The 56671-nt window shown below is 49.2% G+C and carries 44 protein-coding genes and 10 pseudogenes; 3 read left to right on the top strand and 51 right to left on the bottom strand.

Annotated features, from left to right (window positions below; all coding sequences use genetic code 11):
• From DW085_RS16835 to DW085_RS16870, 9 genes and pseudogenes are all read right to left on the bottom strand, one after another.
• Positions 1-1180, bottom strand: a 1180-nt coding sequence (locus DW085_RS16835) for a DUF6070 family protein (RefSeq protein ID WP_118493898.1), incomplete at its 3' end; no start/stop codon positions are given.
• Entirely contained in the window at positions 1180-2421 is a 1242-nt protein-coding gene (locus tag DW085_RS16840) for a DUF6070 family protein (protein ID WP_118493901.1), read from the bottom strand. The genes DW085_RS16840 and DW085_RS16835, both read right to left, overlap by 1 nt.
• Complete coding sequence (locus DW085_RS16845; RefSeq protein WP_118493904.1) at positions 2369-4492, bottom strand: penicillin-binding transpeptidase domain-containing protein; 2124 nt, start codon at positions 4490-4492, stop codon at positions 2369-2371. Before DW085_RS16845 ends, DW085_RS16840 begins: the two co-directional genes overlap by 53 nt.
• Before the next feature lie 562 nt (positions 4493-5054).
• Positions 5055-5564: a hypothetical protein gene (locus DW085_RS16850; protein ID WP_049889967.1), complete on the bottom strand. Its 510-nt coding sequence runs from the start codon at positions 5562-5564 to the stop codon at positions 5055-5057.
• A 119-nt stretch (positions 5565-5683) separates the two neighbouring features.
• Positions 5684-7360, bottom strand: a complete 1677-nt coding sequence (locus tag DW085_RS16855; protein ID WP_118493907.1) for a recombinase family protein — start codon at positions 7358-7360, stop codon at positions 5684-5686.
• A gap of 55 nt (positions 7361-7415) precedes the next feature.
• Positions 7416-7577 carry a hypothetical protein gene (locus DW085_RS19275; protein WP_004797315.1) on the bottom strand — a complete coding sequence of 54 codons (162 nt, stop codon included), beginning with the start codon at positions 7575-7577 and terminating at the stop codon, positions 7416-7418.
• Between the two features lie 78 nt (positions 7578-7655).
• Positions 7656-8005 (bottom strand): annotated as a pseudogene (locus DW085_RS16860) (type II toxin-antitoxin system PemK/MazF family toxin).
• Between the two features lie 107 nt (positions 8006-8112).
• The gene (locus tag DW085_RS16865) at positions 8113-8367 is read right to left on the bottom strand and encodes a hypothetical protein (protein WP_093369046.1); all 255 of its coding nucleotides are present in this window, start codon (positions 8365-8367) and stop codon (positions 8113-8115) included.
• Positions 8368-8501: 134 nt separating this feature from the next.
• On the bottom strand, positions 8502-8915 hold the full coding sequence (locus DW085_RS16870; RefSeq protein ID WP_093369044.1) for a sigma-70 family RNA polymerase sigma factor: 414 nt from the start codon (positions 8913-8915) through the stop codon (positions 8502-8504).
• A 404-nt stretch (positions 8916-9319) separates the two neighbouring features.
• On the opposite strand from DW085_RS16870, the gene DW085_RS16875 reads away from it, so the two are divergent.
• Positions 9320-9673, top strand: coding sequence for a helix-turn-helix transcriptional regulator (locus DW085_RS16875; protein ID WP_243034076.1), 354 nt, complete (start codon positions 9320-9322; stop codon positions 9671-9673).
• Between the two features lie 147 nt (positions 9674-9820).
• Here DW085_RS16875 and DW085_RS20030 read toward each other — a convergent pair whose 3' ends face one another.
• The 8 genes and pseudogenes from DW085_RS20030 to DW085_RS16920 form a co-directional block, all read right to left on the bottom strand.
• Positions 9821-14458, bottom strand: a complete 4638-nt coding sequence (locus DW085_RS20030) for an S-layer homology domain-containing protein (RefSeq protein ID WP_118493910.1) — start codon at positions 14456-14458, stop codon at positions 9821-9823.
• Positions 14459-14791 (bottom strand): hypothetical protein, encoded by a 333-nt coding sequence (locus DW085_RS16885; protein ID WP_118493913.1) that lies wholly within the window; start codon positions 14789-14791, stop codon positions 14459-14461.
• A 160-nt stretch (positions 14792-14951) separates the two neighbouring features.
• Positions 14952-15497, bottom strand: coding sequence for a PrsW family glutamic-type intramembrane protease (locus DW085_RS16890; RefSeq protein ID WP_243034077.1), 546 nt, complete (start codon positions 15495-15497; stop codon positions 14952-14954).
• A gap of 91 nt (positions 15498-15588) precedes the next feature.
• Complete coding sequence (locus DW085_RS16895; protein WP_118493919.1) at positions 15589-16206, bottom strand: hypothetical protein; 618 nt, start codon at positions 16204-16206, stop codon at positions 15589-15591.
• Positions 16193-16546 carry a DUF4179 domain-containing protein gene (locus tag DW085_RS16900; protein WP_118480849.1) on the bottom strand — a complete coding sequence of 118 codons (354 nt, stop codon included), beginning with the start codon at positions 16544-16546 and terminating at the stop codon, positions 16193-16195. The genes DW085_RS16895 and DW085_RS16900 overlap by 14 nt, the downstream gene beginning before the upstream one ends.
• A complete protein-coding gene (locus DW085_RS16905; protein WP_243034078.1) occupies positions 16533-16895 on the bottom strand; it encodes an RNA polymerase sigma factor in 363 nt (120 codons plus the stop codon). The genes DW085_RS16900 and DW085_RS16905 overlap by 14 nt, the downstream gene beginning before the upstream one ends.
• 177 nt (positions 16896-17072) lie before the next feature.
• Positions 17073-17282, bottom strand: coding sequence for a helix-turn-helix domain-containing protein (locus DW085_RS16910; protein WP_182430928.1), 210 nt, complete (start codon positions 17280-17282; stop codon positions 17073-17075).
• Positions 17283-17570: 288 nt separating this feature from the next.
• Positions 17571-18981 (bottom strand): annotated as a pseudogene (locus tag DW085_RS16920) (relaxase/mobilization nuclease domain-containing protein).
• 121 nt (positions 18982-19102) lie between these two features.
• Between DW085_RS16920 and DW085_RS16925 the strand changes: the two are divergent.
• Complete coding sequence (locus tag DW085_RS16925) at positions 19103-20515, top strand: ATP-binding protein (RefSeq protein WP_118493925.1); 1413 nt, start codon at positions 19103-19105, stop codon at positions 20513-20515.
• A 74-nt stretch (positions 20516-20589) separates the two neighbouring features.
• Here the strand turns inward: DW085_RS16925 and DW085_RS16930 are convergent, their stop codons facing one another.
• The 20 genes and pseudogenes from DW085_RS16930 to DW085_RS20045 form a co-directional block, all read right to left on the bottom strand.
• The gene (locus DW085_RS16930) at positions 20590-20889 is read right to left on the bottom strand and encodes a CD1845 family protein (RefSeq protein WP_015529856.1); all 300 of its coding nucleotides are present in this window, start codon (positions 20887-20889) and stop codon (positions 20590-20592) included.
• Positions 20886-21188 (bottom strand): hypothetical protein, encoded by a 303-nt coding sequence (locus DW085_RS16935; protein ID WP_015529855.1) that lies wholly within the window; start codon positions 21186-21188, stop codon positions 20886-20888. Before DW085_RS16935 ends, DW085_RS16930 begins: the two co-directional genes overlap by 4 nt.
• Positions 21189-21339: 151 nt before the next feature.
• Positions 21340-21678 (bottom strand): plasmid mobilization relaxosome protein MobC, encoded by a 339-nt coding sequence (gene mobC, locus DW085_RS16945; RefSeq protein ID WP_003526263.1) that lies wholly within the window; start codon positions 21676-21678, stop codon positions 21340-21342.
• Positions 21679-21680: 2 nt separating this feature from the next.
• Positions 21681-22499, bottom strand: a complete 819-nt coding sequence (locus tag DW085_RS16950) for a DUF3849 domain-containing protein (RefSeq protein WP_118493927.1) — start codon at positions 22497-22499, stop codon at positions 21681-21683.
• A 1-nt stretch (position 22500) separates the two neighbouring features.
• Positions 22501-23512 (bottom strand): annotated as a pseudogene (locus tag DW085_RS20725) (hypothetical protein); the annotation flags it as partial.
• A gap of 250 nt (positions 23513-23762) precedes the next feature.
• Positions 23763-25340: pseudogene (locus tag DW085_RS16960) on the bottom strand (recombinase family protein); the annotation flags it as partial.
• A 54-nt stretch (positions 25341-25394) separates the two neighbouring features.
• The gene (locus DW085_RS16965) at positions 25395-25586 is read right to left on the bottom strand and encodes a hypothetical protein (RefSeq protein ID WP_002596259.1); all 192 of its coding nucleotides are present in this window, start codon (positions 25584-25586) and stop codon (positions 25395-25397) included.
• Between the two features lie 70 nt (positions 25587-25656).
• Entirely contained in the window at positions 25657-25887 is a 231-nt protein-coding gene (locus tag DW085_RS16970; protein ID WP_002596258.1) for a PC4/YdbC family ssDNA-binding protein, read from the bottom strand.
• Between the two features lie 45 nt (positions 25888-25932).
• Positions 25933-26787 carry a ParB/RepB/Spo0J family partition protein gene (locus DW085_RS16975; RefSeq protein ID WP_002596257.1) on the bottom strand — a complete coding sequence of 285 codons (855 nt, stop codon included), beginning with the start codon at positions 26785-26787 and terminating at the stop codon, positions 25933-25935.
• An 8-nt stretch (positions 26788-26795) separates the two neighbouring features.
• The gene (gene mobV / locus DW085_RS16980; RefSeq protein ID WP_002596256.1) at positions 26796-27761 is read right to left on the bottom strand and encodes a MobV family relaxase; all 966 of its coding nucleotides are present in this window, start codon (positions 27759-27761) and stop codon (positions 26796-26798) included.
• A 6-nt stretch (positions 27762-27767) separates the two neighbouring features.
• Positions 27768-27947 (bottom strand): hypothetical protein, encoded by a 180-nt coding sequence (locus DW085_RS16985; RefSeq protein WP_004613323.1) that lies wholly within the window; start codon positions 27945-27947, stop codon positions 27768-27770.
• Between the two features lie 328 nt (positions 27948-28275).
• Positions 28276-29306: pseudogene (locus DW085_RS16995) on the bottom strand (AAA family ATPase).
• A gap of 155 nt (positions 29307-29461) precedes the next feature.
• Entirely contained in the window at positions 29462-29935 is a 474-nt protein-coding gene (locus DW085_RS17000) for a sigma-70 family RNA polymerase sigma factor (protein WP_002596254.1), read from the bottom strand.
• Between the two features lie 76 nt (positions 29936-30011).
• A complete protein-coding gene (locus DW085_RS17005; RefSeq protein ID WP_002596253.1) occupies positions 30012-30443 on the bottom strand; it encodes a sigma-70 family RNA polymerase sigma factor in 432 nt (143 codons plus the stop codon).
• 95 nt (positions 30444-30538) lie between these two features.
• The gene (locus tag DW085_RS17010) at positions 30539-31048 is read right to left on the bottom strand and encodes a sigma-70 family RNA polymerase sigma factor (RefSeq protein WP_002596252.1); all 510 of its coding nucleotides are present in this window, start codon (positions 31046-31048) and stop codon (positions 30539-30541) included.
• Between the two features lie 490 nt (positions 31049-31538).
• Positions 31539-31712, bottom strand: coding sequence for a cysteine-rich KTR domain-containing protein (locus DW085_RS17025; protein WP_008724758.1), 174 nt, complete (start codon positions 31710-31712; stop codon positions 31539-31541).
• Positions 31713-31763: 51 nt separating this feature from the next.
• Entirely contained in the window at positions 31764-33683 is a 1920-nt protein-coding gene (gene tet(O) / locus DW085_RS17030) for a tetracycline resistance ribosomal protection protein Tet(O) (RefSeq protein ID WP_002596250.1), read from the bottom strand.
• A 366-nt stretch (positions 33684-34049) separates the two neighbouring features.
• On the bottom strand, positions 34050-34424 hold the full coding sequence (locus DW085_RS17035; RefSeq protein ID WP_001129922.1) for a TnpV protein: 375 nt from the start codon (positions 34422-34424) through the stop codon (positions 34050-34052).
• Positions 34405-41222, bottom strand: a pseudogene (locus tag DW085_RS17040) (SNF2-related protein). Before DW085_RS17040 ends, DW085_RS17035 begins: the two are co-directional and overlap by 20 nt.
• Entirely contained in the window at positions 41150-41506 is a 357-nt protein-coding gene (locus DW085_RS20045) for a TnpV protein (protein ID WP_117472346.1), read from the bottom strand. Before DW085_RS20045 ends, DW085_RS17040 begins: the two are co-directional and overlap by 73 nt.
• On the opposite strand from DW085_RS20045, the gene DW085_RS20050 reads away from it, so the two are divergent.
• Positions 41493-42260 (top strand): hypothetical protein, encoded by a 768-nt coding sequence (locus DW085_RS20050; RefSeq protein WP_243034081.1) that lies wholly within the window; start codon positions 41493-41495, stop codon positions 42258-42260. The genes DW085_RS20045 and DW085_RS20050 overlap by 14 nt on opposite strands.
• Positions 42261-42357: 97 nt before the next feature.
• Here DW085_RS20050 and DW085_RS17045 read toward each other — a convergent pair whose 3' ends face one another.
• The 14 genes and pseudogenes from DW085_RS17045 to DW085_RS17110 form a co-directional block, all read right to left on the bottom strand.
• Positions 42358-42573 (bottom strand): transposon-transfer assisting family protein, encoded by a 216-nt coding sequence (locus tag DW085_RS17045; protein ID WP_003526257.1) that lies wholly within the window; start codon positions 42571-42573, stop codon positions 42358-42360.
• 1 nt (position 42574) lies between these two features.
• Positions 42575-45942 (bottom strand): annotated as a pseudogene (locus tag DW085_RS17050) (LPD28 domain-containing protein).
• A 6-nt stretch (positions 45943-45948) separates the two neighbouring features.
• Positions 45949-46227 (bottom strand): immunoglobulin, encoded by a 279-nt coding sequence (locus tag DW085_RS17055; protein ID WP_117822124.1) that lies wholly within the window; start codon positions 46225-46227, stop codon positions 45949-45951.
• Complete coding sequence (locus DW085_RS17060; RefSeq protein WP_118493933.1) at positions 46224-48332, bottom strand: type IA DNA topoisomerase; 2109 nt, start codon at positions 48330-48332, stop codon at positions 46224-46226. Before DW085_RS17060 ends, DW085_RS17055 begins: the two co-directional genes overlap by 4 nt.
• Positions 48319-48522 (bottom strand): hypothetical protein, encoded by a 204-nt coding sequence (locus DW085_RS17065; protein WP_118493936.1) that lies wholly within the window; start codon positions 48520-48522, stop codon positions 48319-48321. Before DW085_RS17065 ends, DW085_RS17060 begins: the two co-directional genes overlap by 14 nt.
• A complete protein-coding gene (locus DW085_RS17070; RefSeq protein ID WP_118493939.1) occupies positions 48519-49283 on the bottom strand; it encodes a DUF4366 domain-containing protein in 765 nt (254 codons plus the stop codon). The genes DW085_RS17065 and DW085_RS17070 overlap by 4 nt, the downstream gene beginning before the upstream one ends.
• Entirely contained in the window at positions 49273-49530 is a 258-nt protein-coding gene (locus tag DW085_RS17075) for a DUF4315 family protein (protein WP_118493942.1), read from the bottom strand. Before DW085_RS17075 ends, DW085_RS17070 begins: the two co-directional genes overlap by 11 nt.
• Before the next feature lie 28 nt (positions 49531-49558).
• Positions 49559-51294, bottom strand: a pseudogene (locus DW085_RS17080) (CHAP domain-containing protein).
• The gene (locus DW085_RS17085; protein ID WP_005335863.1) at positions 51287-51670 is read right to left on the bottom strand and encodes a DUF3851 domain-containing protein; all 384 of its coding nucleotides are present in this window, start codon (positions 51668-51670) and stop codon (positions 51287-51289) included. The pseudogene DW085_RS17080 and the gene DW085_RS17085 overlap by 8 nt, the downstream one beginning before the upstream one ends.
• The gene (locus DW085_RS17090; RefSeq protein ID WP_118493945.1) at positions 51667-54066 is read right to left on the bottom strand and encodes a VirB4-like conjugal transfer ATPase, CD1110 family; all 2400 of its coding nucleotides are present in this window, start codon (positions 54064-54066) and stop codon (positions 51667-51669) included. Before DW085_RS17090 ends, DW085_RS17085 begins: the two co-directional genes overlap by 4 nt.
• A complete protein-coding gene (locus DW085_RS17095) occupies positions 54023-54478 on the bottom strand; it encodes a PrgI family protein (protein ID WP_002576235.1) in 456 nt (151 codons plus the stop codon). Before DW085_RS17095 ends, DW085_RS17090 begins: the two co-directional genes overlap by 44 nt.
• A 20-nt stretch (positions 54479-54498) precedes the next feature.
• A complete protein-coding gene (locus DW085_RS17100) occupies positions 54499-55368 on the bottom strand; it encodes a VirB6/TrbL-like conjugal transfer protein, CD1112 family (protein ID WP_118493948.1) in 870 nt (289 codons plus the stop codon).
• A 69-nt stretch (positions 55369-55437) separates the two neighbouring features.
• Positions 55438-55524: pseudogene (locus DW085_RS17105) on the bottom strand (Maff2 family protein); the annotation flags it as partial.
• A gap of 90 nt (positions 55525-55614) precedes the next feature.
• Positions 55615-56671: pseudogene (locus tag DW085_RS17110) on the bottom strand (recombinase zinc beta ribbon domain-containing protein); the annotation flags it as partial.

Raw genomic sequence — 56671 nt, forward strand, 5'->3', positions numbered from 1 at the left:
CCACAACCGTATTCCGAAAAGCGAGATCAGAATTATAATCCGGCCATACTCCATCCACGATAAGTGTAATCGTTCCATCCGCATTTTTTGTATAGTCAACTACTTCTCCAAAAGGTGGGTATGGGCTGGCATAAATCATCTCATATTCATAGCTGTTACTCCCTTCATCATACCCACAATACTCTCTTAACTGTTCTATCGATACTGGAAAATAGGTGGTCATTATCCTTTCATATTCCTCTGCCGGAATCTTCCAATCCTCAGTTTTCAGATTTTCACCCGTGGAAATTCGGTAAATATCTTCATACATGCAAGGCATCAAAATATCCTTTACATTGCTACTGTTCCAGTTTGTGACAAGCACATTGTAATTCACATAACTTAGTCCTGATATGTATTTCTCCGTCAGTTCCTGGCAGTCTTCCGGAAGCGGTTCTATTCTCCAATACTGTCTCAAACTTGCATGTGCAATCACATATTCATATGCGTAGATAAAATACCCTTTTTCCGTAAGTTTGATTTCAGCCACATTACTTACCGAAGTTCCCTGTATTTCAGGCACTCCACCTTCCTTCCAACGAACACCTATATAATAAGTCTGCAACTCACCTTTCCGGTAAATAAAAGTAACTGCTCCAATCAGTCCATCTCTATGTACTTCGAATACCGTAACCATTGAGTCCCGTCCATCCAAGTAATCTGCATAAAATGTTTCGACTGCTTCATGGTTTTGCATGGCAGTATCTTCTTCAACACTTACCAGACCGCTTCTGCCCAATTGCTCCACCACAGTTTTCCTCTGCTCGTTGGTAAATTCGCTAATGCCGGAAGAATAACTTGGTGCATCTGCAATTACAATATCCTTATAGATTTCTGCTACCGAATCTGCCGCTGACAAAACCATACTCTGCAATTGTTCCTTTTCCTCATCTGAGATAAGACAATCACTGGCTTGCGGAATAAACCAATATGCTGACTCTGTGGAAGTTTCCGCATTCTCGGCTTCTTCTGTTTCTGCTTCGCTATTTTCGATTTCTACAGGTGGCTCCCATACTTCTTCTGCCACCTTTTGTTCTTCTTCATGCATTTTCCCCCAACAGATTACCCCAACTATCACGAAAATCAACAGCAGTAAAATTAGAAGTCCACATTTTCTAAGCAGCCATTTCACATCCTCCATTATTCTCCTCCGTACAATTCTTCCCATTCTTCTAACGTCAACCGTGGCGTATGCCAAGTTTCTCTGTAGTTGTCTTCGGATGGTATAATTCGATTAGATACATATTGTACCCGTCCATTCTCTAAAGGGCGAACCACAACCTCGTGAGCATATACCTTGGAATCACCCGCATAAGGGAATACTACATTGGCTGTAAGTGTAATTGTCCCATCATTGTTTTCTGTAAAACCTACTACCTCTGAATATGGATATTCGGGGTACTCTACTTCTTCAAAGCCTCTCGGCTTATATTCATAAGTCAAATTCTCCGAATCATAGATGGTTTTTGATTGTAGCGTTTCACTATCAATGTTGAAATATTTCATAATAACACTTTCAAATTCTTCTTTTGGAATCTGATAAACTGCACTGACTGATAAGTTGTCATCAGCAACATAGGGAGCATATTGACCATTCACTTTTGGATAAAGAATGTCATACATATCATAGAAATTCAAATCCCCGAAATCCTCCTCACTCCAATCCACAATGAACATATTATTCCGTTCAAAGCTGATTGGGTTGAGATATTTCCGACTCAACTCCCTATATGTTTCATCCAATGGCTGTACCCGTAATGCGGTATGTTCCTCTGCTCCACTCAATGTAAGAACATATAATTCTTCTGAAAACCAAACACCGGAAAACATCAGGTAACCTTCTTCTGTATAATTCCAATACTCCGCTTGATAGTTTCCTATAACCTCTCTTTTCATATTTCCATTTTCATACTTGTAATAGCTTCTGACCACATCCACATTTCCGCCTTTTGTGTGCAAATCGTATTTTACAAATCCGCCCAAATAACTGATTTCAAGAATCGTTATTTCTGCTTCCTCCTGTGCATCCACCTTTTCGCAGAATTCCACTACCTTCTCTGGTTCCGTCATGTTAATTTGATTTCTGCTGTCAACTGCCGAATAACCATTTTCTCCAAGACGATTTACAATACTACGGATTGTTTCCAAATCCGCTAATTTATTTTCTTCTTCTGCTTTCTCATAAAGATCAATGCAGACGCTTATAATTTCATCTGCATCCTCCTCTGATTCTTCCTGAATAGCCTGAACATCTATTACCGTTTCCGAAACTGTATTTTCTTCCGGGGGTGCATCACTGCACCCCGAAACACTAAGCATCAGTACAAAACTAATTACTGCTAAACCACTCTTCCAGGACCAGGCCGTCTTTCTTAACAACATATCCACTTCCTCCTCTACCTTTCACATCTTCTACCATGCTAATAATCAATATAGGATGTTCTACCGTATCTTCTGCTGTAAAAATTGCAAACCATCCTAATTCCGTACCCGAAGTATCATCCTTCGATGCCTTGATTTCTGCCGTACCTGTTTTTCCTGCTAAAAGAATGTCATCCCGATGGGCTGCATATCCAGTTCCATTAGAATCATTCACAACCTTTTTTGTTCCTTCCAATACACGGCTTGCTGTCTCATTAGAAAAGGCTCCCGGAATCCAATACTCAGCTACTGCGTCTTTCTGATATACTAAATACGGCTTTATAACATTTCCCTCGTTACAGAAAGCAGAATAGATACATGCCATATGTAATGGATTCACCAAAACCTGCCCTTGACCGTAACCGCTGTCTGCTAACTGTGTTTCTGTTTCAATTCCCTCTGAATTAGAATACTGCGACTCTGCCATCTTAATCTCAAATGGCAGTTCCTCATTAAAACCAAGTCCAGTCAAAGAACTCTCCATCTCTTCTGAGCCAATCTTTAATGCTGCCTTTGCGAAATAAATATTGTCGGAATATATTAGGGCATTCTCTAAAATGACTGGTTCATATGCATGGAGTGTTGTTACATGATAGGAACCCCACGATGCATCCTTTTGCCAACTTAAGCCTACGTTGCCGTAATCTTCCATTGGATCGATTGCTCCTGATTCCAAGCCGACCGCTGCGGTAATTGGCTTGAATGTAGACCCCGGACACCACACTTGCCGGAAGCGATTATACATTGGCTTATTCTCATCCTCGTTAAGTACAGTCCACTGCTCACTCGACAATCCCATAATAAAATCGTTATTGTCATAGGCCGGTGTGCTGACCAAAGCCAATACTTCTCCGGTATAAGGATTCATGGCTACCGAGCAGCTTTTATCTTCCTTAAACTGCTCATGCAAGGAAACCTGTAAATCAGTATCTATCGTAAGCTGGATGTCCTGCCCATGCTGTACCAGGATACAAGCAAGTTCCTCCTTCTCTTTGCCTTCCGAGTTTACAATGTAAATCCTGCAACCGTTCTGGCCTTTCAGTTCACTCTCGAACAAGCTCTCCATTCCGCTTCTGCCGATTACACTATTGGCTGTATAGCCTTCTCCTGCATGCTCCTCTAAATCTTCCGCAGTAACACTTTGAACATATCCGACCAAATGTGCCGCTGCTTCTCCTAATGGGTATTCACGCACTTCAACATCAGATATCATCACTCCGGGAATCTCCAGCAACTTTTCATGCCTTTCTTTCTCCTTTAGGACTTCTTCATCTGGACTGATAGACATTAACTCAATTTCTTCCACTCTTGGAATTGTTTTAATGGGAACAAAAGAATCATCCTTTACCCACTTTGCAGACAGTTTCTTTTCTATCGCTTCCGGTGTGATTTCCACTAGTTCTGCAATCTGTGCGATTGCTTCCTCTCTGTTTTCCAACTTGCCCGGAACGATTCCAACCGAAGATGCTGTACCTTTTCCTGCAAGGACACGTCCGTTCCTATCCAGAATTTCTCCTCGTTCTGCCTGTGTAGTGGAAACTCTTACTTTATCTGTAGATGCCAGATTCGGAAAAATCAGGGAATCATCCCAAACTAACTGATATCCTTCTTCGTCCTTTAGGAAAAGTGCTTTATTCTCAAAGCTGATAGTTCCTGCAACTGTATCGAAAGAAGTCTGGTAGGTTACCGTCATTTGCTCCTCGTCATATGCAATAATCTGGACAGCTATATTCTGGACTTCTATACCTTCATAAATAGCTGAATTTCGAGTTACAAAATCCTCCTGACTGACATTTCCCGATGCCTCAATATGTAGCATTGCATACATTTCTTCATACTCCTGTTTTGGAATATGATCCATGTACTCCACCAGAAGTTCTTCCGGTGTCTTCCAGGCATTTTCCTTTGTTGCCAACATTCCTGCCACACATACTGCAGAAATTACCGCAGCTATTCCTATAACAGCAATCGCAATCCATAGGAGCCTGCTTCTTGTTTTCTTTCGCTTGTTTCTGCTTTTTCCTTTCTTCATATTGACCTCCATTCATTTTGCTTTGCTGATATGGTCATATTCTATTTTCAATGTACGCTATATCTTCAAAATATTACACTCGTAAGATTTTGAAGTAAAAAAATTTCTCTTTGCTGGGTATATCGTACTATGCATTCCTCCTTCCTTTTATTACATGCGTAAGATTTCGCAACAAAAAAATTTCGTCCGCAATCCTACTGCACTTGTGTAAATATTACATCAGTAAGATTTAGAAGTCAAGTTATCTTTATATAAAAAGGCTTCTGCCAGGAAGTATCATACATTTTCACAAAAGTGATACCTTTTAGCAAAAGCCTATTATTCAGCAGAGTTTCAAAACACCCCACTGCTGCGATATTCAAATGGTTCATTCATAAGGCTACAAAACACATATCCATTTTCGTTCCTTAATATCCCACAAACCGCAGAAAATCAAGGTTTCTTTGAAAGCAGACATACGGTTTCAATATTCCCCTGAACATTTATTTTATACTGCATAGCGAAAGTATGCAATAGGTTTTCAAAGTGGGGTAATGGTTTTATCCCCATAAAAAGTGGTTGACTAAATGTATTTTAGAATTTTTCTATATAAATCCCACAGCCTCGGTCCACAAAAACCACCCAAAGCACTCAATCCACGATGCTCATGAACATCTCTATCTTCAACCTCAAAGAGCCTATGGAAATCATCTCCCTCACCTACATAAACTGATTTGTCATAATTAAGAAAAGTAGACTTGCCACTAAATTGGTCACCTGTGATATCTATAATAATATATTTGTCTACCATCAGCCATGCATGAGATTGTCCGTTTCCATCCGGTTTACCCCAATATGTTCCACAGACATAATCTGTTTTGATACCTTTATCCAATAAATACTGAGCTAACAAATCACTCGTATCTCCGCAGCAAGCACGTGGAAATCTGCGATATATGCTGTCGTTATCAAACTCCCCTGCTTCCAAAGCCAAGTCAATCGCTCTTCGAAATTGGGTTGCGAACTGTTCAATTTCCTTCATCATACGCTCCTTTAACAAAACCGCTTTTGCGAAAAAGTATTCTTTCGCCAAAATGTATATCTCCCGTTCTCCAAAGCCTATCCCCTGGGGTAAACCTCCTGATATATCATCACTCTGCGGAAACAGAAACACACATCTATTTTATTCCCAAAATGGCGAAATCCTTTGATTTATTGGGCTTTTCTTGACAGAAGGCAGACTGTCTCAACGGTATTCCCTTTGTCCCACAAAAGCTCCGTAACTTCCCCGCCATCCTTGAACACCGGAAAATTCAGACCAATCCGCTTTAGCGGATATTCAGACTCGTCATTCCTGTAAATTTCAATTTCCTTAATCAAGGCTGTGACCACATTTCTCTTTTCTTCGTCATTTATTATATTATAAACGCAGTCGAAATTCACCATGATTTTGTAAATATTCTCAAGAGTAATTGCCTGCTGCTTAATTGCATCTCGCCGAAGTCTGGCATCTTCGATTTTTTCCTCCAGCTCAACAATGACATCATATAGGGAATCTAACCGCAAGGTCATATCATGGAGCTTTCGTTCCCGGTATTTTGCATCAGCAGGGAGACTGTCAATTTCCCGTTCCAATCTTGTTTTATTCAGATCAACTTCCTTCAGCTTTGCCTGATAGCCCTCCAGTTCTTTATCCACTGCTTTCGTGTCAATCTGAACGCCAATCCGTTTTTTAATGGCTTGGGCATATTCCTCATTCCTTACGATCTCACGAATTGCCTCAATGACCATCGGTTCAATATCAGTCTTTTTCAGCATTGCCTTATATTCACAATGCTTACCCCTGACCATCCTATTCCGACTACATACATAATAGTAAATTTCTTTGTAAGTGCCATCTTTATTTGTCCATGCGTGTTTATTCGTATACATGGGACTTCCACAAACCGGGCATTTCAGCAGACCGGATAACAAATGAACTCGATCCCGTCCAATTTTTGACGGTTGCTTTACTCCGGTTCTAAGACGCTTGGCATGAGCCTTTTCCCATACCTCCTCACTAACGATTCCTTTATGCTGTCCCTCTGTCAGAATGTAATCGTCATTTCTTTTCATCTGGTAATCGTTTTTTGTGCCTTTGACTTTTTCCTTCGTTCTCCGTCCATAGGCAATTTTACCGCAATAAACCGGGTTATCCAGTATCAGTTTAATAAAATGTCCTGTCCAATCCTCTAATGTGCCATTCTGCCTCGGAATTTTCCGTATACCTTGTAAGTTCAACTGATTCGCAATACCACCCAAACCGATTTCCGATGAAGTATATAATTCAAAAATCTTCCGTATTGCCACAGCCTCTGTTTCTTCAATCATCAGCTTGTTATCTTCCAGTGTATATCCGTAGGGAGCAAAGCCACCATTCCATCCACCTTGCCGTGCCTTTTCGCGCCGTCCGTTCATCGTCTGCTCGATAATATTCTCACGCTCAATCTCAGCCACAGCAGATAGTACAGAAATCAAAAGTTTTCCGCTTGTCTGAGAGGAATCAATCCCTTCTTCTATGCAAATCAGATTTACACCATAAGATTGAACCAACTCCAAAGAGTTAAGTATATCTGCTGCATTACGGCCAAACCGTGACAGCTTATACACTAAAATATAGTCAATGTCCAAGCCATCCTCAATATCTCTGAGCATTTTTTGAAAGGCAGGCCGTCCCTCAATGGATTTACCGGATTTACCGGCATCTTCATAAATATCAACAATGATCATTTCCTCACGATCCGCAAATCGTGTCAGCATATTTTTTTGACCTTCCAGGCTGTATCCGTCCACTTGCATCTCTGTGCTGACCCTCGGATACAAAACACAGCGTTTTCCATATCGGTTCATAATTCATACCTCCAAAATTTACTTTTGGAAAATATCCTATGTAAAGCTGCGATTCTCACGCAGCTCCGTCAACCTCGCCCAGCACTCTCATACCATATTTCTCGATGATATGTGCCAGCGAAGTGATAAACGCTTCAAATTTTTGTTCCGCCAGAAGTTCTTCTGACCGGATTTCATCTGAAGGAATCAATGCGCTTTTATTCTGGATATTCTCCATTCAGAATCACCTCCGCAATTCCTAATGAAATTATAACTCTACTTGCACAGCCTGAAAATGATACGCCTTTCGGCACTTTTATGTAATCCCTAGACTGCACAAGAGCGTCTTGTTTATATTTTCCATGTCATCCTTGTTTAGATGACCAATATAGTTTTTTAACCTCGACTTGTCGATTGTTCTGATCTGTTCCAGCATAACAACAGATGGTTTCACCAAACCGCATCTGTCATTTAAGTGGTAATGCGTGGGGAACTTTCTGCTTTTTTTGCTTACACTGGTAATTGCTGCAATAATAATCGTAGGACTGAAACAATTTCCCACATTGTTTTGAAGAATGAGTACAGGACGAGAGCCACTTTGTTCAGAGCCGATACCAGGCTTAAATCAGCCGAATATATGTCACCTCGATGGAATTTTTCAAACATCACTCTCGCCTCCTTAATATCTTAATACTTAAATAGCCGCACCAGTCTGAAAGAAATCTTCGGATAAAAACCTGGTGCGGCTACTGTTATTCTGTTCGGATTACTCGTCATATTTGCCACGCCCCCTGACGATGGGAACACAACAGGTCTCCGCTGGCGCGGCTGTCATAACTCCGCAGCATCGTTCGTATCGTGTGCCGCAGGGTTCCCCCCAAGTCTTTGGCGGGCCGTGAGGAAGTATCTTTAAGCCCCCATGCAGTCATCGCGCCGGATCTGCCACAATCCGTTTTATGAAATCGTAGATCGCTCCGAAGCAGTTCTCTCATCACCTCCCTGACTGCTCCATCTTCGCGGCGTTTCATATTCGCTCATACATGGGTTATGTACCTGTTGTGCTGTCTATTCGATTGTCAATGTACTGATGAAGGAGGAAAACTTGTCCTTCTTATTAACACTGACAAAAAAGCAAAAAACAGGCGCATCAAATGAAACTTTATCAAAAATATTTTCCGAGCTGCTTTAAGCCACGTCGGATACTGTCACGGACGCGGCTTGGGTCTACACCTTCTACTTCGGCAATTTCATTTACCGTCATTCCCAGATAGTATCGGGCATAAATTCGCTTTGCCTGTTTCTCCGGCAGCTTCATCACAGCGGCATAGACCTGCTCCTGAAACTGTTTCTCCTCCAGCGCCATCTCCGGTGTTTGCGGCTTCAACAGCACCGCATTTTCAATGCCATTCTCGCAATCCAGAGAATACTGTGCTTTATAACGATACATCTTTCGCTCATACGCAGCCTCCGCACGTTCAGCTGCCCGAATAGTCTCCATTACTTCCTCTGTCACATCTACAAAAAAGTCTGTTGTATAAACATCAGGATAAAGCTCCCGAAGGTTAATTTTCTTCATTATGTACCTCCATTTCGATTCACAGGTGATTGACGAGTGAATCGAATGGAGGTGGAGATCGGCTTCTTGGAAAAATGAATAAAACAAAACGGACAGGAACACGGGAATATTCCATGTTCTTGTCCGTTCTGTTTTGTGGAAATTTATAGACTACTAATAGTTCCGTATCGTTCCGCAAAAATGGTATGAATGGAAAGTTGATTTTTTGATTGCTAGCGAGATTTTGCAGCCAGATTTTTTCGTTAAGAACGCCCGCTGATAACAGACAGGCTATTTTCTTTGTATATCATCAACTCCCCCCTTAAGCCAGAACGGAACGGATAGTGGTTATGAAAAAGCTACTCTGCAATCATTTCGCATAGCATTGGTAAATCGTAGAATATTGTTATGTGAGGTGACGGAGAGTGTCTAAAAAAAAGCAACAAATTATGTTCTCATTTGGTTGTTCCCTTCGCTGCGCTAGAGAAAAACGGGATTATACCCGTGAGCAAATTGCGGATCGTGCCGAAATCAGTTCTTGTTTTCTAGCAGCTATCGAGAATGACAAACGAAAGCCGAGCTTGGACGTCCTGATCCGTCTCGTTAATGCTATTGGTGCTTCATTTGATGAAGTTCTCGCACCGCAGATAGAACAGGAGAGCGAAATCGTAGAGCGCATACAGCGTTTAGTCCTACAATGCAGTCATCGGGAACAGGAGCTTTTACTTGCCCTGATTGACAAAATGCTCGACACAAGGGGAAAACCAGAGAAAGAATAAACGCGGCTGGGTATCTGCTTACCCGACCGCGTTTATTCTTTGTCCGCTGCTATTACGGGCAAACAGTCTTTTATTGTAGAAGGGGCATTCCAGTACACATGTCGTTTGGAATGCCCCTGTTTTAATTCTTAATTTGCTGGTAAAAACTTACTTTCTGGCTCCATCCGCACCGATGGTCTTGCCGTCTACGGTGGTATTCACCGCCATAGAGCCATCTGCGTAGAAGTAATACTGCTTACCGTCAATCTGCTTCCAACCACCAGAGAACATTTTGCCGGTATTTTTGTCCAACCAGTACCACTTCTGATCATTAGAGAGCCAACCTTTGACCAAATCCCCGTTTTTGTAGTAACTCCATTCACCGCTGTCGTTCTGCACCCAGCCGTTGGCAGTCTGCGGATCGATGACGATCTCCACGAACCGCCGCAGGACGGTAGCGACTTCGGCTCTGGTTGCGGTTCCAGCAGGGTCGAAACAGTTGTTTGTCTTGCCCGCAAGGATGCCCGCCTGCTGCATGGACTTGACCGCTTCTTTTGCCCAGGAAGAAATACCTGCGCTATCCGCAAAATTCACAACTTCCAGAGTTTTCGGGATGGTGTAGCCCAGTTTGGTAGCGTAGTTCTTCATAATGACCGCCATCTGCTCGCGGTTGATGTTGGTATCCGGGGCGAAAGTAGTATCTGTCGTTCCACTGACAACGCCAGTCTTTGCCGCCCAGTTGACATAGGGGGCGTAGTAAGCATCTTCTTTCACATCGGTAAACATGCTGGCTTGGTAATCAGTCGGGTCAACACCTGCTAATCGCCCCAGAGCGGTGACAAACATTCCTCTGGTCATGCCGGTATTGGGACTGAAGGTGGTGGCACTGGTACCACTCAGCAGCCCACGGCTAACAACAAAGAGCATATTGTCCTTTGCCCAGTGGTTGTTCACGTCGGTAAAGGCAGGAATCTGATTCTTGTAGCCTATGCCGTAGATGCTGAAATGCTCTGCTACAAAAATCACTGCTTTCTGATCCATATTATAGCTGGATTTGCTGATCCACTGTACATTACCGTTTTCGTCCACATAAACCGCATACAGGTTGCCAGGCTGCTCGTTTTTCGCCGGCGTGTACGGAATTGCAATGCTGACGGTCTTCCCGCTCAAGTTGACAGCAGTTTCCTTACCGTTCTTTACTTCCCATAAGGTAATATCATAGACCGGGCGATTTCCAATGGCTGTTTCTACTTCCTGAGAGGTAACTGCGGTCTTCTTCATTTTTAGAATAAGATCTCCGGTAGTCTGACGGTTCAGTTCCTTTAGGGTATCCAGCATAAATCCAAAGTCAGCCATACTGTCAGTATCGATGGTAAATCGTTTGACGCCAGAGGACACTAGTTTATCCAGTGCATCTGCTTTCAGCGTAATCTGCACACCAGCTAACGCTTTGCTGATTTCCACAGGAACAACCACTGCGATACCGTTTTTCGTATTCCCATGCTTTATTGAGTCAGTCTGGGCAACGGAGATAACATCAGCAACTATGCTTCTTGTAATCACTGCGTTTCCCTCACTATCCACTTTTACAGAATTTGATTTTGCTGTGGTTGGTGTGGTCGGGTTATCCTTGTTCGGACGATCAGTAATAAAGGCGTTGTCAGAGGGATCGTCCCTGTCTTCGGAAGATGAACTGCCGCTAGTATAGATCCAGTAGGCATATAGGGTGGTATCTGCCGTATAAACCTGATTTAAGGTAACTTTTATGCCGCCGGTCTGTTCGGTGTACCATCCATCAAAACGATAGTTGCCACCACGGGTTGGTGTAGGTAAAGAGGACAGCTTGCCGGAACTATCTGTGGTAGCAGCAACCGGATTGACACTGCCACCATTAGGGTAAAATGTCACGGTATAGGTATTTGCTTCCCACTTCGCCCAGTATTCCTTATTGCCCATTTCTGTACCGCCGATTGCCGTAACAGGAGAGCCGGTCAGATTTTCGTTGTCATACCAGCCCACGAACGTGTGGCCTGTATAGGTCATATCGCCCGCTGTCGGAAGTGTTGCACCCACGCCGTAGGTGTATTCGGTGACATTGCCGCTGTTGATCGTTCCGCCGTTCGTGTTCAGCGTGACGGTGTAGGCATTTGCTTCCCACTTCGCCCAGTATTCCTTATTGCCCGTTTCTGTACCGCCGATTGCCGTAACAGGAGAGCCGGTCAGATTTTCGTTGTCATACCATCCCTTGAACGTATATCCCGTATAGGTCATATCGTCGGCTGTCGGAAGCGTTGCACCCACGCCGTAGGTGTATCCGGTGACATTGCCGCTGTTGATCGTGCCGCCGTTCGTATTCAAGGTTACGACGTAGGTCGGGGCTGTCCACTGCACCGTCAGTTCAGTCACATCAGCAGGAACACTGCCGCCGGGTTCGTAGGAATTGCCATTGCCGTCAAGCCACATGAAGTAGCTGCCCGTATCTCCGTCCGGGCGGTTCAGACCGTCGGACGCAGGCGCGGCAAATGCGATGCCTTTTTTCACAATAATTTGAATATCCTCGGAGCTGCCGCCCAGCTTGCCGCCGTTCAGGTCAAGGGTAACGACCTTCAGTCCGTCAGAACCCAGTGTGCCAGGGTTCAGGACTTCAAGGACGGGGCGGAAACCGACGCGCGGGCCGGAGTCCGTAGCATAGTCGTAGTGCCAGTAGCGGGCCGAATCGTACCCGCGGCGCGCACGGCTCGACGCGAAGCCAGAAGAAACATCCTGTCCCCACGAATACATTTTATTCCAGTTTTGGATATATCCGCTGTTCTTATTCAGCATCGTGTCCCATTCGTTGCTTTGGGGCGTGCCGCGTTCTGAATCACCTGAGCCTGTATAACTACTTCCCACGGACGGCGCACGCAGGGTATAGTCCACGCCGCCGCTGGCATAATTTTTGCCGAAAATCAGACCTTCGTCATTCAGGCCATTCCAGCTTACCGTATGCGTTACGGCATAGTCCGCCACAAACAGGCTGTGGGCGTATTTGTTCTGCTGTGCATATTCCTCGGTGGTCTCCATCTCCGATGTGAGCTTGTAGGCGTCCACCGTCCCTGCGTAGGTAAAGGGCACATAGTGCAGGGTATTATCCGGCAGACTGCCGTTTGCCGTTCCGGGGATGTTTGCGCCGGAGAGGTCAAAGTAATAGGTGTCGCCGGGTTTGAGGGAAAACTGTTCTGATAAAGCAAACTGCGCCGTGAGCTTGGTAACTTCCGCCGGAACGTTGGCACCGGGCGCGTAGAGCTTGCCGTCGCTGCCAAGCCACATGAAGTAGCTGCCGGTATTTCCGTCCGGGCGGGTCAGGCCGTCGGACGCAGGCGCGGTAAACTCGCTGCCGGTTTTCACGATGATTTGAATATCCTCGGAGCTATTACCCAGCTTGCCGCCGCCAAGGTCAAGGGTAACGACCTTCAGTCCGTCAGAACCCAGTGTGCCAGGGTTCAGGACTTCAAGGACGGGGCGAAAACCGACGCGCGGGTAGGAGAACGTAGCATTGGAGTTGTTCCAGAAGCGGGCCGAGGTGTACCCACGGTACGCCCGGAACGACTCGGCGGCAGAAGAAGTATCCTGTCCCCACGAATACATTTTATTCCAGTTTTGGATATATCCACTGTTCTTGTTCAGCATCGTGTCCCATTCGTTGCTTTGGGGCACGCCGCGTTGGGAATCGCCCGAACCTGTAGAGATACTTCCCACAGACGGTGCGCGCAGGGTATAGTCCACGCCGCCGCTGGCATAATTTTTGCCGAAAATCAGACCTTCGTCATTCAGGCCACCCCAGCTAATCGTATGCGTTACGGCATAGTCCGCCACAAACAGGCTGTGGGGATATTTGTTCTGCTGTGCATACTCCTCGGTGGTTGCCGTCGCAGACGTGAGTTTGTAGGCGTCCACCGTCCCTGCGTAGGTAAAGGGCACATAGTGCAGGGTATTATCCGGCAGACTGCCGTTTGCCGTTCCGGGGATGTTTGCGCCGGAGAGGTCAAAGTAATAGGTGTCGCCGGGTTTGAGGGAAAACTGCTCGTCAGGCGAATCATTGGCCAATAGCATTGGCGCAGCCAGCGCCCCCAATGCAGCGGCAGCTTCCGCATACCGGGTCATATCCAGCTCATCGATTTCCTCGTCGGAGAGCTTCTCCTTCGCCTCGTCGATAGCCTCAAGCTGCGCCTTGACTTCTTCGGCGTTATCTTCAGTGATTTCTTCTGCGTTCGGTAAACCGTCGATCATGGCCTGTACGCTTGCCACCGTGACAGCCTCCGCATTGGACGGAGTAGCCAGTTTCTCACTATCCTCACTGCCGCACAGTTCGCAGACATACCCGCAGGGGGTCCCCGCAGTTGCAGGAGAGTAGCCGCACTCATCGTCATGCTCATGCTGGCAGTTTAATTCCTTGGTGATACACCCGCTTTCCTCGTCGCAGATGTGGGGGCAGTTCTCCGGCTCCCGTTTTTGTGCGCCGGACGGGGTCGCTTCATTGCCGGAAACGCTTTCCTCCGGGTAACAGTCCTCGTCATGTTCATGGACGCAGTTGGTTACTTCCTCATAGCAATCTACGGTGTGTTCGTGGACGCAGGGTGTTCCCGCCGTTCCCTCCGTGTAGCCGCAGTCCGCGTTATGCTCCGGGTGGTGTTCGCACAGGCCGCTTGTGCCTATTGTAACGCCGCCCGCCTGCCCATTCTCCTCGGCCAACACGGATTGAGAGCAGAGGGAAAAGAGCATTGCGCCGCAGAGCAGCAGGCTCAATATCCGTTTTTTCAATTTCATTTAGTCCTCCCTTTCTTCCGTACTGACTGTGCGGTCTTTTGATTTGTTTTTCAGCCGGATGCAGATCATGGTCACTGTCACCCCCACCGCAAAGGCGGCGATGCCGACCACAATGTATGCGCTTGCGCCTCCTCGCAGCAGCACAGAGCCATAGCTTTCCGCCACGGTGGGGACGCCACCTGACTGTACCTTCCGCAAAAGAATACCGATCCCGGCAAAGAGAAGCAGACTGCACACGCTTAAGGTGGAAAGCACGCGCCTTTCGTGCTGCTTCCTGTATTGCCTCGTCCGTCGCCGGATCTCCCGAATCCGGCGCTCCGTTTTGCCGGTCATTGTCAATGCCTCCTTTCGCTTTTTGTTTCCAGGGTCAATCAACGACCCTCTACTTCCTAAAAGACATGAAATCCAAAATCCTTCCACCTAAAATCGAAAAAAATTTAAAAAAAATAGAGCCGCCCCGAATTTTGGACGGCTCTGCGCGCGAAATCTGTACTTATTCAAAGGAAATGTTCTGCCTTGGCAGCAGCTGCTTTGCTGCGTATAGGCAGAGGAGGAGCAGCGATGGAAAGAGGTATCCTGCCGTTTTCCATGCGCCCTCCGCCGTGATGAGCAGATTGTAGATGGCATGGAAACCGATGCAGGCTCCAAGAATGCCCACGGTGCCGGTCACTGCCAGCCAGCGGCAGCGAAACACATGGGAAACACCGAAGCCGGAAAGAACGCCACAGAGAATATGCAGCGCTCCGGCGGAGATCCCGCGGATCAGCAGAAAGTTAAAATTGGCCGCGCCGTTTTCCGTCAGATAGCAGACATTTTCAAAGGTAGCAAACCCCACGGCGATGGCGATGGCTGCCGCAGGCATCTCTTTCGGCTCCGGCTCAAAAATCAGATAGAAAAACAGCAGGGGCAGCAGCTTCATGACTTCTTCACATACGGGCGTGATCTCGATAGCGGCAACGGTGCCATCCACGCCGTATTGCCCCATGAAGAAGCTGCTGACATAGGCGCTGAGCAGGCACACGGCCATACCGACGGTCAAGAACAGCGCATAGCGCCGAACGCGCCCCTTCATGAAAAATAGGGATAAGATCAGCGGGAGCGCAAGGCAGAGGAAAATATTTCAATATAGGTCAAGCTCGCTTCACCTCCCGCAGTGTCAGGGGCAGCAGCGCCGCCATGGACAGCGTCAGCGCAAGGTCTACAGCATAGTAGAGCTGAAAGCGCGTGTAGTCATGGGTGAAGCCGGAAACCCGATATAATAGCACCTGCAACGTAACGCAGATGATCATAAACAAGTCTCTTTTTCGGCACAAACTGCCGTTTTGCATGTGAGATACCGAGAGATACATGGTCGCGCCTGCTGTGAGGGAAAACAGGGCCGAAACAAAATAGGATGGGCCGAAATCGTGGTCGAGAAAGGCGATTGCCGCAATGACCGCCGCTGCGGCTCCGGCAGGGAGGGAAAATCGATCCTTCTTCCCCTCCCCTGGCAATATCTGCACAGACAGGTAAAAAAGCCATGCGGCCAGCCAGGAGATCTCCGCCACATAAAATACCTGCGGCCAGATGCCAATGATGACCAGATACAGCACATAGTATATCGTCCCCATGGCAAAGCAGGCATAGGCAAGAGATAAAATCAGGAGGCTGCGGTTCCTGTGCCGAATGGCCAGAATACCGGCAGCGACACAGGCGCAGAGCAGCACCGCGATCTGAAACAGGTTATCAATGAGTTCAAAGTTCTCCATCTCCGGCCTCCTCCTGCTTCTGTCCTTCACATCTCCGATGCAGACGGTATAGAAGAACCGTCACGCAAACCCCAAGGAAAAATGCCAACAGCCCCATCACGATATAGCCCAGCGCGGCATGGCTTCCTATCAGGCTTGCCGTTCCCGAAGAATGGACGATGCTTCCGTCCGCGGCGTTCCTCATCAGTCCCGGCATCATTGTGCCGATGCCGATGACCAGAAGCAGGCAGACCGCCATGCAGGCCGCATCCAGTCGGCGCTGTCTTTTTATTCGACGCTCCTGTTTGATTTCCGCTGTCCGCCTGTGGATCAGGCGGGCACGCTCCTCACTTGTCCGCATAAGTAAATCCCTCCTGCTCCAAAATTACTTTCAGGCTTTGTTTTCCGCGGTAGACCAGTTTCGTGATCTGGCTTTCACTTTTGTTCATGACCGTTGCCGCATCGCGGTAGCTCATATCTTCAAAATAGACAAGATAGAGTGCTTCCCGGTATTCTGCTTTCAGCTTTTCAAGCGCATCATAAAGCTGGCGGTCTCGTTCGCTGCGAAGTAGATCGGTATCGATCAGGGTGTTGCTTTGCGGCTCAAAGTCCAACTCATCCAAGCACAGAAATGCAAGACGGTGTTTCTGCTTATGTCGAAGCGCAAGGTGACGAGCGGTTTTGTAAAGATATGCCTTAAAACTGCCCACACCCTCAATCGGCCGCTCCTTTGCGAAAAGCTGTGAAAAGGCTCGATCATCAGATCCTCCGCCTCGTGGATGTCCTTGATATATCCGTTGATGTAAAGTGTCAGCGCATCGCCGTAGCGTTCCACCAGCAGGTCGGCAGCTTTTTGCTCTCCGTCAAGATACCGTCGGTATGCGGTTTCATCGGAGATCATATCCACCGCCTCCTTCCGTGGCCTTCCTACGAGGGTCGGACGGTTTCTCCGCATTTTCCGGGATTGCCCATGAGCGCCCGAACCGGGACGCGCCGGGGATCCGCCCCTCGGCGCAGTATTGGTTGACCCGCCGCTCCGACACGCCCCAACGGTATGATGCCTCCTTTATGGAAATATAGCCCTTGATCCCGTTCATATCGCACCTCCGCACGGATAATACTCAACATGATACATTATATACGAATATCCGAAGAAACACAAGGTATCTGGCGAAGTGTTCAGAGAAAAGTTACATTGCTGCGAAGGACGGGAGAAAACGTGGCAAGCAATGCCTGTGTTAATACACACAGGCCCGCAGAGAAGAAAATCCCTCCGTGATTTTCCTCTCCGCTTGCTTGTTGAGGGCAGCGCCCCCAAGCCCCTTTGAACACAGAATTTCATTCTGTGGCTACGCGTTCTGCGAACGCTTTTGACCAGGACCAGCTTACCGCTGGCCGTGGTCTTTTTCTTTTTCAACATCCTGTTCTACCTCCATTTTCAGCACCCGATCCACATTGGCCTTTGCCGTTAAAAGCTCCCGCATTTCCTCACGGGAACGCCGATACTCGGCATAGGTCTTTTTCTTTTCTTCCAGCAATTTTGCGTACTCTGTCTGCAACTCTTTGACCTTGGGCAGCTTCTTGACTCCCATCTCATCAAAGGCATTCTTAGCAGCCTGGTGGAGCAGAATTTCTTCCTCATGTTCTTCCCGGAATTTCTTAGAATAACCCGCCTTGCGGTATGCCACATAGACCTCACGGGTCTTGGCATAATTTACGATGTGAGTACGCAGAACAGCGATCTCTGCCATGCGCTTTTCAGCCGCTTTGATCTGCGCCGAAAGATCATTGTGATGTTCCGTGGCAGCCGCAGCCTTTTCTTCCAAAACCGCATACTCCAGCAGATTGTTCTCTGACAGGTAATTCATGGTCTGCGCCATTTGTTTCAGATTAAAAACTTTAGCCCATCGAGCATAGCCAGCACCTTTTCCGGCCTGCAATTTTGCCTGAATGTCCACCAGCAGATTGACCTTCGGCGGTTCTGCCTGTGTGACTGTTTTCTTTCGCGGGGTATGTGCTTTCTTCCCGGAGAGAACTGCCCGCAAATCTTCCAATCCATATCCTTCGCCCAGACTGTCCATGCGGGCGGCTTTCTCCCAACCAGAGAGCTTCAGTCGATACGATTTTCCGCGCTTTGAGACTTCACAACCATACTCTTGCAACAGCTTCAGCAGTTCTTCAAAGTCAGCAGGACTTTGTGATAATGCGTTGTCAATCGCCACACGCAGCAGCTCTCGGTGAGAGGCTTTGCCTGATCTCCCAGCCACTTGTTATAGCTTTTTCCGTGAGGTTTCGGATTCTCTACAATGGACAGTCCGTTTTCAATGCAGATTGTATCACTTAACCGGCGAACCGCTTGGTGCTGCCCCAAAAGTTTCGGAATTTCCGGTCATATTCTAAGCTGACCGATGACCAGATAATGTGATTATGAATGTGCGACTTGTCTATGTGAGTGCAGACCACAAAGGCATGATTGCCTTTAGTAAAACGCTTTGCAAATTCTACGCCCAGCCGGTTTGCTTCTTCCGGGGTAATCTCACCAGGGCGGAAGGACTGGCGCACATGATAGGCGATCACATCATCTGCGCCGCGCACCCGTCCGGTAGCGGCAATGTACTGCCGCTTTGCCAGAAGGAACTCCGCATCCGCAGTCCGGCTGTCACACGCATAGCCGGTAATGAGCTTGCCGTTATCTGTTTTCTGTGGATTTGCTACATAGTCGATGATGTCACTGATTGCCCGACTTTCTGTGCGACCCTTGCCAACATGAAGCGGCATGATTCTTGTAGTTGCCATAATAGAAGGCCCTCCTCTCATAAATATTTTTTCGCTGAACTCTTTGCTTCTATCGTTGCAATAACTTTCTCCGCTGGGTATAATAAAAAAGAACATTCTACAACCTCAAAGGAGGGATTTTATGATAGAACAGCTCATTGCCGAAGCAACGGAATGTGATTTCAAAGTTGCTCTCGAAACAAAAAAGCCAAAAAGCTGGTTAAAAAGTGTCAGTGCCCTTTCCAATGGGATCGGCGGCACTCTGTTTTTCGGAGTCTCTGATGACCGGGAGCCTATCGGCTTGTCAGATGTTCAAAAGGATGCTGAAGCGATCAGCCGCTTAATCAAAGAACGAATCACACCATTACCTCAGTTCATCTTAAAACCATTACAGGAAGATGGTAAAAATCTATTAGCTCTGGAGGTTTCTCCCGGCCGCAGCACCCCATATTATTACAAGGCAGACGGCGTGATGGAAGCATATATCCGTGTTGGAAATGAAAGCGTAATTGCCCCTGATTACATTGTGAATGAACTGATCTTAAAGGGAACCAATCAGTCCTTTGATACCCTAACAACAGACGCGGTAAAAAAGGATTACAGCTTTACACTTCTGGAAGCAACCTATCTGGAACGGACCGGTCTCCGCTTTGAGCCATCCGATTATGTTTCCTTCGGTTTGACTGATAAAAATGGACTCCTGACCAATGCCGGAAAACTCATGACCGATCAGCACACGGTTTATAACTCCCGTATGTTCTGTACCCGGTGGAATGGCTTGGAAAAAGGCTCTATCTTTGATGATGCGCTGGACGATAAAGAATACGAGGGAAATTTGATTTATTTACTGAACAGCGGCAGTGAATTTATTCGCAATAATTCCAAAGTCCGTTTTGTCAAAAAGGCACAGTATCGTGTAGACAAGCCGGATTATGCTGAACGAGCTGTGACAGAGGCTCTTGTTAATGCGCTTATCCATCGTGATTATATTGTGCTTGGCAGCGAAATCCATATTGATATGTTTGATGATCGGGTGGAAATCACATCTCCGGGCGGTATGTTTGGCGGCGGCTCAATTCAGGAATACGATATTTACAGTATCCGTTCCATGCGACGAAACCCTGTGATTGCTGACCTGTTCCACCGCATGAAGTACATGGAACGCCGTGGAAGTGGCCTACGCAAAATCGTCAGTGAAACTGAAAAGCTGCCTGGATACACAGCGGCATATAAGCCTGAATTTTCCTCAACAGCGACAGATTTCAGAGTCATCTTGAAAAATGTAAACTACAACTTAGAGGGTGACGCCCACCAAGTTATCCACCAAGTTACCCACCAAGTTATTGAACTATCAACGGTATCCAAACAGATTTTGACTTTTTGCACAACACCAAAATCCAAGAAAGAGCTTGCAGTATTTTGCGGCTTCAAAGATTTAAGAAACTTCACTTTGAAACATATCAATCCGCTTTTAGAATCCGGGCAATTAGAAATGACTATTCCCGATAAACCTAAAAGTCGCAATCAAAAATATATTACAGTTCGTTCCGAATAAACAGAGAAGCAGGGCATTGGGTCTCATCTCCCATTGTCCTGCTTCTTTTTCATTCCAAATTATATTCACATCATTTACCCATACACCCAATCCTGTATCGCAAATTTCAAACTCTGCACCTTTCCCAGTAGCCAGATCGCAGCCAGCGGCAGCCCCATCGGGCTAATCAAAAATGCCATAACCAGCAAAATCACACCATTCTGCGGGGAATAGGTAATCAGCACAGCCACGCCAAGCAGAGCAATTACCGTGCTTAGTAGACCAAGCACCAGACCGGATATGTAGATCAGCCCCGTGCAGAGCCAGACAAAAAGCGTCAACACCAAAATGACCGGTGCAGTTACGATCATCAGCAGACATTTCAAAATCTTCATTTCTGTTCCTCCTTCCAACGCTCCAGATACTGTTTGCATAGGGCATCCGCTTCTCTCTCATCATCTTCCGTCACTTCCCGTTTTCCTTTGGTCAGTTCAATCTCCAGATAAGTCCGGTAATCATCGGCTAAGAGGTCGAACAGTTCCTTGGGAGTATGGCACACCTCGCCAGAGCAATAGTGAAAATCTTGGTCAAATTCAACTCTTACACATCCATGGCGGCTGATATAAACTTCTATGGTCTCGTCTGCGGTTAGGTAATCCGCAAAAATCTCCAGCACTTTTTCAAAGGTCAGCATCTGTTTTCACTCCTTTGCTACGCTTCTTATTCTACTCATATTATCCGGTACGGACAGGCAAAAGACAAGGATACAGACAAAAAGAAAAAGCGGAGGAAGGTGCGGCGAAGAAACGCCGTTCCTCCCTCCGCAAATGGAGTATCTATCCCTGTTATGAAAGTTTGGAGAGTTGGGTAAGGATTTCCTTCACACCCTCCCACAGTTGTTCCTGCCGCTGGGATATATCCTCCAAGTCAGCATTATAAACCCGCCCGGTCTCATGCACTTTGCGGGTCAGCTGGTTCAAATTGTTGCTGCTTCGGCGCATCAGGGAGACCAACTCCTTCAGCTCTGGCAGTTCCAGCTTGACCACATAACCATCCAGCGCCATTTTCCGCAGATAAGCGCTCAAATTCTCTGTCCCGTATTGCTGCATCTTTTGATGGATCAGTTCCAGTTCTTCTGCGGACACCCAAAACAAAACCGGCACATCCCGCTTGCGCTTTGCCATGGTTATCGCTCCGGCTCCCGTTTTTTCGGGGCGGCAGACTTATGGGCGGGCAGCTCCTGCTTGAGCTTATCCCGCACTGAGGGACGGGACGGTTCCAGTTTTTCTCTCTGGGTACGGCTGCGCTGCTGTTCTTCACGCACCAGATCAATAAAACCATCCAGCACAGCAGGGTGGCTGTTTAAGGCATAACCACAACGGACGGTTTCGGGATTATCGTTGGGAATGGTCTTGGCCCATTCTTTGTTGCGTCGGGAGTAACGCCCATCCCAGTCCTGAAGCTGGACCGTGTTAGACAGAACCATGGACACACGCTCCATGCCATAGGTCTCGATCACACCCTTTGCCGCATCGTGGCTGAGATACATTCCGTCGAAGTGCTCCCGCACCGCCGCTTCAATAGACTCCTTGCATTGGTGATTTACATTGTTGGAAGCTCGGTACTGCTCCAGCTCCCCATGTTCTCTCGCATAGGCAGCTGAATGGGGATAGATCGGTGTTGTTCGCAGTTCCTCTTTAGCTCTGCACACATCGTCGGCACGGTTCTCAATGCTGTCCCGGATCACATCCATGTGACCGGTCTCCAGCTTTTCAAAGTAGCGGTACACATCCGCCAGCGGCAAAGAAGATTCCAAAAGTGCCTGGGCCTGGGCGTCGGTCAGCTCCAGCTCCTCCATTGCCATCACAATATCCTCACGGACAGTATATTCATAGGTGTGGTGCAGGATTTCTTCCGGGGGTCGGCTTTTCAGCCAGTCCCTGTATTTTTCCTGCTCAGCAGCCATCTTTTCATAAAGAGCCGTATTCAGATCGTTGGTATTCATGTTATCGCACCTCCTCATGCTGTTTTGGTTTCTTGTCTGTACTGCGGGGCGGCACCGGGCGTTTCAGATGATCCAGCACCGAGGCCGTGTGCTTTTGGCAACAACAGCCTCGGCGTGTGCCTGTCCCTTTCCGTCGATGTTGAGCAAAGTATCCAGCTCCACCAGACGGGCGTTTTTGCTTCTCAGTTCTTCTTCATAAAGGAATGGCTTTCCTACTTCCTCCTTTGCCGCAGCCTGCTGCTGATAGAGGTTATCCAGTTGGGCCTTTGCCGCCTCCAGACGCTGGGGCATCTGGGCGAGGGCATTGTCGATACGGGTAAGATTTCCGCGAGGGTCTGTACCAAGGGTTGCCCGGTGGGTCATCTGTCCTTTCAGCAGGAGCGTATACTCCTGTTTCCAAGCGGAAAATTCCACGGATATGGCATAGCCCGGTAGTTGCCGATCTGCACCGGATCGGAGGTTTTGACCTCCTTGCAGGCATCCAAAAGGGCTGCACCGGCGTTCTCCTTATCAGTCAGCAGGTCTCCACGAATCTCCATACCAGCAAAACCGTCCTCTGGGTGCGGGTGAGCTGCCAAAACCTCCAGATCGGATTCAAAGCCCTTGATAAAACCTTTGTGCTTTTCAATCTCCTCCGGGAAGTATTTGAGCAGCTGGTCCTCCAGACGATATTGCTTGCTCTGGTGGTCGGCTTTCATCAGCTTCAGGCGGGATACCTCCACATCCAAATCCATACGCTCCTTGATGCGGGGATCTCCGGCACACAGAGCCTTGATTTCGGCAAAACTGAGGCTGTTTCATCCACATCATCGCAGGAACGCACCGGCGATTTAGAAGTCATGATCTGGGAAATGAATTTCTGCTTGTTCTCCACCGTCTGCCAGAGGTATGCGTCAAAGGTTCCTTCTGTCACATAGCGGTACACATGAACAAGGGGATTCTGATTGCCCTGGCGCTCGATACGACCCTTGCGCTGGGCAAGGTCAGTCGGTCATTTTTTGCGGACAGTTCAATACATGCCTGTCTGTTTCGCTCCCTGCTCCTGCGTTTGCTCTCGTTTGATTTCTCCCTCTGTATCTTCTTGGCACAAGCAGGACAATACTTCGATATGCCAGAGCGGGGAACATATTCAACACCGCACACCGTACAATTCTTAGGCTTTAACGCAGTCCACCGCTTTGTCGGTGTGATATGTAATTCACCGACAAAGCCGATGAATTTATAATAAATCTTGATTTCCTGCCGCACCATTCCGTCTGTAAGTTTCTCACGTTCCGAAACAAGTATCTTGTCTATAAGTGCGTTTATGATGGTTGCGTCCAGTTCCTTAATGCCTTGATAGTTGCGGATTAGGGAGAGGAAATCACGGACACCCTGCGTCTTCTCATAGCTGTCGCTGAGCGTTTCCGTTACCTCTTTCAGCCTTGCTTCAATTTCAAGCTGTTCTTTCTGGTATTTTCCCGACATCATCTCAAAATTCCGCTCGGTAATACGCTCCATCACCTTATCTTCATAGAGTGAGGAAAACAGCCTGTCCAGTTCTGCAAGGCGTTTGTTCAGTTTTCTTTGCTCCTTTTCCAGTGCCTTTGCCTTGCTCTGGTCTGTTTCCGTGAGCCGCTTTTCAATCGCCCTCACTGCCTTTTCATCATTGACTGCCATATCCGCAAATCGGTTGATGTCGGTGAGGACAGCGTTGAACAAGTCCCTCGCTTCAATGCTGTGTGCGGTACACATGATATTACCGTATCTGCCATAATTATTGCAGGAATATTGTACGCAGTCGATGATGTCGGGGCGTTTCCTCCTGTTGGCACTCATAGCCCGCATCGCATAGCCGCAGTCCGCACACTTAATAACGCCTGCAAAGATGTTCTCAAAGCCGCCCTTGTTTTCTGGTAATCTGCGGCTTGTAATAAGCTGCTGTACGGTATCAAATTCCTCCTGCGTGACTATCCCCTCATGGGTGTCTGGTATCACTTCCCATTCTTCGGGCAGCTTAGAGGGGCGTTTCTTGCTTTTCATGTTGGCGGCAATCCGCTTGTAGCCTGCAAGGTTTCCCGCATATATCGGGCTTCTTAAAATGCCCCTTACGCTGTTCTCGCTCCAAATATAACGGTTCTCCTCATTCTCCTCAAAATACCTCTCATAGCCTGTTGCCCCCTGCTCCGCCGCATAAGCGGCGGGGCGTAAGATATGCTGTTTGTTGATGTGCTTGCGGATTTTGGCGATTCCGTTGCCCGCTAACGCAAGGTCAAATATTTCCCTTACCACATGGGCAACTTTGTCATCTATCAGCAGATGGTTGTGGTCGGCGGGGTCTTTGACGTAACCGTATGGTGCTGTCGTCCCCATGAATTTCCCCTGCTGAAACCTCGCTCGGTACGCCGATTTTATCTTGACCGACACATCGGCGGAATACATTTCGTTTAGGATGTTGCGGAAAGGCGTGATGTCCATAGCGGATTTATTGAGCGTGTCCACGCCGTCATTGACCGCTATATACCTCACATTATGCTCTGGGAAAAACACTTCCAGATACAGTCCGCAATCAAGATAGTTCCTCCCCAGACGAGATAAATCTTTCGTGATAACGCAGTTTATCAGACCGCTTTCAATGTCCTTAATCATGTTCTGGAAACTTGGTCTTTGGAAATTTGTACCAGAGTAACCGTCGTCCACATACGTTTTTGCTAAGTGCCATCCCTGCTTTTTCACATAATCCGTGAGGATGGATTTCTGTGTCGCAATGCTCGCACTCTCGTTATCCGTGCCATCGTCTTTTGACAAGCGGCAGTACATGCCGACTTCATAAATCTTGTTCTCCATTCTTATTCCTGCCATACTGTAAAACCTCCATATCTGTCCTATCTGTTTTCATGTTCCATTGCGTACATTCTAAGCGGACAGCCCCTCATTGTCGAAGGTGTCGCCCTCGGCAATCTTCTTCCGAATATCCTCGGAAATAATCGGGATAAACGCTTCTGTGACTGTCTGCGTGCCGACATATTCACGGCTGATTATCATCTGAACTGGTGCTTTCGGCACGATACGCTTTCTCTTTTTATCTGCTTTCTTATCCTCGCCCATACTTAAATCTTCCTTTCCAGACAGGGCAGGAGAACGTCTGGAAACGCCCCGCCCTGTCAATCAGATACCATCAATCCCCGCTGTTTACTTCTTTCTGTAATGCTTCAAGGAGTGCTGCTGCTTCATCAGCGTTCAACGTGATACCCTTTCCGCACTTCTCACGGTTCGGGGAAAAGCTGCGGATGTCATATTTCGGCTCTCTTCCGTTCCATGAGATAAGATTGATTTCTTTTGTGTAGCCGCTGTCGCCCTTAGACAATACGGCGATTTCCTTTACAATCTCATACTGGATTTCTTTCATTCTTCATACCTCAATTTTCTGCATTTACCTCCCGAAAAGAGAAGATTAGCGGCTGTCCCTGCCCCGTTTCCTCTGCAATTCACGCTCCAAAAGTTTAATGATGGTTTCCTCCATCTGCTTCGGCGTTGTGTTCTTCGGAAAATACTTTTTCAGCTTGCTTGTGTTGATTTTCAAGGTTTCTTTCTGGTTTCCCTTTTCCTCCGTCATAATTGCAAATATCGTATCCATGTCAAGCCGCCCGCTCTGGCTTAGGCTTTTCATCCGCTGTGCCTGTGAGAGTGAGGGCGTTGCTTCTTCGCTCTCCATCGTGGCAAAGAGGTTTTCCTGCTCGTCTTTCTTCAAAAAGGACAGTTCCACCGCAGGCGTGAGGGCGATTTTCCCCTCGTCCACCATCCGCAAAATCGGCGGTATCAGTTCCGTCAAACGGATAAATCTTTGTACGGTCATCCTGCCTACGCCGAAGCCCTGTGCCACCTTGTCGTCCGTCCGCAACTTCGTCACAACTTGTGACGAGGTTAAGTCTGTGCGGAAACCCTGCCGCTTCATGGCTTCGGATTTCATCTTGTAGGCAAACGCCCGCTCTGATGGCAGGATATTCTCACGCTGTAAATTACTGTCTACAAGGGTGATGATGGCTCGGTCACGGTCTAAGGGCAGGACAAACGCAGGCACGGTATTTATCCCTGCAAGTTCAGACGCACGGACACGCCGCTGCCCTGCAATCACTTCATAGCCGTTCCCGTCCTCTTTCGGGCGTGTGATTATCGGCGTGACAATGCCAAATTCCTTGATGCTTTCCGCTAATTCTGACAGCGTTTCATCCTCTGCCACATGAAACGGATTGTCGGGAAACGGGTACAAGTCTTTGGTCTTTAACACCTTAAAATCCTGTTTCTTCATTCACATATCTACCTTTCTTTCGCTCTGCTTTTATGGTTTTTCTGCAATTCTTCCAACACTTCGGGCGGTATCTTTGAGAGCAGCCGCCCCATCTGCTCGTTGGTTCTCTGCAACTCAAATATCTTCTGGTTCGCTTTCTGCACCTTTAGTTCCTGCTCATACTTTTCATCACGCATACGCCCCGCATAGTCTGATTCCTGCCCGATTTGCTCCTTTAGGCTATTGATATAGGCACTCTGCTTACTGATTTCCTTTGAGAATTTCTCCACGTCTGGGAGCCATGCCGCAATCAGTTCCAGAGCCTTGTCACGCTTCTTCCCTGCATTAAAGGCGTTGATGTCGGACAGTGCAGACACAATTTCCTCATACTGTTTATCAAGCCTGCCGCCCAACTTATAGAGCCATGTGGGGACATGTTTCCGCTTCGTTTCCATTGAGGACTGACCTCTTTCAAGCTGATTCCACCGTGAGGACATCCGCTCATGGTAGGCGGTCTGCCATTCGGACAGGCTCTTTTGATTGCCTAAAATTGTTTTGGCAGACAGCTTATTGTCTGGTGTAATCGGCACAAAACAGAGGTGCATATGCGGCGTTCTCTCGTCCATGTGGACGACTGCGGAGAGGATATTTTTCTCCCCGACACGCTCTGAAATGAAATCCAGAGCCATCGTAAAATACGCTTTCTGTTCTTTGGGCGGCAGGCTGTTCATAAATTCTGGCGAAGCCGTGATAAGCGTTTCCACCATCATCACGCTATCTTTCCTCGTCCTGCACCCTGCTTCGGCTACCATGCGGTTAATCTCTTTCTTGTAGGTGTACCTCGGCGGATTCACAAGATGGTAGTTATCTTTCGAGCGTTCCATATCTATATCTGGATTGCTTTTATAGGCTTCTTTTTTACGCTCGTTGTGGCGTTCGCAAGCCGCAACGCCGCCCGCTTTGCGTTTCTGGAAACGCAGGATTGCATAGGGCATAATTCATCATCTTCCTTTCTTCGGCGGGTAAACTGCCCTTTGGGTGACAGCGGTGACGGCGGTGACAGCAGTTTTGGGATACCCCCTACCGACTGCCTCAACTGTCACCCTTATTCCCTGCATGACGGTCATGTCGATGATGACGGTGTTTTTGGAATACCCCCTCGCAAGAGCCGTCACCGTCATGCTGCCATTCTTTTATCCGAAGCGTGGAGCGTAGGATAAGCAGGGCGTAAGACCTGCCATAAGGGAGTCCAGAGGGAACGTCTGGCACACGACTTTGCAGGGCAAAGTGTAGTGTGTTACACCCTGTAAACGCAGTCGGAAAAATCGGAAGGATTTTTCTGACCGCAGGGGTGGTTTTACACGCCGAAAAGGGCGGGTAAATCCTACGCCTGCACTTTGCGTTTACGGGGTGTTCTCCCGCAGGGATGACAGCGGCAGGGTATCCTAAAATCACTGTCACCGCCGTCACCGCTGTCACCCGCAGCAGAGTCGCCAGCTTTACACGGCTTTAAGCGTCAATGACAGTAACAGGGGGTATCCCAATATCGCTGTCACCACCGTCACCGCTGTCACCCGCCCGCTTTGCAAGCGAAATCTGCCTGCCGTGTTTTTTGCGGCTGTACTGATAAACGATATGGTTCTCATTTAAAAATGTGGTGCGGTATTCATTGAGCCATTTCGTAATCACCGTGGGTATGGTTTCCGTTTCCCTCATAGCGGCTAACAGCTCCGTTGCCGTGCCTGCCCATTCTTCCTTATCCCTCATAAAATCCACCAACCGAAAAAGGACGTCTGGTATCGTTTCTTTCGCAAGCTGCTCCTGCGTTTTTCTCTCCACAAGTTCCCAACTGCAATCACGGAAACGCAGCGTGTATTCCTGATAGGGCGTGTCCCTGCCCGTCACATACAGCTTGGCGGTGTCGGATGCCCGTTTCTCCTTTTCCAGAACAAAGGTAGCGTCCGCACTCCCCGTTAAGCCTGTCGTCCCAGACACCTTGTTGAACACATCGCTGTCATTCTGCTTTCGGATGTGGTGTACGACAATGACCGCCAATGAATGCCTGTCGGCAAAGTCTTTGATTAGTGAGATGTCCCCATAGTCGCTTGCGTAGGCATTGTCTTTTGAAGCTGTACGGACTTTCTGCAAAGTGTCAATGACAATAAGCCTGCTGTTTGGGTAATCTTTCAGATAATCTTCAAGCTGCACGATAAGACCGTCTGACAGCTTGCAGCTTGCCACGGCAAAGTGAAGCCGCCTGCTCGCTTCGTTCGTCAATCGGAACAGCCTGTCCTGTATACGGCAGAACGTGTCCTCAAGGCAGAGGTAAAGCACGTCGCCTCCATTGTCGGCATATCCCACAAGGGAAGTCCCTGCGACACGCATAAACATAGCTTCAGCATGAGCCAGCTCTTTCCTATCTTCTGTGAGCCGCAGAACAGCGACAAGCCTGTGGGGATAAGGCTGTCCACCACAAAGGACGGCTTCTCAAGCGGTTCATAAAGGAGCGTTTCGGCGTTGACTGTCTGTAACTTCTGCATGGCTTTCCTCCTTTCGGGCGGTGTTTTTGTTTTCGTTGCACATAGGCGTTGACCTCCTTAAAAATAGATTTACTCCCACGAAGAAAAAGTGAGAGTATGTAATGCCGCCAATCCCACACAAATAAAAAACAGATTTCTTTTTCGGGCGGTGTCGGTCACGGTTGGAGATACTTCCTCATTTCCGCCTTTACTTTCTCCTTTGCAATCGCAACAGATTTCTGTATTGCCGAAGCGGTGCAATGCTCCATAGCGGCGATTTGGTAAAAATTGAACTCATACTCGTAGTAGAGCAGGAAACGCCGCCTTTGTATCTCTGGCAGTCCGTCAACCGCCTTACAGAGCAGTTCTGCCCGTTCTGCCTCAATCATTTGTTCCTCTATGCTCTTAGGCAGCTTCAACGCCCGCCTGTTCAGCGTTTCGTCCCATACTTCCGAAAACTCCCTGTGCCGCTCGTCCCATTGGAGGAGATTCCTGTTCCTGCGTTCCATCTGCCGAAACTCCATAAAGAACTGTTCCGACACTTCCAACTCGTGGGATTTGCCCTGCCCGTCCTTAAAGCTGATAAAATACCTTGTGCCGCTTTCCGTGGATTCCTCCCGAAGCGTGTACGCCTTAACTCTGTATGCCATCCCGCTTGCCTCCTGCAAAAAATAAGTGAGGGGATTTCCATCCCTCACCCAGTAGCCCGCAGGACGGCAGGCTGTTTTAGACGCTATAAAATTTTCGTAGCTTCTTCCGCAGATGGTCTAACCTCGCATAGATGGCACCAGTCGTCAAATGCACGAGCGGGGCAATCTCCTTTGTGGAATACCCCTGCATTTTCAGCAGGACGATTTTCAAGGTACGCCCGTCCACCGCGACTAATACTTGATAGAGATTTTCGCTCTCAATCTCGTCCAGTAACTCCGCAACCGTACCCACTTCCGTCTGCCGCTCCCTGTCTGCCATGTCCTCAAGGTATTCCGCAATGTCATTCGTCCATCGGTAAAACCGCCTGTTGGAATTGAAGTCTGCCCTGTCCGCAATGCGTATCTGCTCAATGGTCGCTTCATCAACGCCGCACTCACGCAGCAGCTTTTCCTCCGCTTCTTTCCAGATACGCCATTTCCTGTCCTCCCGTCCGTGGTTATATGCCATGCTTCTTTTCCTCCAATCAGAATTGATTGAGAGGGCAGAGAAAAACCCCCTCATTTTCCCAAAGGAAAAAACAAGGGGGCTGAACGCCTTAAATTTTAATTTTCTATTATCTTTCTTAGTTTTCTTAGGATTCTGGCTTTGCGTTTGTTCACAACGCTCTGGGTTATGCCGAACCTCGCCCCGACTTCACGCTCAGAAAGTCCGTCAAAAAAGATTGCCTGTATCAATTCCTGTTCACTATCCGACAGCAAAGGCAGGGCGGCTTTCAGCCTGTCCACCATAACCGCATTGACAACGGTTTCCGCAATGTCTGCCGCTTCATCAGCGATAAAGTCTAAAGGCTTCCCCTCGCTGTCCGTAAATCCATCCAGAGAAAGCAGGCTGTTCTTCGTATCTAATTTTTTCAGATAACGCCACCGTTCCTTATCTCGGTAGAAGTCCGTGTATTGCTCCCTCACGACTTCAAGCAGACAGCCTTGAATGGGGATAAACAGCTTGTCCATATAGGTCTGGTCGGATTCCCTGCGGCGGCAGAAATCCGTATAGGACAGTTCCACATATCTGCCGCTTTCCTTGATATATACCTTTCTCGGTGCGTATTTCACTGTAAGTACCTCCCATCTGAATTTTTGAAATGTTCAAAATCCAGATGGAGAGGTGGCGAACGACACCTAACACCACTAATAGCCCTATGGCACTTTCCAACAAAAATCGACAAAAGAAAAACCGCAAAGGCTCTATGACCTTTACGGTTATGGGAAATATTAATTCTGTTGTATGGAGATTGTACTTCTACATTCAAGGCAGGAAGTGCCGTTGCATAGGCAGAAATTTTTTTAACTGGTTTCCTGCCGTTCTCTGATATGCTATGTATTGATAAATTTTGCTTCGTATGAGCAGATAGATAACTGCCCGAAAAAAGGACATAAAAAAATCCCTCCAAATTTAAAAACAAATTCAGAGGGTAATTTAGGGTATAACAAAATAACCCACCCGAATATCGTTTTTTTTATTTGGTGAGTTTGTTCTTTCAAATACGAAACAAAAAGAGCCGATGATTCGTGAATTGTTCCACAATTTCATCGGCTCTGCGTCTTAAGCGTCTGGCTCTTTGATGACAGTTATCTTCAAGTTGTCAACTTTAATCAATCTTTCTTGTCTGCATTTTGGACAATAAAGGGGATAATTCTCCAAAACAGTGTCCTTCCTAATTTTATTACGGGTTTTGTTCCCACAAACAGGACACAATATCCATTCGCATTTCATCATAATTAGTCTCTAATCCTTTCAAATCTCATTTTATATGACTTTTGCAAGCTGTTAAGCTAACTTGTGGAACATATGCCGAACCTTATCTATACGGCTATTCGGGCGGCGGGGTTGGCAAATAAATTTACCAATAGCTGGCTGGTATCCTTTTAACTCTGTCAAGCAGACTCCCTGCCCATTTGTGAAATAAGTTAAATCGTTCCTGTATTCTTGAATACATCTAGCAGGGATTTCTCCTTTCAGAATGACCTCGTCATTCTTTATCTGAGTACTTACAATATCTGCACAATACCTTGGAGCATCATGATACGCCCGTGAGAGATATTCCTGCGGTGCATAAATTTCAAAGTGGAGATATGGCTCTAATAGTTCTGTCCCTGCTTTTTTTAAAGCCTGCTCCAATACGATAGGGGAAAGCAGCCGAAAGTCTGCGGGGGTACTTACAGGACTATAATACAATCCATATTCAAAACAGATTTTACAGTCTGTCACTTTCCATCCATACAGCCCCTGCTCGCAGCCATAAAGAACCCCCTCCATAACCGCATTTTGGAACGATTGATTTAAATATCCAAGTGAAACTCTGCTTTCATACTGCACTCCGCTTCCAATAGGGAGCGGCTCTATGGACAACCCGACAGAAGCCCAGAAAGGATTTGGCGGGACTTCTATGTGGATGGTATATTCTGCTTTTCTAAGCGGTCTTTCCATATATATAACAGTAGGCTCTTTTATTTCTGCCTCCACATGATATTTTTCCTCAAGGATGGCACAAATGACTTCCATCTGCACTTTCCCCAAAAAAGAAAGTATAATCTCATGCGTTGTAGTATCCACATAATATTTTAAAAGAGGGTCGCCATCTGAAATTTCTGTAAGTGCCCCAAGCAATATTTCCCGCTGTTCAGATTTCTTTACTGCAATCGTTGTTTGGAGCATAGGGAGAGGATTTTCAATAAATTTTCTCTGCGGCAACAGTATTCCGTTCCCCAAAATACTGTTTAGCTGCAAAACATCATTTGGTAAAATTACAATATCACCAGAGCAGGCTGTATCGGATGAATATAATTCACCGTTTGTCGGAACACACATCTCTGTGATTTTTATTTTCTCTTTTTCAGATATTCTAATAACATCCCTCAAATGCAATGTTCCGCTATATATACGCACATAAACAAAACGCCGCCTTTTCTCTGAATATTCAATCTTAAAAACCTGCCCGCATAGTTCAGATTGACCTTCAGGCGTTGATGAATAAAATTTACTGGCAATCACTTCTATAAGCTGCCGAATCCCCAGATTGTTTTTAGCGCTTCCGTGATAAACGGGAAATAACGTTCCGTTTTGGAATCTCCTGTTTTCTTCCTGTTCCAGTTCTGACATTTTAAACGGTTTCCCTGACATATATTTCTCTAATAGTTCATCGTTTCCCATAATTACCGCATCCCACTGTTCCATATCGTCATTGTCCGTTACATTTATATGGGGATGCTGCCCAACCTTTTGCTTCACTATAATTTCCGAAGAAAGCTTTGCTTTCATTTCTCGATATACCATTGGCAAATCAATCCCCTCTTGGTCAATTTTATTGATGAAAAAAATTGTCGGAATCTTCATTGTCTGTAGTGCATGAAACAGTATACGGGTCTGTGCCTGTATGCCATCCTTTGCAGAAACTAATAATACTGCTCCGTCTAATACGGATAAAGAACGGTATACTTCCGCCAAAAAATCCATATGGCCTGGCGTATCTATAATGTTGACTTTTACATCCTCCCACTGAAAAGATGTCACTGCTGTCTGGATAGTGATTCCCCTTTGACGCTCCAAATTCATTGTATCTGTCCTTGTTGTGCCTTCATCTACGCTCCCTAGTTCTGCAATTGCACCACTGGTATACAATAAACTTTCCGTTAATGTTGTCTTTCCTGCGTCAACGTGAGCCAGAATGCCTAAGTTAATTATTTTCATGTGATTTTCCTCCTATCAACACCCAAAAAAGGGCATAAAAATACCCAGTGATAAATACTCCTATCACTGGGTAAATAACTCCAATAGCCCCAAAACACTTATATGTTTTCGGGCATATAAAATTACATGATAAAAGTATTCTTAAACTGGGTACAAAAAACTAAGCCCCATATTAAAAGTGAAACGAGACTGCTACTTTTTGTTCCCACTATCAAATTGACAGTTTATTTAAGAATACCTTGCCGCATATTTATTAACTCCTTGTATAATACTGAATCTAATTATATTCCTTAACCCTTTATTTGTCAAGCTGACAAACTAAAGCAGAAAAAGCGGCAGGATTTCCCCCTGCCACTAATCATCTGTTTATGCAAAAATAATTTCCTTTTCCACAATCTCCCTCGCACAAGCCCTTATGTTATTGAGGCATCCTGTCCATTCTAAGGCGTTTTCTGCCTTTAGCTGTTCCGTTATGCCCTGTGCCTGTTTCATACCCTCTATGAGCCTTTCAAAGCGTTCCTGTGCCTGTCTGTTGATGTCGGCAAGGTAGGCGTTTAGCCTGCCGCTTGTAAGAAGATTGGTGTATGTAACTTTACGGTACTGTTTTAGATAATCTAAATGCCGTTGCCCCCAGATGCCTATTGCCTGTTCTTCTTCGGCGGGTACAGTTAAGCACGGTATCAAATAATCCCCTTGCCTTTCGTATTTGCCGCCCAGTTCCTCAAATAATGATTTTGCCATTGTCTGTTACCTCCACATTCTTTTTTATTTTGAATGTCCGCAAAATCCGTCCTACATCTCCCGGTCTCCACGGACAATCCAGATCATGAAGTGCCACCAGACGGTCCTGCACATTGGTGCCTGCGCCCATCTTGGCGGTGCTGCCCAAAAGGACACGAACCTGACCGGTACGGACTTTAGAGAACAGCTCCTTTTTCCGCACTTCGGTATTGGCTTCATGGATAAAAGCGATCTGGTCGGCAGGCATCCCCTGGGCAATGAGTTTCTGACGAATATCGTCATATACCGTAAAGGTCGGTTCCTGCTCCGGCAGAGGCACAGCGCCTTCCAATGCGTGAAGCAGTGGATTATCCAGCGTTTTCGCCGCCTTGCTTGCAGGAGCTTTGGCCTGTGGTGTAGAAATGTCGCAGAACACCAGCTGGGTCAGCTTGTCAGCTTTGCCGTCCCGCCAGATCTGCATGATGTTGTCCACGCACTGATTGACCTTTGTGCCAGGTTCATCCGGCAGCATCTGGTTGACGATCCTCTGGTCAAGCCCCAACTTACGGCCATCCGAGGTAATCTTGAGCATGTTATCCTGGGACGGGTCAACGGTTCCGCTGTGTACCAGCGATGCACGCTCCGAAAGAGCTTTGACCATTTCCTGCTGATGTTCGGTGGGCTGCGCCACAACATTGTGGTATTCCACCTCCGGGGTAGGCAGATTCAGTTGGTCGGCGGTCTTGATGTCCGCCACTTCTTTGAACAGGTTCATCAGCTCAGGCAAGTTAAAGAACTTGCTGAATCTTGTTCTTGCCCGGTAGCCGGTTCCCTCCGGTGCCAGCTCCAATGCTGTGACGGTCTCCCCAAATCGGGAAGCCCAGCAGTCGAAGTGGGTCATGTTCAGCTCTTGCAGGCGTTCATATTGAAGATAACGCTGCATGGTGTAAAGCTCGGTCATGGAGTTGCTGACCGGTGTGCCGGTGGCAAAGATCACGCCACGGTTTCCGGTGATCTCATCCATATAGCGGCACTTGGCAAACATATCGGAGGATTTCTGCGCGTCCGATGTGGAAAGACCAGCCACATTCCGCATTTTTGTGTATAAAAACAGGTTCTTGTAGTTGTGGGCCTCGTCTACGAACAACCGGTCTACACCCAGCTGCTCAAAAGTTACCACATCGTCTTTTCGCCCCTCGGCTTGCAGCTTTTCCAGTCTGGCTTCCAGCGACTTTCTGGTACGCTCCAGCTGCTTGACGGTAAAACGCTCACCGCCGCTGGCCTGCACCTCTGCGATACCCTCGGTGATCTCGTCGATCTGCTCATAGAGAAGCCTTTCCTGACGCTCCCGGCTGATGGGGATACGCTCAAACTGACTGTGTCCCATGATGATGGCGTCGTAGTCACCGGTCGCAATACGGGCGCAGAACTTCTTGCGGTTATGGGTCTCAAAGTCCTTTTTGGTTGTGACTAAGATGTTGGCAGAAGGATAGAGGCGCAGAAACTCCGATGCCCACTGCTCAGTCAGGTGGTTGGGAACCACAAAGAGAGATTTCTGGCACAAGCCAGGCGTTTGGCTTCCATCGCAGCGGCCACCATCTCAAAGGTTTTGCCCGCGCCTACTTCATGTGCCAGCAGGGTATTTCCGCCATACAGCACATGGGCGATAGCGCTTTTTTGGTGTTCCCGCAGGGTAATGGCCGGGTTCATGCCGCCAAAAGTGATATGGCTGCCATCATACTCGCGGGGACGGGTAGAGTTCATTTCTTCGTTATACTGGCGCACCAAAGTCTGGCGGCGCTCCGGGTCTCTCCAGATCCAGTCCCTAAAGGCTTCCCGGATAGCCTGCTGTTTTTGGGCAGCCAGAGTGGTCTCCTTGGCATTCAGCACGCGGCGCTCTTTTCCGTCTGCGTCCTCTATGGTGTCATAGATACGGACATCCCGCAGGTTCAGGCTATCCTCCAAAATCTTGTAGGCATTGGCACGGCTGGTTCCGTAGGTGGTGTAGGCTGCCACATCGTTGTAGGATACAGAAGATTTCCCCTTGATCTGCCATTCAGCAGTAAAGGAGGAATAGTTGACCTCAATGCTGCGCTGGAGATAAACCGGGGTGTTGAAGGTCTCGTACATAAACTGCTGGATGTACTCCTTGTCAATCCAGGTAGCGCCCAGACGCACCTCGATCTCCGACGCATTCAGGTCTTTGGGCTGGGCGGCGGTAAGGGCTTCCACATTGACTGCATAAACCGGGTCCTGCTGTGCCGCCCTCTGTGCCTGACGCAGTTTGCGGCGTACATTGCCGGAAAGGTATTCATCAGCAGTCACATAATGGGGCGATCCGTCCTGTTCCAGCTGTCCCGGTACACGGAAGATCACACCTTGCAGTTCTCCCTCCAGTTCTTCTTTTGTTTTTCCGCTAAGCTGGCTCATATAGCCCATATCTACGCAGGCTTTTTCCGAGATGGACACCGCCAGTGCTTCGCTTGCCGTATCCACAGCAGCCACTGCCTGATGGGGCTTGATGGTCCGTTTGGTGAACATATCCGCCTTGCGCTCCAGCTTTCCGTCCTCGTCAATAACTTCCAGCGCACAGAGCAGGTAATAGGAAGAATCGTCTGCATAGGCCAGGCGGTTTGCACGGTCATTGATGAGACCGTATTTGGCAGAAAAGCTGTCATAGAGCCGGTTCAGTTCCGCCTGTTTTTGGGTAATGGTGCTGTCTGGAACCGCTGCATCCATCTGAAGGTCGATCAGTTCCTGCACACAATCACGCAGTCCCACAAGACCTTTCACGCGGGCTTCGGCGGTGGCGTTGAGGTCAGGGCGCACCATGCGGCTGTTTTCCCGGTAGTACACCTGTCCGTCTACAATGGCATAGGAATAGTTCTTCACATTTGGGTCAGCAGGAATGGAGGTGTCAATGGTTTCGCCCTCGCCCAGCTCCGGCAGTTCTGCCTCCTGATAAGTGCCATGAATGTACTTCACAGCATCATGCAGCTGATCGGAAAGCTCCAGTCCCTCGATAGGGTTCACGGTGTAATCCATACCATGAGCGGTGCTTACCGGCTCCTGTCTGCCCAGCACCATTTCTGGGTGGTCGATAAAATACCGGTTGATGGCAAACCCATCCTCCGTTTGTCCGATCTGGGTCCATTCCGGCACGATGTCCAGCGGGCGGTCCCGCTTTTGGAGGAAGATGATGTCCGATACCACCTCGGCACCGGCATTCTTTTTGAACGCGTCATTCGGCAGACGGATCGCTCCCAGCAGCTCAGCACGCTGGGCAAGATAGCGGCGCACGGTGGAATCCTTGGCGTCCATGGTATAGCGGGAGGTCACAAAAGCTACCACACCGCCGGGGCGCACCTGATCCAGTGCTTTGGCGAAAAAGTAGTTGTGAATACTAAAGTTTAACTTGTTGTAAGTTTTGTCGTTGACCTGATACTGACCGAAAGGCACATTGCCGATGGCAAGGTCAAAGAAGTCCCGCCTGTCAGTGGTCTCAAAGCCGCCTACTGTGATGTCCGCCTTGGGATAGAGCTGCTTTGCGATGCGCCCGGAAATCGGGTCCAGCTCCACACCGTATAGACGGCTGTTTCTCATTTCCTCCGGCAGCATACCGAAGAAGTTGCCCACACCCATAGATGGCTCCAAAATATTTCCGGTCTCAAAGCCCATGCGCCCCACCGCTTCATAGATTGCCTGGATAACCGTAGGGCTGGTGTAATGGGCATTGAGGGTAGAGCTTCTGGCGGCGGCATATTCCTCCGGGGTCAGCAACTCTTTCAGCTGGGCATACTCGGAAACCCATGCCAGTTTTTCCGGGTCAAAGGCATCTGAAAGACCGCCCCAGCCCACATAACGGGAAAGAATCTCCTGTTGTTCGGGGCTTGCCTGCTGTCCGGCAGCTTCCAGCTCTTTCAGCAAACGAATGGCATTAACATTTGCCTGGAACTTGGTTTTTGGACCGCCTTCGCCCAAATGCTCATCGGTAATGCGGAAGTTCTGTGCATTGCGGCGCAGGTTAGCCTTGTATTCCTCATAGGAGGCTTCCTCGGCAGCTTTGGCATTGGGGAAGGTCTGCCACTGGCCGTTGACCTGAATGGAAACCGGGTGTTCATCCAGCACTTCCTCAAAGGTTTTCTCCGGCTCTGTTACAGGGGCTGGCGGCTCCGGCTCCTCAATATGCAACCGTTCCACCACCACATCATAAGGTAGATGGTTCTTATCGCCCGGATAGACGGCCATGGTCTCGGAATGGAAGGTCGGGGATTCGGTAGCCGGTTGGGGCTGTTCCTGTCCAAAGCCGTCCTGCTGACGGGCATACATCCCGCGCAGCAAAGGCGCAACCTCATCCCAGCGGAAATACAGCACAGCCAGACGCTTTTCCTCTGCGTCCAGGACTTCCAGCTCCATGCCCTGTGCCGTGGTACGGTAATCGGCAATATCGCCGGTCTCCAGATTCAGGGTCTCGATCTCACCGGAATAGGCTCTGCTTAGCCAGTAGGCGATCTCACTGTTGCTCCTGCCAGATTGCAGTAGCGTGGAAAGCTGCTGTTTATCCGCTTCATCCATCAGTCCATGGGCCAATACATCCCGCAGGTCTTGATCTGCCTTGTCCGGGTCAATGGGAAGAAACTCGGTATAGTAAGCATTGCGGCGGTCTGCCCGAAGCAGCTGCTCGAACTGTTCTTTGCGCTCTGCCCGATAGATGGGATATACCATTCCGGTAGGCAGAAGCTGCACGGTGTCATCCCGTAGCTCGGTGATCTGATAGGCGTCATCCTCGATATACACGGTATCGCCCACGGCATAAACCGGGGCGGCTGGGTCATAGGAGGTTCTTTGCGGAGTCGGGCGGCGAACTGCATCATATTCCTCATCGGAAATGGAAACCTCGGAAGTCTGTTCTGTCTCGGCAGCTGCGATCTGCTCGGCATCCGACATCACCTGTTGGATAAACGGGTCATTGTCCAGTTTTTCCGGGTCTGCCACCTGTCCGTTGACGATCCCTCTTTCCTCCAGGGCTTCCCGGATGGCGATAGGGTCGATATTGTCAAAACGATCCTGTTCTTCTTCGGTATAGAACCGGTCCTCCTGAATCAGCTGGGCAAGCCTGCGCTGTACCTTCGGCCAGGGCAGCTGTGTTTCCTCCGGGCTTCCGGCACGGACAACGAACGGGCTGTTGCTGCCACCGTATTCCTGAGCCAGCCATGCAGCGGTATCCTTCTCTCTTGCATGGTCTTTCATATAGCGGACGACAGCGTGTTTACTCTCGATATTGCCGTTCCATGCACAAAGGGCAGTATCAATATCTTCCTGAGAAAGAGGGCGCAGAAGCTCATGGAGCTTTGGATAGGTTTCGTCGATCACTTCCCGGTGCAGGCGCTGGCGGAACTCCGGCACATCCGAATAAAGGCGGATCAGCTCCATATCCTTAGAGCCAAGAACCGCACGGCGCACAGCGGCATTGCCCTCGATGACAGCATTTTCACGGTCGGAATGACCGCAGGCATTTCGATATGCCACATCCTCAGATATGGCGGCAGTCACCACAGGCTTATACTGCTCAAACTGCTCCCGAAGGGTAGGCTTTGGCGTTTCTTCCTCTATCTCCGGCTGCTGGGCTTGAATGGCATCTTCTTCTGCCAGATCCTTTTCAGCCTGGATCTTGTCATACTGCGCTTGTTCCTGTTCGGTAAGATAGCGACCTTTCTGGACAAGTGAGGTAATGCGCTTGGAAACCTTTTCCCAGTTCAAGTGAACATCCGGGCAGTCCTGCTTTTTATAGTGCAGTCCTTTCCCATCGTGATCTTCGCCGCTGTGTGTTGCGCCGGACAGGGCATGAGAGCGTCCGCCAATGCCATACTCGTCTTTAAGGAATCTCACTTTTTCCTTATCCGTATGGTTTTCCATGAAGAACGCATAGATACGGCCTTTTCCTCCGGCGAAACTGCTTCCGCCGGTCATGGCGGCGTCGATCTCATCCTCGGTAATAAAGTGCTGGACGGTTGGCACTTGGGAAAGCTCTGAAGAAAAGGTCCTGCGTGGCAGGTCAAGGTCCTTCAGGTTCTCCCAGATCTCCCTCGGTCTATGATAGTGAAAACGCAACAGGTCACGGTCCTGCTGATAGGCAGTCCAGAAGGCAGCGTATTCTTCCTTGAGGGTCTGGCGGAAAGCCGGTTCACTCAGCTGCTCCGTCAGACGGCGGGTCTCCTCTGGGAATCCATTGCCTTTGATCTCTGACAGGCAGGACAAATATCCGGCTTTTCTGGCGTCCTCACTGAGATCGTGATACAGATGCCAGAGCTTTTCCGAGAGGAGGGATCGTTCATAGCCTGCCGCTTCTGCAAGCTCCACATTGGAGGCAAACTGACCACTTTCCAAAAGCTCCCCGATACGCTCTGCGGCACTCTCCCAGGAAATGACCTGGGCAGACCTGTCATAACGGACAGACTTCCCGTGGGAAAGATGGATACCATCCTCGGCATACCATGCACTCACACTGCCAAGGCCGTTGCCACCGTGGTACAGCGTTTTCAGTATCTCGGCAATCTCAGCGGTGGTTTTCTGCTTTTCAAAGGCTGCAACCACACGCTCCCTCTGACGGTCTGTATTGCCTCCCAAACGCAGCACATGGTCAATGTCATTTTGAGCAAAAGAAAAAGCAGAGGATGTATGTGCTACATTCTCTGCTTCATCTATGGATTGGATCTGTTCCGCTTCGGAGAGGAACAGGTTTAGAGTCAGCTGTTGATAAGCTCCGCCATCAGGATTTCCTCGGCCTGAGCTTTGCAGGTGTTCATCAGCCCCACCCACTTCATGGGATCGCTGGCTTTCAGTTCCTCGGTGGCTCCCGCTTCCTTCGCCAGCTGGGGCATCATCTGTTCCAGCCTGCTCTGGGCGGTCTCGTCGATCTCGATGAGGTGCGGGTACAGTTTCTCGCTCAGCAACATCTGGTTGTAGAGGATGGGACGGTGTTCTTTCAGGTAGGTTTTCCTCATCCTGCCGTACTTGCCCAGGGGTTTCTCCGGCTGCTGGCTCAGCTTCAGGTCGGGAATCTGATAGTCTCCGTTCTGGATGTAGGTCATGGGATTGTTCATCTTGCTTGCTCCTTTCTTGGTTGGCTTCGCGCTCTGCATTTCGGACGGTAACGCCGATCTGCCGCAGCACCTGCTGGTTGATCTGGCTGACCGCTGTTCCCAGCGCCCCGATGGTGGACGGGGTGTTGAAATCAAAGATCGCCATGAAATCTTCGTGGTCGAAGTAGCGTTCCGGCTCCAGTCCACAGCGGGACATCAAAGCGTAAGTGATGCTGACGGTGGCGGCTGCCTTGAACTGCACTCCGATGTTATACTCATCATATTCCTCCAAAAAGGAACCGTCAACGATATAGAAGAAGTCCTGCTGATGCTCCGTCCAGTATTCCTCAGCCAGTTTTCCGGCTACCTCAGTGAGCTGTCCGGCAAGGTCATCACCGGAAACATCATAGGTGCGCTCCAGCATGACCTGCACCGAATCCAGATGGCGCCCCTCCAGCTGCCACAGCCAAGGAGTGCGGGAATGTTCACGGGTTCCGGTGTCGGAAATATCAAAAACATAGCGCAGGCGGGGTCTGTCCCCGGAATCGTCCACCAGAGCAATCCCTTTGGAACCGCGCCTTACATACCGGCCCATCTTTTCATTCCACAAATCGTACTCCGCACAGGCGGTGGCGTCCGGTCGCTGGGCATAGATCATCAGCTGCTCATGGAACGGGTACTTGTAAAGGCGGGAAGCAGTAGTGAGAAACCCTGCCCATTCCTGCCAGCTCCCCGTGAGCTGTGTTGCCACCTTGTCCGCCATCTGTGCATATAGTTCAGCTTTGGTTGGCATAGTGTTCTGTCCTCCTTTCAGTTTTGGGGTAAAAAAGGTGGGGTGGCAGATCGCCACCCCACCCCTGTGGTTATGTTGTTTACTGGTCAAAATCCGGGTACAGCTCCAGTTCGGCAAACTTCTCATCGGTCATCGCACAGAGCTTCGTAAGGGCGCTGTCGGTCAACTCTCTCAGCTCCGTTTCCTCCGGCGAAAGCTCGCCGCGCATCTCACGCAGACTGTCAATCAGCCCGGTGCGGCTGCCGGTATTGTAAATGCACATCAGGTTCATTTCCTCAAAAGTAAAGTTTCCCATATCAAATCTCCCTTTCCGCACTCTTTTTGGGTGCTGTCTTTTTGTGTTCTGTCTTGGGCTGGCCTTTCAGCTGCTCCATGACGGACTTTTTCTTTTCCCGTTCCTCCCGATGGGTGGCGGCTGCCAACTCCATCAGGGAAATGGGCTGACCGCTTCGGGCCTGCTGTTCCAGCTCTGCCACCGTGGGTTCTTTTGCGCCATTGTTGATGATACCGTCGATCATGCCGTAATCGTCCTCCAGGGCCATTTCCGCATTTTTCAGCGGGTTTTCTGGCAGGAATCCGGGGATCTGGGTAAAACCAACGCTGTCACAGTAATGACAGGATACCTTACCGTCCCGCCTGATTGCAACGATGTCGCTGACGCTCATGGAGGGACTGTGAAAGTCCGCGGGCTTTTCCAGATTGAATTGCTGATAGAGTTTTTCCAGCTGCTCTGGCACAGTGCCAGACTCCCTCAGAGGAGCTGTGTAAATGAGGTCATAATTGCTGCGGTCTATGGAAATGTCATGGGACTTTAACCAATCCAGATTCATAAAGCGCACATTCTGCGGATCGTCACGGCTCACCTGATAGATGGCAAAGCAATCTCTGTTCTGAGAGAGAAATGCCTGTTCCCGTTCCTGCTGATGTTCCTGACGCTCCATGACCTTTTCGTGGAACTGAGGGCTTTTCTCCCATTCCTCATGGTCCACACCGAAAAGACCGCCATGATCCATGATTTCCTGCGGGTCAAACACCATGCTCTCCGTATTGTCCTCATGCAGCACATAGACGGTCAAACCGGCGGCATCCAGTTCCAGCGCCCGTTCTCTGGTAACAGGGAGCATCCCATCATAGGAGTAGCCATATTCCTGCATATCCGGTGTGGATACCTGCTCATCCGGCATGGGGTATTCATCCAGTGCCTGCTCCTGCGCTTCCGGCAGCTGGGAAGAAGCGGTCATCTGACTTGCCTCTGCCTGCATCTGCTCATAAGCAGCTTCCTGCAAGGTCTCAACCATAGACAAGGGAGCGCGTCTGAGCGAAGTGCTGTCCAGATCGTTATCATCACAAATCTGGAGAACTACCTTCATGCAGGAAAGCTCCGGCATATCCAGCTGACCACCATCCAGCTCTTTCATGGACGCAGCATCGTAAAGAGTGTAGTCCCATCCGCTGTCACAAGGTTGGATATGAAGATAGGTAGTATCGTTGATCAGAAACAAAGCCTCCTGCTGGTTGGCGTCCGCTCCCAGCACCTCCATTTCCGGCATGGCCGCAGCCAGTTCCTTTACCGCTTTTTGCACCAACGGATTATCACGGTAATAGTCGATTGCCTGAATGGTGTCCAGGTCAATGGTCTGCCCGGTCAAAATCGGAAAAGGTCCTTCATAGTCGCTTCCATCTTTCAGCTCAAAGCCAATGCCCTTGATCCCATTCATTCGCTCTGCCGGAATCTCCTGATAAATGCGGACAGCTTCCTCCAAAGACAAGTTATCGTGGTATTCTCCGAGGTTTGGAAACTCCATGCACTCTGCTACATAGTAGGTTAGATTGCCGGTCGGCTGCTCTATCGGGGCGGTTTCCGGCTCTGCCTTTGCATGGGGATCAATCCCACGCTCTTTGCATATTTCCTTATAGTGGCGCTCAATGTCAGAGATCAAAGTGCCGGAGGTTTTGTTGATGGTCTCCAAACTGGCTCTCAGTTCTTTCAGTTCCTTGCCCTGACTCCAGCTTGCAATATAGCCGAAGCTGTTTTCTCCGGTCTCGATGCCAAAATATTTGCAGACTGCGTAGGAGATGCTTTCAGCCTCCACTTCCTCCGTGTGGCGGTCTTTCCTATGTTCTTGCAAAAACTGGGTGAGGGTAGAAAAGCCGCCAACAAAATTCAGCCCTTCTTCCTCGGTCAGCATCAGGCGTCCATCTTCCGCCAACTCCAGCGGCTCTGTCAGCAGAACGGAACCTGCATGGTTTACAACTACTTGTTCTTCTACACAGACCGGCTCTCCGGGGTCGTAGTCAGAACCGCGCAGGTCATAGCAATAAACGCCCTCCGGCAGATTATCACGGGCAATCCGCCCATTGGAGAACAGACCGGGTTTATCAAACAGCTCGATCTCCTGATATTGCTCGTCATTGGCAATCTGAATCTTTTTCTGATTGTGGAGCTTGCTGTGGGCAATCTCGTGTACTGTGGCCGAAACCGTCTGCACCTCACTCATGCCCTGGCGAATGGCAATTTTCTGATGATCGGCAGAAAAATAGCCGTCCGTATCGGCGGCCATTGCTTCAAAAGTAATCGGCACCGGCGCGCTGCGGCGCAGGGCTCCATGAATGCCTCATAATTTGGCACATTGCCGGAAAGGGAGGAAGCAAGCTCAGGCAAAGGTTTCCCGTCGGTCTGGCTCACATCAAAGACCTTGACCGGGCGAAACATGGGGATCTCGATTTCTTTTTCCTCTGTGACGATCTTTCCGTCTTTATCCAAAATCGGAGCCTTGGTATCCGGGTCCAGTTTCTGCTCCTCGATTTTCTTCTTATATGGTGTGGGAGCAATGATGGTAATGCCATGCTCGCCCTTTTTTACATGACGCTCAAACTGGTCTTTCCACTTATTGTATCCGGCTACCAATGTAGCGTCCGGCTTCTGCATATAGATGAGCATGGTGTTGTTTACCGAATAGCGGTGGAAGCGGGACATGACGGACAGATAGCGCATATACTTTTCACTCTCAAACAGTTCTTTGATCCCCTGCTCGATGCCATCTGTGATTTCCCTTAGCCGCTCTCGGTTGGTGGGTTTGTTCTCAGCCATGATTTTCAATCTCCTTTCCAAGTGTGTGATTTCTGCTGTGTGTTCTGCAATCCATGCCTTTTGTTCTTCTTCACTTTCATAAAGAAAAAGGTCCAACAGGTACTCTACATAGGTTTTCTTCTGGATTGCTTCCACAAAACGGGGGTGCGGTTCTTCCTCCGGTGTCCGGGGAGAATTGTCGGCCTCCCATTTTTTCAGCAGATAGTAGTAATCGGACAGTACGCGATAACACCGCTGCCGGTCCTCCCGAAACTTTTGTGCCTCTGTTTTCTGCCGGACATATCTCCTACGGGGAGGGGCCTGACTGTCATAGATCAGGCCAAAGTCCTGTGCCAATTTCTCTGCCGCTTCTTTTGGGGAGAGGTCAAAGAGCCTTGCGGTAAAGTCGATCACATCCCCATCTTCACCGCAGCCAAAGCAGTGGAACCGCTGGTCTACCTTCATGCTTGGGTTCTTATCATCGTGAAAGGGACAGCAGGCCATGCCATTTCGTTTGACCTCGATCCCATAAAACGCTGCCGCATCTCTGGTGCTGACCGACTGCTTGACTGCTTCAAATACATTCTCTGTCATGTGCCTTTAACTGCCGGACTTTCGCATAGGAGGCTGGTATCCGGCAGCTTTCGCACGCTCACTGGCGGCTTTGCGGCGTTCTGCGCTATATGGCTCCCGGACTGATACACACCGCTTGGGGACGATAAAGTTATGGGCGTCCTTTCGGGTGATCTGGTCGGGGTGCTTTTTTGCCAGCAGTTCCAGCTTCTCCATCAGACGGGGATCGTGGGTATAGACCTCAGCCATTGGTTCTGCCTGGTTATAGAGGAGAATGGTTTCCCGTTCCACTAAAGAGAGCTTCATCGGCTGCCTCCTTTCCGCTGGTCAAATTCCAGCTTAAAGTTGGCGTACTGTCCATCGTCCTCCAAAACCACAGCGGCATCGTAGATCTTGCCAGTTTTCTCAGAATATAGGCCCGTTACACGGACACGGCCATCTTTCAGCAGTGCAGACACCACAGCCTTGGTCGGCTGTTTTTTCTTGGCAGCCCACCATTTGTTATTTTTCCAGATTGCAAATTTGCAAGAATCATTCTGACAGAAGAAGCCTTTTTGCAGTTCTGCAACTTCACCGCCGCAGCGAGGGCATTTGCCTACCACATCACGGGGCGGGGAGAACAGGTACTCGGTTCCCTTGATGACCTGATAAGTTCCCACCAGATCTTTCAGCATGGTGCTGATCCCGTCCAGAAACTCCTCCGGGGCAAGCTGCCCGCGCTCGATCTCTCCCAGGCGGTACTCCCACTCGGCAGTCAGAAGCGGCGATTGCAGCTGTTCCGGCAAGACTGTTATCAGGGAGACTGCATCGTGGGAAGGGAGAAGCTGCACCGTTTTCCTGTTCTTTTTTCGTTCCAGAAAACCGGCAGATACCAGCTTTTCCAAAATACCGGCACGGGTGGCCGGTGTCCCCAGACCTTTTCGCTCGGCATCCTCCGGCATATCCTCTTTTCCGGCAGTCTCCATCGCGGACAATAGGGTGTCCTCCGTAAAGTGCTGAGGCGGACTGCTTTTGCCTTCTTTGACGATTGCCGCAGCAACCGAAAGGGTCTGTCCTTCAGTCAGCTCCGGCAGGGCTTTCTCTGCGCCCTCTTTTTTCGGCTCCGCATCCTTCATTTTGGCACGGTAGGCGTCCTCCAGTGCTTTCCATCCGGGGTGCTTCACCGTTTTTCCTTTGGTAGTAAACTCCCCACCGGCACACGCTGCAATCACAACGGTTTCCGAATAGATATGGGGCTGGGCCACGGCACACAGCAGACGCAGGGCCACCAGCTCCAGCACCGCTTTTTCTCCCGCAGGAAGGGCAGAAAGGTCTGCATCCTTGAGATTTCTGGTAGGGATTACTGCGTGGTGGTCGGTTACTTTCTTATCGTTGATGACCGTATGCGGATCACAGGTAATGGCGATTTCTTTGCAAAAAGGCATGGCGTTGGCAACCAAGTTCACCAGCACCGGCAGGCTGTCTGCCATATCACCGGTCAGATAGCGGCTGTCAGTACGGGGATAGGTGCAAAGCTTCTTTTCATACAGACTTTGCAGATAGTCCAGGGTCTGCTGGGCTGTAAATCCAAGCAGGCGGTTGGCATCTCTTTGCAGAGTAGTCAGGTCATAGAGGGCAGGCGGCTTTTCAGACTTTTCCTTGCACTCCACCTTTTTGATTGTGACATTTGCACCCTGACAGGTTTCTTTCAGCTGCTCAGCAGCGGCCTTATCCGCCATGCGCTCCCCGGATATGGTAAGACCGGGCAGCTCAAGCGCCACGGTATAAAATGGAACCGGCTGAAAGGTGTCGATCTCAGCTTCTCGCTGAACAATAAGCGCCAGCGTCGGGGACATCACGCGCCCGATGTTGAGGGTTCGGTGATACAGCACGGAAAAAAGCCTTGTCGCATTGATCCCCACCAGCCAGTCGGCCTTGGCACGACAAAGGGCAGCATCTCGAAGTCCATCATAGTCCGCACCGGAGCGCAGGTTTGCAAAGCCTTCCCTTATGGCGGAGTCCTCCATCGAAGAAATCCAGAGCCTTTTCATCGGCTTCTTGCAACCTGCCAGCTCATAGACGCTGCGGAAGATCAGCTCACCCTCGCGTCCGGCATCACAGGCATTTACCACTTCCGTCACATCCGGGGCATTCATCAGCTTTTTGAGAATATCAAACTGCTTTTTCTTATCTTTTCCTACCACCATCTGCCAATGTTCCGGCAGGATAGGCAGATCATCATATCGCCACTTGGCATACTTTGGGTCATAGCTGTCTGCATCCGCAAGACCGGCCAGGTGGCCCACGCACCAGCTGACACGCCAGCCGTTGCCCTCCAGATACCCGTCCTTACGGACGGTTGCGCCGATCACCGCCGCCAAACTCTGGGCAACTGATGGTTTTTCGGCAATTACCAATTTATGTTGAGCCATGATGGTTCCTCCTCTCTTTGAGCCATCGGGACATTTCTCGGTGACAGATACCTACGCAGGGGCTTCCATAACTCCCGCAACCATAGCAGGGGTGGCTGTGGGATAAAGAATGAGGACGGGAAGTTTCCTTCCCGCCCTCCGGCCTGCGTGTCATCATGCGTTCATAGGGACTGTCTGTGAAACGGGTCATTTCACACTGTCCTCATCATCTTCTTCTGTGCTGCCCCCGTCAGCATCCGGTTCTTCCGACTCCTCATCCTCGGTTTCCCATTCCTCGGAATCTTCCTCGCCATAATCATAATCGTCCAGACTGTCATTGCCCTTGGTCTTAGGCTTATTCTTAATGAGCTTCAAGTAGGCAAATACGCCACCGCCTCCAAGCAGAGCCAGCAAAAGGACTATCGCAGCCGGGTTCAGTCCGGCAGGCTTCTCTTTTTCCGGTTCCGGTGTTTCTGCCGGAGGTTCCGGTGCTTTGCCCGTACATTTACTCTTATCAGTTGCGCAGACCGGGCAAGCCGTATTGACTGCCCCTGCTTCACATTTTGTTGAACAGCTGCATACCGCAGGCATCTCCTCTTTGGGTTTTCCATCTTCCATCAGCGCCGCAAGGTCTGCATCGTCCACCTGATTCAGAAAGTGAACAGCAGTCTCCTTGTCCTCATTCGCCCTATCAATCAGGATGTAAAAGTAATTTCCAGCTTTGGTCGTAACAGTAATAAGCTGCTTATTGCCTCCAAAATCATCCACCAATGCCGCATTCCCCTCCGGTGTAAGTGCCGGTGCCGGTTCTGTTTCTTCCACAATCACATTGCTGTCATTGGTAGAATCCTCTGCCGGTGCCGCCGGAGCCTGTTCTGACCCCTGTGCGAAAGCAGGGATCGTAAAGCCAAATACCACAACCATTGTCAGGCAAAGGGCGGAAAGTGTTTTGCAAATTCTTTTATTCTTCATAAGCGGTAGCCTCCTGATTATTTGATTCCGACAGTGCTGTATCTCTGCCGTGATTCATTCCACCGGAAAGCATAGCGTCCAGCTGTGCTGGAGTCATGCGTAACGCACGAACCATCTGAACGATTTCCAGATTCTCTGCCTCCGTTTTCTGTGCTTCCAGGGTCTTGAGCTTTTCCTGATATTCCGCAATCTTCTCACGGGTTTTCTCAATTTCCTGGTCAATACGTTCAATTTTGTTTTTTGCCATAACCGTTCACTCCTTTCCACAAAGTCTGTTACCAGTTCATCAGGCCATAGCCTTAATGCTTTGATAATTCAGGTCATAACTTTTGATCTTGCAGGCATCGCCGGAATTTCCCTCCACGGTATAAACACGGCTGCCATCCGTACCGATCACGATACCCACATGGTCTGCTGTCCCATCCAAATCCCAATCAAAGAAAATTGCATCTCCGGGAGCCAGATTGTTATAGCCTCTTGCACCCCATTGTCCATGAGACTGGAACCACGGAACGCCCTGCCACTCACAGCCTGCAAAGCGCGGCTCACTTTTTCCAGCCTGGTTATAGCACCAGGATACGAAGCAGGCGCACCATTCCACACGGGAGTCAAAGCCGTACCAGCTCCAGTAGGGATAACCGCCCACATTGCCCACCTGACGCTTGGCCAGTTCCACCAGCTGAGGATTGCCGGGGCGGGTACCGTTAATGAACTGCACACCGGACAGATCTTCCGAGCCGCTGGTATCAGGGGAGCCGCCGCCAAACAACAGCGGCTTATTGCCCATGGTCTGCCGGTAAACCTGATACATTTTCATCTGCTCCGGGGTCAGAAGCTCCGACACCACAGCGGAAATGGGCTTGCTGGCGAGTTTCACATTCAAAATGTAATACTCATAGGGAACTTCTTCTGAGGTGGTCTCACCGGTCTCCGGGTCGGTGGAGGTCTCCGTGCGGTAGCGAATCTCCACTTCCTCAGTAAGCGTCAGCTGATACTGTGCTGCAAACACACGCGCCAGCTCTGCCTGAGCGCTCTGCCGGGTGTAGCCTTGCAAGACGGCAGAGAGAAATGCTGCCAGCTCATGAGGGTCATGGCCGATCATACCAAGGTCATAGCGATACTCGTCATACCCTGGGTGACTGCTTTCTATGTTGTCGATTTCCTCCTGCAACTGGGCTTCTCTGGCTGCATAATCTGCCTCCACCGCCAGCATTTCCGGGTCATCCGACGGATAGGTGGTGCCGGAGAGAACGGAACCGATGCTCTGCGCCATCATGGAGCAGGAGGACATGGTATTCATCAGCATACAGGTAATGAGGAACAAAACCCCTGCCATCAGGAAACCCTTCTTGTGGCGCATGACGAATGCCCCTGCCTGCTGTGCCTTTTCTTTTACCGTCCTTGCGGCTTTTCCTGTTTTGGATGCAGCCTGGGCGATATTTCCAGCAGTCTGACCGGCATGTTTGGCGGCGGCATACTGCTTTTTGATGGCCTGCTTTTGCTGCCAGCGGGAAAGTGGATTGCTGGCAAACTGGGGATTTTCCTGCAAAGATTTCTGGTACAGAACATTTACATTTGCCTTTTCCAGTTGGCGCTCTGCCTGTGCTGCTTTGCGGTACGGCTTCAGCTTGTGGCTGCGATAGCCCTCCCGCACCAGATAAGCGCCGGTCTCCACCGCTTCCTCGGACTTGTGGGCGCTTTCCACGCCCACATTGTCCTGTTCTGTTTCCCGGATCTCTTTGTGGAGCTTGCCCGCAACCAGATGGACGGGAGCTTCCTTGACCCCTTGAGAAAGTTTGGAGGGTGGCTTTTTCTTGTCCTCAAAGGTCAGCTTCGAGGTCTTTTTTCCGGTATCCGGGTCGATGACCGTCTGCCTGACCTTTTTCTTTGGGATATTGGCCTGCGCCATATCTGCTCTGGCCGCAGCTTTCTCCGCTTTACGGATCGGCTTTTCCAGTGCAGGGTCAGACCGTTCCTCATCAGTAAAGCGCAGGCGCGGCTCCTTATTCAAACCATTCTCCCAGCATGAGGGAGGACATCATGTAGTGCAGCTCTGCATAAATGGCCATTCCCACAGGATCGTTGAACATACAACCGGACAGGTAGGCGTAAAACTGTGCCACCACATCGGACAGGATTTTCGCTTCGGTTCCTTCCAGAACCAGACCACCCATACCTTCCTTGGCACGGATGGTGCTCCAGACCTCTGCCAGACGGAGCAGCCCCACCTGACCGGTCTCATTCAGTTCGGCTGCCTGATCTGCCGCCGTGCGGCACTCACTTACCGCATCGGCCATGACCGTAAGCAGCTGGCTGCGCTGGGCATTTACCGCCCTGTCAAAAAACATCAGCGGGTTTTTATTCAAAATGTTGGGGTTCATAATCATTCATCCTCCTTTTTCAATTCTTGAGGTTTGGTGGTCATAATGCGGTAAAGTTCGGTGTTCTTCGGGAAGTGGTCTACAAACGGCAGGATCGTGGAGCCATAGAACAGCAGGCCCTCGCCCTCACCGGAGTGGGTCACATAGCTAAGCTGGTGCGTGGAAATCCCCAGTTGCTTCGCCAAAATCTGACGGTCTCCGCCTGCCTGGTTAAGCATATACACGAAGTCCGAGTTTTCAAAGATGTTCTCTACCTCGCGGCTGCTCAAAAGGTCTTTGACATTCTGGGTGATACCTGTCGGAATACCGCCCCATTTTCTGAATCGCTTCCAGATTTCCACCGTATAGGCGGCGGTCTGCTCCTCCTTCAAAAGCAGGTGCATCTCGTCGATGTAGTAACGGGTGGACTTGTGGGCGGCACGGTTGATGGTAACGCGGTTCCACACCTGATCCTGTACCACCAGCATACCGATTTTTTTAAGCTGCTTGCCCAGTTCCTTGATGTCGTAGCAGACAATCCGGTTATCAATATCCACATTGCTCTGATGATTGAACACATTCAACGAACCCGTTACATAGATTTCCAATGCCGTTGCAATGTACTGAGCTTCTTTTTCTTCCTGCTCCCGCAACAGGTTATAAAGGTCCTCCAAAATCGGCATATTCTCTGGCTTTGGGTCATTGAGATATTCGTTGTAAACCAGCCGTACACAACGGTCAATAATGGTTTTCTGCACCGGCTGCAAGCCCTCCTTACCGCCCACGATCAGCTCACACAAGCTGAGGATAAAGTCAGACTTGAGTGACAGCGGGCTTTCATCATCCGAATAGTCCAGATTCAGATCCATCGGATTGATATAGTTGGTTGAAGTAGGTGAGATCTTGATGACCTGCCCATGCAGACGCTCAACAAGAGGTGCGTACTCCGCTTCCGGGTCACAGATAATGACATCATCGCTGGTAAGCAAAAAACAGTTGGCAATTTCTCGTTTTGCGCTGAAGGACTTACCGGAACCCGGCGTACCCAGAATCAGACCATTTGGGTTTTTCAGCAGCTTTCTGTCCACCATAATGAGGTTGTTTGACAGAGCATTGATGCCGTAGTACAGGGCTTCTTTCCCATTCTGGAACAGTTCCTGCGTAGTAAAGGGCACAAAGATAGCTGTGGAACTGGTGGTCAGTCCTCGCTGAATCTCAATCTGATTGAGACCCAGAGGCAGACAGCTCATCAGCCCTTCTTCCTGCTGGAAGTCCAGCCTGGTCAGCTGACAGTTATACTTCTGGGCAATAGAGCCTGCCTGAAAGATGTTGTTGCCAAGCTGACGGGGATTGTCCGCTGTGTTCAGCACCAGAAAGGTCAAAAGGAACATTCTCTCATTGCGGCTCTGCAAATCCTGCAAGAGTTTTTTCGCCTCACTGCCGTAGGTAGCAAGGTCAGATGGAATGATGTCCATGTCGTATCCGGCACGGACTGCTTTTTTCTGCTCCTCGATCTTGCTGCGGTCCAGGTCGGTAATCTTTCGCTTTACCGTTTTGATGGCTTTCACCTGATCCACCGACTGAATATGCATACTCACAATGAGCGAACTTTCCATATCCAGAAAATCAGCCAACAGACGGTCATTCAGCTCCGGTGCGAGAATCTGCAAAAAAGAAACAGTCCCATATTTCTTACCCATACGGAACTGCTTGCCGGTGCGGAACTCAAAGGAGCTTGGTGCAATAAAATCCTTTGTGGACAGACCGGAAGGAGCCAGCCAGTCCCATTCAAACAGAAACGGGAGTTGTTCATCCATGTGGAATACCGCATGAAGCTGAAAAAGCCTTTCTTTACCGTCCAGCGTTCTGGCAGCTACACCAAGACGCTTGAAGTTATTAAGTATATCGGTCTCAATACGCTCCAGACGGGGCTTGGCGGCTTTGATGCTGTCCGCGTCGATACCAAAGGTCAGGTATTTGGTCTTGATGAGACCGTTGTTACCTCTGGCCAGCTGATTTTGCAGCATTGTGGTGTATTCCTCGCGGATACTGTCAAAGGCGTCCCTCTGGGGCGGGATGGAAATGGAGTTAGCAAAGGTCTCCTCCGATGCCGCAAGGTTCAAAAAAGACAGCTGGAAATGAATCGAGCTGTCAAAATAATTGAGGAAATCACACCACCCCTCAAAGATTGCCGTCTTATCTTCGTTTTGGGAGAGCTGATAGTTGATGTCCTGAAACTGGATGGTCTTTGTGTAGTGGCTGTCCGATATGCGGCAGATTCCGTCCGGCCACATCCGTTCATAAGGGATACTGTCCTGCGCGGATTTTTCCTTTTTGTCCGTGCGGTTGGCGCGGGCAATGGCCGCTTCGATCTGCTTCTTATCGGCGCGGGACAGCTTTTTCTTTGTCTTTACCGGCTGCACAGTTTTTTCCTCGGTTTTTCCGAACATCCGATGCAGCCATTTTTTTATTGCGGTGAACAATGTCATACACCTCCTTATCGAGCATTTCCTGCCGCTTTAATACGGCATAAAAGTTGTTGGTCTGGTAAGGTCGCTGCTTTGGACGGATTACAGCTACTTTGAGAATGTTGCCCACGATCTTTTCCAGGGGCTGTCCATGCTTTTCGTACATAGCCAGCATAAAGAAGGGCAGCATAACCAGCATCATACACATAGCCGCTACACTGTTTCCGGTAGGTTTTCTGAGCAAAAAGAAAAGCGGTACGCCAATAAGCGCTCCGCCCGTGAAGCAGATAAGCTGCCGCTTGGTCAGATTGAACATGACCTTTGTTTTGACTTTTGTTAAGTCCTTGGGTACGGGTACATAAGCCAATGTGGAAACCTCCTTCCGTTTTAGTGCGCCTGAAAGACTGATTTGGCGAGACTGCCTGTTTTGAACAGCGTAAAACATAGCAGTACGGTGTAGCCCACGCAGCTCCAGATTGCCATGATGATGTCATCTTCCAGAGCGATGTTCTGCACCAGCACAGCATAAATTGCCACGCAGACGATAATGAGAAACGCCTGAAAGCCCAGTGCCAGCAGAGATCGGAGGTAATTCTGTCCCATACCGCCCCATTCTTTGCCCATCATTGCAGCCATTGGAACGGGAGCCACCGAAGTTACAAGGTATATCTCGATCATACGGCCATAAATAACGATAAAGATACAGATATACAACGCCCACATGGTAATGCCAATAAAGAGGGATTGGAACCACAGTCCGAACAGCGGTCCCAAATCCATTTCCATCAGCCTCGGTTCCAGATCGGTCATAACTGAGGAAATGTCAATGGACGCATCCGAATTGATAATCCCTGCCGCCTGCGCCACCACGCTCTGCGCCATATCAAAGACGCCCATCACGATATTCCATGTGTTTGTGACAATGAGGATGGCGGCAGCTGATTTGAACACCCACTTGAAAATCATCCAGGTATCCACATCATGCAGGTTGTTCTTGTCTGCAATCATCTGGATCAGGTCTACGGTCATAACGATAGCCAGGATCACACCTGCAATCGGCACCATGATGGAGTTGGACAGATTCTCAATCATATTGAAAATACTGTCATTCCATCCCTGTGGGGTCTGTCCTACCTGTACGGATATATCCGCGACCTGTTGGTTTACGCTGTCAAACATCCCCGAAAGGTTGCTCATAATACCGCCCACCAGCATTTCTTTCAGCCAATTTGTCAGGGCTTCAAGTAAGAAATCCATACGGTGTCAACCTCCTTTCCGCCGCCCCCGCAAAGCTGCGGGAGCGGCAAGGATTTCATACGGAGACGCTTAGACAGAGAACAGCCCGGAGAGCAGAGGTACAAGGACCATGCCGACTACGGCTACACCAGCACCGGCCATGAGCTGTTTTATCCCCAATTAGGTGTAAAACTCTGCTCGATGGCGGGCGGCGGCGTACAAAAAATCTATATGGTGTTTTTAAGAGAACCGTCCCGGCGGGACAGGTCAGGCAGTGACCTGTTCCACCTCCGGGATGGGTTTGAGATTAAAATGAATTTCGATAGAAATGTGTCTTGTTTTATCTTCGTCAATGCGCTCATGCACGACGATTTCTTTGATTAAGCGGTTAAGGGTGGCTGCGTCCAGCTCTGTGATATTGGCGTATTCCTGAATGGCTTCCACCCATTGTTTTGCGTCATTGGCAAGCTGGACTTCATCGGACAGCCGCTTCCTGCCCTCGGACACTTTTGTTTTAAGCTCCGTCTGCTCAGTCTGTGTCTTTTCCAGCATGGTGTTGAAATTCTGCTCACTGATACGCCCTGCAATCATATCCTCATAAAGCCGCATTACCATTTTGTCCAGAACCTCAATCCGTTCCTCGTCCCTTGTAAGGGAACGTTCCATTGCTTCCCGTTGTTCCCGCTGCTCGGCTTCACAGGTATTGGTCAGGCGGTCGGCAACCGCTTCCCCGTCCATCAGGCAGCTCTGGCACATTCCCGGATTTTCCGCAGCACATGGCTGTAAAGGGTGTCATAGTCAATCCGGTGCTGGGTGCAGTGGTTCTTTCCAAAGGCATTGTAGGTCTTGCAGGAGTAAATCTGCTGGGGATATTTTGCGTTTGTGTAGCGTATCGTCAGAGACTTCCCACACTCGCCGCATTTTATCAGTCCGGCAAACAGGCTGATTTCATTGGTCTGCCCCGGGCGCTGGCGGGATTTCAGCTTGTTCTGCACAATATCAAAGCTCATGCGGTCAATCAGCGGTTCATGCTGTCCCTCCACCACAATCCAGTCCTCCGGCTTCTTTTCCCCAATTGTGCCGATTTTGAAACGGTAGTCTTTTTTCTGGGAAGCAATCGCCCCGGTGTAGACGGGATTCATCAAAAGGTCTTTGATAACGGAGAAGTCCCACATATACCGCCCATTTTCCGGGTCTTTCTTTTCCCATTTGGTACGGGTATTGCGAAGCCCCCGTTCCCGGTTCCACCATGTGGGGCAGGGGATTTTTTCTTCCTCCAGCCGTCTGCGGATATAGTTCGGACCATGACCGTTTAGGGCATATC

Origin of the sequence: Clostridium sp. AF50-3 (assembly GCF_003477445.1) — a bacterium.
Taxonomy (GTDB): Bacteria; Bacillota; Clostridia; order Lachnospirales; family Lachnospiraceae; genus Otoolea; species Otoolea fessa.

Bases quoted from the DNA above. Each gene is read 5' to 3' on its own strand.
- DW085_RS16840 (WP_118493901.1), bottom strand. From the start codon at position 2,421: ATGTTGTTAAGAAAGACGGCCTGGTCCTGGAAGAGTGGTTTAGCAGTA.
- DW085_RS16845 (WP_118493904.1), bottom strand. From the start codon at position 4,492: ATGAAGAAAGGAAAAAGCAGAAACAAGCGAAAGAAAACAAGAAGCAGG.
- DW085_RS16855 (WP_118493907.1), bottom strand. From the start codon at position 7,360: ATGAACCGATATGGAAAACGCTGTGTTTTGTATCCGAGGGTCAGCACA.
- DW085_RS19275 (WP_004797315.1), bottom strand. From the start codon at position 7,577: ATGGAGAATATCCAGAATAAAAGCGCATTGATTCCTTCAGATGAAATC.
- DW085_RS16865 (WP_093369046.1), bottom strand. From the start codon at position 8,367: ATGAAACGCCGCGAAGATGGAGCAGTCAGGGAGGTGATGAGAGAACTG.
- DW085_RS16870 (WP_093369044.1), bottom strand. From the start codon at position 8,915: ATGAAGAAAATTAACCTTCGGGAGCTTTATCCTGATGTTTATACAACA.
- DW085_RS20030 (WP_118493910.1), bottom strand. From the start codon at position 14,458: ATGAAATTGAAAAAACGGATATTGAGCCTGCTGCTCTGCGGCGCAATG.
- DW085_RS16885 (WP_118493913.1), bottom strand. From the start codon at position 14,791: ATGACCGGCAAAACGGAGCGCCGGATTCGGGAGATCCGGCGACGGACG.
- DW085_RS16895 (WP_118493919.1), bottom strand. From the start codon at position 16,206: ATGGAGAACTTTGAACTCATTGATAACCTGTTTCAGATCGCGGTGCTG.
- DW085_RS16900 (WP_118480849.1), bottom strand. From the start codon at position 16,546: ATGCGGACAAGTGAGGAGCGTGCCCGCCTGATCCACAGGCGGACAGCG.
- DW085_RS16910 (WP_182430928.1), bottom strand. From the start codon at position 17,282: ATGAACGGGATCAAGGGCTATATTTCCATAAAGGAGGCATCATACCGT.
- DW085_RS16925 (WP_118493925.1), top strand. From the start codon at position 19,103: ATGATAGAACAGCTCATTGCCGAAGCAACGGAATGTGATTTCAAAGTT.
- DW085_RS16930 (WP_015529856.1), bottom strand. From the start codon at position 20,889: ATGAAGATTTTGAAATGTCTGCTGATGATCGTAACTGCACCGGTCATT.
- DW085_RS16935 (WP_015529855.1), bottom strand. From the start codon at position 21,188: ATGCTGACCTTTGAAAAAGTGCTGGAGATTTTTGCGGATTACCTAACC.
- mobC (WP_003526263.1), bottom strand. From the start codon at position 21,678: ATGGCAAAGCGCAAGCGGGATGTGCCGGTTTTGTTTTGGGTGTCCGCA.
- DW085_RS16950 (WP_118493927.1), bottom strand. From the start codon at position 22,499: ATGAATACCAACGATCTGAATACGGCTCTTTATGAAAAGATGGCTGCT.
- DW085_RS16965 (WP_002596259.1), bottom strand. From the start codon at position 25,586: ATGGGCGAGGATAAGAAAGCAGATAAAAAGAGAAAGCGTATCGTGCCG.
- DW085_RS16970 (WP_002596258.1), bottom strand. From the start codon at position 25,887: ATGAAAGAAATCCAGTATGAGATTGTAAAGGAAATCGCCGTATTGTCT.
- DW085_RS16975 (WP_002596257.1), bottom strand. From the start codon at position 26,787: ATGAAGAAACAGGATTTTAAGGTGTTAAAGACCAAAGACTTGTACCCG.
- mobV (WP_002596256.1), bottom strand. From the start codon at position 27,761: ATGCCCTATGCAATCCTGCGTTTCCAGAAACGCAAAGCGGGCGGCGTT.
- DW085_RS16985 (WP_004613323.1), bottom strand. From the start codon at position 27,947: ATGACGGTGACGGCTCTTGCGAGGGGGTATTCCAAAAACACCGTCATC.
- DW085_RS17000 (WP_002596254.1), bottom strand. From the start codon at position 29,935: ATGGCATACAGAGTTAAGGCGTACACGCTTCGGGAGGAATCCACGGAA.
- DW085_RS17005 (WP_002596253.1), bottom strand. From the start codon at position 30,443: ATGGCATATAACCACGGACGGGAGGACAGGAAATGGCGTATCTGGAAA.
- DW085_RS17025 (WP_008724758.1), bottom strand. From the start codon at position 31,712: ATGATGAAATGCGAATGGATATTGTGTCCTGTTTGTGGGAACAAAACC.
- DW085_RS17035 (WP_001129922.1), bottom strand. From the start codon at position 34,424: ATGGCAAAATCATTATTTGAGGAACTGGGCGGCAAATACGAAAGGCAA.
- DW085_RS20050 (WP_243034081.1), top strand. From the start codon at position 41,493: ATGGGATTGTTCATCTTGCTTGCTCCTTTCTTGGTTGGCTTCGCGCTC.
- DW085_RS20045 (WP_117472346.1), bottom strand. From the start codon at position 41,506: ATGAACAATCCCATGACCTACATCCAGAACGGAGACTATCAGATTCCC.
- DW085_RS17045 (WP_003526257.1), bottom strand. From the start codon at position 42,573: ATGGGAAACTTTACTTTTGAGGAAATGAACCTGATGTGCATTTACAAT.
- DW085_RS17055 (WP_117822124.1), bottom strand. From the start codon at position 46,227: ATGAAGCTCTCTTTAGTGGAACGGGAAACCATTCTCCTCTATAACCAG.
- DW085_RS17060 (WP_118493933.1), bottom strand. From the start codon at position 48,332: ATGGCTCAACATAAATTGGTAATTGCCGAAAAACCATCAGTTGCCCAG.
- DW085_RS17065 (WP_118493936.1), bottom strand. From the start codon at position 48,522: ATGACCCGTTTCACAGACAGTCCCTATGAACGCATGATGACACGCAGG.
- DW085_RS17070 (WP_118493939.1), bottom strand. From the start codon at position 49,283: ATGAAGAATAAAAGAATTTGCAAAACACTTTCCGCCCTTTGCCTGACA.
- DW085_RS17075 (WP_118493942.1), bottom strand. From the start codon at position 49,530: ATGGCAAAAAACAAAATTGAACGTATTGACCAGGAAATTGAGAAAACC.
- DW085_RS17085 (WP_005335863.1), bottom strand. From the start codon at position 51,670: ATGATTATGAACCCCAACATTTTGAATAAAAACCCGCTGATGTTTTTT.
- DW085_RS17100 (WP_118493948.1), bottom strand. From the start codon at position 55,368: ATGGATTTCTTACTTGAAGCCCTGACAAATTGGCTGAAAGAAATGCTG.